Annotated in this window: 46 protein-coding genes (2 of these 46 only partly in view); 9 read left to right on the top strand and 37 right to left on the bottom strand. The window is 56.2% G+C overall.

Annotation, left to right across the window (positions count from 1 at the left end):
- The 3 genes from pgmB to adhP all read right to left on the bottom strand — a co-directional run.
- Positions 1-574: the 5' portion of a beta-phosphoglucomutase gene (gene pgmB / locus BN2684_RS04135; RefSeq protein WP_058300901.1), read on the bottom strand. The gene continues 113 nt to the left of window position 1, outside the view; the window shows 574 of its 687 coding nt (coding positions 1-574); its start codon is at positions 572-574; the stop codon falls past the left edge of the window.
- Positions 575-604: 30 nt separating this feature from the next.
- Positions 605-1606 carry a phosphotransferase enzyme family protein gene (locus tag BN2684_RS04130; RefSeq protein ID WP_058300900.1) on the bottom strand — a complete coding sequence of 334 codons (1002 nt, stop codon included), beginning with the start codon at positions 1604-1606 and terminating at the stop codon, positions 605-607.
- A 173-nt stretch (positions 1607-1779) separates the two neighbouring features.
- Positions 1780-2844 carry an alcohol dehydrogenase AdhP gene (gene adhP / locus BN2684_RS04125; RefSeq protein WP_058300899.1) on the bottom strand — a complete coding sequence of 355 codons (1065 nt, stop codon included), beginning with the start codon at positions 2842-2844 and terminating at the stop codon, positions 1780-1782.
- 130 nt (positions 2845-2974) lie between these two features.
- Between adhP and BN2684_RS04120 the strand changes: the two genes are divergently transcribed.
- Positions 2975-4138 (top strand): iron-containing alcohol dehydrogenase, encoded by a 1164-nt coding sequence (locus BN2684_RS04120; protein ID WP_058300898.1) that lies wholly within the window; start codon positions 2975-2977, stop codon positions 4136-4138.
- Positions 4139-4279: 141 nt separating this feature from the next.
- On the opposite strand, the gene BN2684_RS04115 is transcribed toward BN2684_RS04120, so the two are convergent.
- The 3 genes from BN2684_RS04115 to BN2684_RS04105 all read right to left on the bottom strand — a co-directional run bounded on the left by BN2684_RS04115 (position 4280) and on the right by BN2684_RS04105 (position 6230).
- Positions 4280-5002, bottom strand: a complete 723-nt coding sequence (locus tag BN2684_RS04115; protein WP_058300897.1) for an HAAS signaling domain-containing protein — start codon at positions 5000-5002, stop codon at positions 4280-4282.
- Entirely contained in the window at positions 4999-5337 is a 339-nt protein-coding gene (locus BN2684_RS04110; protein ID WP_058300896.1) for a PadR family transcriptional regulator, read from the bottom strand. Before BN2684_RS04110 ends, BN2684_RS04115 begins: the two co-directional genes overlap by 4 nt.
- Before the next feature lie 305 nt (positions 5338-5642).
- On the bottom strand, positions 5643-6230 hold the full coding sequence (locus BN2684_RS04105) for a putative ABC transporter permease (protein WP_058300895.1): 588 nt from the start codon (positions 6228-6230) through the stop codon (positions 5643-5645).
- A gap of 160 nt (positions 6231-6390) precedes the next feature.
- Between BN2684_RS04105 and BN2684_RS04100 the strand changes: the two genes are divergently transcribed.
- Positions 6391-7566 (top strand): stalk domain-containing protein, encoded by a 1176-nt coding sequence (locus BN2684_RS04100; RefSeq protein ID WP_058300894.1) that lies wholly within the window; start codon positions 6391-6393, stop codon positions 7564-7566.
- Between the two features lie 503 nt (positions 7567-8069).
- Here BN2684_RS04100 and BN2684_RS04095 read toward each other — a convergent pair.
- The 7 genes from BN2684_RS04095 to BN2684_RS04065 all read right to left on the bottom strand — a co-directional run bounded on the left by BN2684_RS04095 (position 8070) and on the right by BN2684_RS04065 (position 17806).
- On the bottom strand, positions 8070-9338 hold the full coding sequence (locus BN2684_RS04095; protein WP_058300893.1) for an MFS transporter: 1269 nt from the start codon (positions 9336-9338) through the stop codon (positions 8070-8072).
- 314 nt (positions 9339-9652) lie between these two features.
- Complete coding sequence (locus BN2684_RS04090; RefSeq protein WP_058300892.1) at positions 9653-11533, bottom strand: ABC transporter ATP-binding protein; 1881 nt, start codon at positions 11531-11533, stop codon at positions 9653-9655.
- Positions 11530-13254 (bottom strand): ABC transporter ATP-binding protein, encoded by a 1725-nt coding sequence (locus BN2684_RS04085; protein ID WP_058300891.1) that lies wholly within the window; start codon positions 13252-13254, stop codon positions 11530-11532. The genes BN2684_RS04090 and BN2684_RS04085 overlap by 4 nt, the downstream gene beginning before the upstream one ends.
- Positions 13248-13715: a MarR family winged helix-turn-helix transcriptional regulator gene (locus tag BN2684_RS04080; protein ID WP_058300890.1), complete on the bottom strand. Its 468-nt coding sequence runs from the start codon at positions 13713-13715 to the stop codon at positions 13248-13250. The genes BN2684_RS04085 and BN2684_RS04080 overlap by 7 nt, the downstream gene beginning before the upstream one ends.
- Positions 13716-14049: 334 nt before the next feature.
- A complete protein-coding gene (locus BN2684_RS04075; protein WP_058300889.1) occupies positions 14050-15342 on the bottom strand; it encodes a homocysteine synthase in 1293 nt (430 codons plus the stop codon).
- 234 nt (positions 15343-15576) lie between these two features.
- Positions 15577-16833 (bottom strand): radical SAM protein, encoded by a 1257-nt coding sequence (locus tag BN2684_RS04070; protein ID WP_058300888.1) that lies wholly within the window; start codon positions 16831-16833, stop codon positions 15577-15579.
- A gap of 70 nt (positions 16834-16903) precedes the next feature.
- Positions 16904-17806 carry a radical SAM protein gene (locus BN2684_RS04065; RefSeq protein ID WP_058300887.1) on the bottom strand — a complete coding sequence of 301 codons (903 nt, stop codon included), beginning with the start codon at positions 17804-17806 and terminating at the stop codon, positions 16904-16906.
- A gap of 464 nt (positions 17807-18270) precedes the next feature.
- On the opposite strand from BN2684_RS04065, the gene BN2684_RS04060 reads away from it, so the two are divergent.
- Positions 18271-20568 (top strand): endo-1,4-beta-xylanase, encoded by a 2298-nt coding sequence (locus BN2684_RS04060; protein ID WP_058300886.1) that lies wholly within the window; start codon positions 18271-18273, stop codon positions 20566-20568.
- A gap of 84 nt (positions 20569-20652) precedes the next feature.
- Here the strand turns inward: BN2684_RS04060 and BN2684_RS04055 are convergent, their stop codons facing one another.
- The 9 genes from BN2684_RS04055 to BN2684_RS04015 all read right to left on the bottom strand — a co-directional run bounded on the left by BN2684_RS04055 (position 20653) and on the right by BN2684_RS04015 (position 29698).
- Positions 20653-21657: an ROK family protein gene (locus BN2684_RS04055; RefSeq protein ID WP_058300885.1), complete on the bottom strand. Its 1005-nt coding sequence runs from the start codon at positions 21655-21657 to the stop codon at positions 20653-20655.
- Between the two features lie 113 nt (positions 21658-21770).
- Positions 21771-22610, bottom strand: coding sequence for a sugar phosphate isomerase/epimerase family protein (locus BN2684_RS04050; RefSeq protein WP_058300884.1), 840 nt, complete (start codon positions 22608-22610; stop codon positions 21771-21773).
- Positions 22607-23311: an N-acetylmannosamine-6-phosphate 2-epimerase gene (locus BN2684_RS04045; protein WP_234340150.1), complete on the bottom strand. Its 705-nt coding sequence runs from the start codon at positions 23309-23311 to the stop codon at positions 22607-22609. Before BN2684_RS04045 ends, BN2684_RS04050 begins: the two co-directional genes overlap by 4 nt.
- Positions 23312-23322: 11 nt before the next feature.
- Positions 23323-24198: a sugar phosphate isomerase/epimerase family protein gene (locus BN2684_RS04040; protein WP_058300882.1), complete on the bottom strand. Its 876-nt coding sequence runs from the start codon at positions 24196-24198 to the stop codon at positions 23323-23325.
- A gap of 35 nt (positions 24199-24233) precedes the next feature.
- The gene (locus BN2684_RS04035; RefSeq protein ID WP_058300881.1) at positions 24234-25064 is read right to left on the bottom strand and encodes a carbohydrate ABC transporter permease; all 831 of its coding nucleotides are present in this window, start codon (positions 25062-25064) and stop codon (positions 24234-24236) included.
- Positions 25065-25067: 3 nt separating this feature from the next.
- Positions 25068-25970 (bottom strand): carbohydrate ABC transporter permease, encoded by a 903-nt coding sequence (locus BN2684_RS04030; RefSeq protein WP_058300880.1) that lies wholly within the window; start codon positions 25968-25970, stop codon positions 25068-25070.
- 127 nt (positions 25971-26097) lie between these two features.
- The gene (locus tag BN2684_RS04025) at positions 26098-27429 is read right to left on the bottom strand and encodes an ABC transporter substrate-binding protein (RefSeq protein WP_058300879.1); all 1332 of its coding nucleotides are present in this window, start codon (positions 27427-27429) and stop codon (positions 26098-26100) included.
- 286 nt (positions 27430-27715) lie between these two features.
- A complete protein-coding gene (locus BN2684_RS04020) occupies positions 27716-28768 on the bottom strand; it encodes a Gfo/Idh/MocA family protein (RefSeq protein WP_058300878.1) in 1053 nt (350 codons plus the stop codon).
- Between the two features lie 60 nt (positions 28769-28828).
- On the bottom strand, positions 28829-29698 hold the full coding sequence (locus BN2684_RS04015; RefSeq protein WP_058301009.1) for a MurR/RpiR family transcriptional regulator: 870 nt from the start codon (positions 29696-29698) through the stop codon (positions 28829-28831).
- A gap of 181 nt (positions 29699-29879) precedes the next feature.
- Between BN2684_RS04015 and BN2684_RS04010 the strand changes: the two genes are divergently transcribed.
- Entirely contained in the window at positions 29880-31436 is a 1557-nt protein-coding gene (locus tag BN2684_RS04010; protein WP_058300877.1) for a DUF4127 family protein, read from the top strand.
- A 282-nt stretch (positions 31437-31718) separates the two neighbouring features.
- On the opposite strand, the gene BN2684_RS04005 is transcribed toward BN2684_RS04010, so the two are convergent.
- From BN2684_RS04005 to BN2684_RS03985, 5 genes are all read right to left on the bottom strand, one after another.
- Positions 31719-32060, bottom strand: coding sequence for a cupin domain-containing protein (locus tag BN2684_RS04005; RefSeq protein WP_058301008.1), 342 nt, complete (start codon positions 32058-32060; stop codon positions 31719-31721).
- Positions 32061-32125: 65 nt separating this feature from the next.
- Entirely contained in the window at positions 32126-33547 is a 1422-nt protein-coding gene (locus BN2684_RS04000) for an ArnT family glycosyltransferase (protein ID WP_159065757.1), read from the bottom strand.
- A gap of 179 nt (positions 33548-33726) precedes the next feature.
- Positions 33727-35397, bottom strand: a complete 1671-nt coding sequence (locus tag BN2684_RS03995) for an ABC1 kinase family protein (RefSeq protein WP_058300875.1) — start codon at positions 35395-35397, stop codon at positions 33727-33729.
- A 1-nt stretch (position 35398) separates the two neighbouring features.
- Entirely contained in the window at positions 35399-35851 is a 453-nt protein-coding gene (locus tag BN2684_RS24680; RefSeq protein ID WP_108722147.1) for a phasin family protein, read from the bottom strand.
- Positions 35852-36192: 341 nt separating this feature from the next.
- A complete protein-coding gene (locus tag BN2684_RS03985; protein ID WP_058300874.1) occupies positions 36193-36525 on the bottom strand; it encodes a hypothetical protein in 333 nt (110 codons plus the stop codon).
- A 109-nt stretch (positions 36526-36634) separates the two neighbouring features.
- On the opposite strand from BN2684_RS03985, the gene BN2684_RS03980 reads away from it, so the two are divergent.
- Positions 36635-37513, top strand: a complete 879-nt coding sequence (locus tag BN2684_RS03980) for a lipase family protein (protein ID WP_148449880.1) — start codon at positions 36635-36637, stop codon at positions 37511-37513.
- 3 nt (positions 37514-37516) lie between these two features.
- On the opposite strand, the gene BN2684_RS03975 is transcribed toward BN2684_RS03980, so the two are convergent.
- The gene (locus BN2684_RS03975) at positions 37517-39946 is read right to left on the bottom strand and encodes an ATP-dependent DNA helicase (RefSeq protein ID WP_082651742.1); all 2430 of its coding nucleotides are present in this window, start codon (positions 39944-39946) and stop codon (positions 37517-37519) included.
- Between the two features lie 358 nt (positions 39947-40304).
- Here BN2684_RS03975 and BN2684_RS03970 point away from each other — a divergent pair, with 358 nt between their 5' ends.
- Positions 40305-42188: an LTA synthase family protein gene (locus tag BN2684_RS03970; RefSeq protein WP_058300872.1), complete on the top strand. Its 1884-nt coding sequence runs from the start codon at positions 40305-40307 to the stop codon at positions 42186-42188.
- 103 nt (positions 42189-42291) lie between these two features.
- Here BN2684_RS03970 and BN2684_RS03965 read toward each other — a convergent pair whose 3' ends face one another.
- The 4 genes from BN2684_RS03965 to BN2684_RS03950 form a co-directional block, all read right to left on the bottom strand.
- On the bottom strand, positions 42292-44811 hold the full coding sequence (locus BN2684_RS03965; protein WP_058300871.1) for an ABC transporter permease: 2520 nt from the start codon (positions 44809-44811) through the stop codon (positions 42292-42294).
- Positions 44812-44815: 4 nt separating this feature from the next.
- The gene (locus tag BN2684_RS03960) at positions 44816-45493 is read right to left on the bottom strand and encodes an ABC transporter ATP-binding protein (protein ID WP_058300870.1); all 678 of its coding nucleotides are present in this window, start codon (positions 45491-45493) and stop codon (positions 44816-44818) included.
- Between the two features lie 71 nt (positions 45494-45564).
- On the bottom strand, positions 45565-46485 hold the full coding sequence (locus tag BN2684_RS03955; RefSeq protein WP_058300869.1) for a sensor histidine kinase: 921 nt from the start codon (positions 46483-46485) through the stop codon (positions 45565-45567).
- A 17-nt stretch (positions 46486-46502) separates the two neighbouring features.
- Complete coding sequence (locus BN2684_RS03950; RefSeq protein ID WP_058300868.1) at positions 46503-47168, bottom strand: response regulator transcription factor; 666 nt, start codon at positions 47166-47168, stop codon at positions 46503-46505.
- A 195-nt stretch (positions 47169-47363) separates the two neighbouring features.
- Here BN2684_RS03950 and BN2684_RS03945 point away from each other — a divergent pair, with 195 nt between their 5' ends.
- Positions 47364-48074, top strand: coding sequence for a DsbA family oxidoreductase (locus tag BN2684_RS03945; RefSeq protein ID WP_058300867.1), 711 nt, complete (start codon positions 47364-47366; stop codon positions 48072-48074).
- 283 nt (positions 48075-48357) lie between these two features.
- Here the strand turns inward: BN2684_RS03945 and BN2684_RS03940 are convergent, their stop codons facing one another.
- A complete protein-coding gene (locus BN2684_RS03940) occupies positions 48358-51492 on the bottom strand; it encodes an efflux RND transporter permease subunit (protein WP_058300866.1) in 3135 nt (1044 codons plus the stop codon).
- Positions 51489-51959, bottom strand: coding sequence for a MarR family winged helix-turn-helix transcriptional regulator (locus BN2684_RS03935; RefSeq protein WP_058300865.1), 471 nt, complete (start codon positions 51957-51959; stop codon positions 51489-51491). Before BN2684_RS03935 ends, BN2684_RS03940 begins: the two co-directional genes overlap by 4 nt.
- A gap of 168 nt (positions 51960-52127) precedes the next feature.
- Between BN2684_RS03935 and BN2684_RS03930 the strand changes: the two genes are divergently transcribed.
- Positions 52128-52847, top strand: coding sequence for a hypothetical protein (locus tag BN2684_RS03930; RefSeq protein WP_058300864.1), 720 nt, complete (start codon positions 52128-52130; stop codon positions 52845-52847).
- A 358-nt stretch (positions 52848-53205) separates the two neighbouring features.
- On the opposite strand, the gene BN2684_RS03925 is transcribed toward BN2684_RS03930, so the two are convergent.
- Positions 53206-53415 carry a hypothetical protein gene (locus BN2684_RS03925; RefSeq protein ID WP_148449878.1) on the bottom strand — a complete coding sequence of 70 codons (210 nt, stop codon included), beginning with the start codon at positions 53413-53415 and terminating at the stop codon, positions 53206-53208.
- Between the two features lie 34 nt (positions 53416-53449).
- On the opposite strand from BN2684_RS03925, the gene BN2684_RS03920 reads away from it, so the two are divergent.
- On the top strand, positions 53450-53920 hold the full coding sequence (locus BN2684_RS03920; RefSeq protein ID WP_058300862.1) for a hypothetical protein: 471 nt from the start codon (positions 53450-53452) through the stop codon (positions 53918-53920).
- A 94-nt stretch (positions 53921-54014) separates the two neighbouring features.
- Here the strand turns inward: BN2684_RS03920 and BN2684_RS03915 are convergent, their stop codons facing one another.
- Complete coding sequence (locus tag BN2684_RS03915; protein ID WP_058300861.1) at positions 54015-54896, bottom strand: hypothetical protein; 882 nt, start codon at positions 54894-54896, stop codon at positions 54015-54017.
- A 38-nt stretch (positions 54897-54934) separates the two neighbouring features.
- Positions 54935-57671 carry the 3' portion of a GH36-type glycosyl hydrolase domain-containing protein gene (locus BN2684_RS03910; RefSeq protein WP_058300860.1) on the bottom strand. It continues 5 nt past the right edge of the window, so 2737 of the gene's 2742 nt are visible here — the last part of the coding sequence; its start codon lies off the right edge, out of view; the stop codon is at positions 54935-54937.

Below are 57671 nucleotides of genomic sequence, written 5' to 3'. Positions count from 1 at the left end.
CGCTCCCCACGCCGACGGAGAACATCGGCGTGGCCCGGATGGCGGCGAGACCGGCTTCGCCGTCCTCGACCGCCGCGCACCGCACCGGGTCGGCGTCAAGCAGCCGCGCGGCCGCGAGAAACAGATCCGGCGCGGGTTTCGCCGCTACGGCGCGCGGATCGGCGACCGCATCGAAGTACGCAGTCAGGCCGAGACGCTCCAGCACGAACCACGCGTTCGAGCTGGACGAGGCGAGTCCAAGCCGGATATCGGCTTCGCACAGCTCTTCAAGAAAGCGGGGGATTCCAGGAAGCGCATCCCGCGGGCTGAGCGCTTCGATCATCTCCTGGTAATAGCGGTTCTTTCGCTCGCCCAGCTCCACCGTTTCGCTCTCCGTCAGCTCAAGCTCCGCCTTGGCGGCGATGGCGCGGACGATCCGCGAGCGGTGAATGCCCTTGAACGAGTCGTTCTCCTCATCCGTCACGTTCGTGCCGAGCTCCGCTGCGAGCCTCCGGTTCGCCCGGTCATACAGGTCGTTGGTGTCCGCGATCACACCGTCAAGATCGAAGATGACGGCGGTCAGCCTTTCGTTCATGAAGTCGTACCATCCATTCTGCAAGTTTCATTAATCTGTCAAGAAAGCAGCTGCGCGTTCGTACCATAGCTTAAAGATTCGAAGGCGATAATCCAAATACCCGTCGTTGTACCAAGAGCAGCCCGCATTTCGCTCGATGACATCGGCATGAAGGCTCATCAGCCAAAGGTCGCGCAAAGCCGCAAAGGCAGGAATCGATTCCACCTCCATTTTACTTAACGGACGCACCGAAAGATAGCCGCTCAAGAAGGCTGTCCATGCTTCTGACTGAACATAGGCCTCATCACCGAAGGTTTCATTCCAGGCAAAAACGCAAATGTCATAGGCGCGCCACCCATATCCCATACAATCAAAATCAAAGAGCACCGGTTGCTCCTGAACAAAATGCACATTGCCGCCATGAATGTCTCCATGGCAGTATCCGTAATAAGGCATTTCGTACCCCAGTTTCCTTTCGACGGCTCGGCCGAGCTGCTCCGCCGCATTCTTAAAATAGAGGTAATCGGAGCTCCGACGCTCGAAATAGGGTTTGACCTTTTTCAAGGGCTCTTCGATCAACTGTTGAAGATCGATGGCGGGCCGGCTGACCGTAAAGGTTTGTTCGTCTGCAATCGCATGGAGCTGAGCGAGCGTGCTTCCCAGTTGATGCGCCTGCTTCGCCTTATCTTCAGAAGGGGCGTGCTTCGCCTCCGCAAATAGAATCGCATGACGGATTCCCTCCGGAGCATGGATCTCCCAGAGGAGAGAGGAATCCTTGCAACGGATGGGTTTCGCAACCGGAATGCCCTGATCGGATAAAGTGTTAATGATGGCGACTTCCTCTTCATAATCCTTTCTTTCATACCGACCCGTCAGCGCAACCCGCAAAAAGCAGCGTTTATCACCGGCACTCACCACGTAGATATCATTAATACCACTATCGAACAAACGGCACTCTATCGGCTCCTTCCATTCATAGCGAGCAGCCAGCTCTTTCTTCAGCGCATCCGGATGCAGTTGAGTATATCGAACCGGAAACAGTGCTTCTTTCATGAGGAACCTCCAGAGAATAGAATGAGTATGTAGACCATTGTAAGATAGCATGAAAGGGATTACAGGCCACAAAATCGTTATAATCAATCTTTAACCATCCTCTTATGCGCACAAATAAATGCTCGGAGCGCCGACCCTGGGGTCAGTGCTCCGAGCACTTTTACCTTACACTCTCAATGTCGAGTCTCTGCGGCTCCCGCCATCGCAGGCTCGCGGGATGATTCGACTCCATAATCCATCACGACTCGGCCTTGAATGTCCCCTTTGGCCATCTCCGCGAAGATCTCGTTGATGTCCTCCAGACGGCGGGACTCGATGGTGGCGCGTACCTTGCCCTCGGCAGCGAATTGGAGCGCTTCCTGCAGGTCCTTGCGGGTACCGACGATGGACCCGACGATCCGCGTGCCGTCCAGCACGGTGTTGAAGATCGGAACCTCCATCTTCTCAGGGGGAAGACCGACCAGCACGAGCGTCCCTCCCCGCTTGAGCGAGCGGTATGCGCTGTCGAAGGCTTTGGCGGTGACGGCGGTGACGATGCTCCCCTCCACGCCGCCGATTCTCTCCTTGATCCAATCCGCCGGTATGACCTTCGTCGGATTCACGGTCATATCGGCCCCGAGGGTCTTCGCCAGCTCCAGCTTCTCGGTGACCGTATCCACGGCGACGACATTCAACCCCATCGCTTTGGCATACTGCACCGCGAGATGCCCGAGCCCGCCGATGCCGACGATGGATACCCATTGGCCAGGGCGCGCCTCGGACACCTTCAGGGCTTTGTACGTGGTCACACCGGCGCAGAAGAGCGGCGCAGCTTCCATAAACCCGAGGTTATCGGGAATTTTCACGACGTAGTCCGCTGCGGCCACACAATACTCAGCATAGCTTCCATCCACCGAATAGCCTGCGTTCTGCTGATCCAGGCATAGCGTCTCACGCCCGCTGAGACAGAATTCGCAATGCCCGCAGGCGGAATACAGCCAGGGAATGCCAACCCGATCCCCTATGCGAAGATGGGCGACCCCCGCTCCCAACTCCTCGACAGTCCCGACCCCTTCATGACCGGGAATGAGCGGCAGCTTCGGCTTGACCGGCCAATCCCCGTTAGCGGCATGCAGGTCCGTATGGCACACGCCGCAAGCGTGAATGCGGACGACCACCTGACCCGGCCCCGGCTTCGGACGCTCGACCTCCTCGATCTTCAGTTTTTCTCCGAATGCGTGAGTGACAGCTGCTTTCATGCGCATCCTTCTCCTTGTCCATTATCGTTTTTGGGCATCCTTTGATACAATGAAGACATAGGCGTCGATCTCCGCCCTTTCTTGATTTGCGGCAACGCCAAGAACCCCATTCCCTTTCAGGAGGTTTCTCATGAACCGTTTTAGTTTTCACAATCCGACCCGTCTTTATTTCGGCCAAGGCACCTTGGACAAGCTGAAAGAAGAGCTCCCCAAATACGGAAAAACCGTCCTTCTCGTCTACGGAGGCGGCAGCATCAAGAAAAACGGCGTCTATGACGGCGTTATTGGCATTCTGAACGAACTCGGCCAAACCGTGCACGAGCTTTCGGGTGTGGAGCCGAATCCGCGTTTGTCCACGGTACAAAAGGGCGTCGAGATCTGCAAGCAGGAGCAAGTCGACTTCATCATCGCCGCAGGCGGAGGCAGCGTCATCGACTGCGTGAAGGCGATCGCGGCGGGTGCCCGCTATGAAGGAGACGCTTGGGACTTCATCACGCACAAGGCACCGGTCAAGGATGCCCTGCCCTTCGGCACCGTGCTGACACTCGCCGCCACCGGCTCCGAAATGAACAACGGCTCCGTCATCACCAACTGGGATACCCAAGAAAAAGTTGGTTGGGGAAGTCCTCATGTGTTCCCGCAATTTTCGATTCTCGACCCGGCCTTCACTTCATCGGTTCCCCGCAACCAGACGGTTTATGGCATGGTGGACATCATGTCTCACGTGTTCGAGTCGTACTTCCACCACACCACCAATTCGCCTGTACAGGACGGCTTCTGCGAAACCTTGCTGCGCACGGTGATCGAGACCGCTCCGAAGCTGCTGGAAGACCTCGAGAGCTTCGAGCATCGGGAAACGATCCTTTACAGCGGCACGATGGCGCTGAACGGAATGGTCTCCATGGGAACGACCGGCGACTGGGCCACGCACAACATCGAGCACGCCGTTAGTGCCGTGTACGACATCCCCCACGGCGGAGGGCTCGCCATCCTCTTCCCGAACTGGATGGAGCATGTGATAGACGAAGGCCCGGAACGGTTCCAGCAGTTCGCCGTCAATGTCTTCGGCATCGATCCGACCGGCAAATCGGCGCGTGAAACCGGCCTTGAAGGCATTCAGGCGCTGCGCGCCTTCTGGACGAGCATCGGCGCCCCGGCCCGCCTGGCCGATTACGAGATCGATGACAGCCAGCTCGCGACGATGGTCGACAAGGCGATGGTGTACGGGCCGTTCGGCAACTTCAAGAAGCTCGACCGCGAGGACGTCAACGCGATCTATCGGAGCTCTCTGTAAGGCCTGACCGGAGATCCAGCAACCTGTACGAGTATTATTAATTGTGGCAAAAAACAAGCCGCTCTGCACACAGCTACTTGCTGCGCAGAGCGGCTTGTTTCATTGTTGGCGAACTTGCCTTGTTGGCGAATACCGGGTGGGTCATTTGAACAGCTTCGGAAATGCCAGCCGCAGCAAATCGCGGAATTCCGACCACGTCAGCAGTTCATTCTCCGAGAGCTGACGGGTCACATGGCCGACGGGATAGGCGCCGCAGGCCAGGCGTCCGATGGCGAAAGCGCCGATCGTCACCACGCCGATGGCAAATGCTCCGATGGCGACCGTGCCGACCGCGATGGCGCCGACGCCAAGTGCCAAACCGACCGCGACCGCTCCGAACGCCGCAAGGCCGACTGATAACGCTCCGACTGACACGAAGCCTGCGGAGATGATGCCGAGCGACAGGAAGCCAAGCGCCACATCTCCGATGGCGAAGATCCCCTTCGCGACCGCCAGCCCACCTCTTCGCCCATACAAACCGAAGCCCGTTCGACGGATCTTGATATGCACGAGCGGCAGCCCGAACAGCGTTCTCTGGCTACGATATTCGTAATAAGGAGACAAGCTCTTCATTTCCTGGGTCAGCTCGTTGATCCGCTCCGAGAGCAGTTCAAGATCTTTTCCAGCTGATAAATTATCAGCGAACTCGCGGGCCACCTCCTCCGGCGACCCCATGCTCTTCAACGCTTGCTCCACACCACCCTGCTCTGCACGCTCCAGGATAGAGGCTGTCAAATCCTTGCGAATCCGGTTTTTCGTTTCATCGTCCACATGAAGCCGCGTCAGCACCCGGACGACATATTCCTCTACGCGAATCGGTATCATGGCTCTCCCTCCAGCACAAGCTTTATCGACTGAACAAACAGCTCCAAATCCTCTTTCAATTCCCGTTCCCGCTCCTTGCCCTCCGGGGTGATGCGGTAATATTTGCGGGGAACGCCTCTCTTCTCGCTTTCCTTCTCCCAGTAGCTGCTGATGAAGCCTCCGTCCTCAAGCCGATAGAGAACGGGATACAAGGTTCCTTCCTTCATCCGGAAAAAGCTCCGGCTTCGAGCATCCAGCTCGCTGATCAGCTGATAGCCGTACAGATCCGCTCCTGAGAGCAGATGCAGCACGAGAATCTCAAGAACTCCCTTTTTCAATTGGCTCGATTCGTTCATGGTCACCTCAGCCTGACTTATTACTTTGTATTACTAAGTATATAGTAAAACCACGACCAAGATTTGTCAACGAAGTCTTTTACCCGTCAGAAATGCGTAGCCCTTTCCTTATTCGCCCACTCCTCGTCCTCGATTTAGCCTTCAGCATCGCAAAAAACCGCTACCTTAGCGGTTAGCGGCTCCGAGCCTACTCCAACTATTTCACCCCACGCTTCATTCTGCGTCACCTTCAGCAATCGGCTCATCCGTCTCCATCTACCGTCTTCATCTCGCATCGCAGCATTCCGTCTTGCTGTTGCGTTACGTCAGCCCATATTGGCTTCCGGAGAGCCTTCGCCCGCAAACCCATTCGGTTCCGATTCCATATCTCGTTCCATTGGATTCATTCCCCGAGCGACACGCCGCTTCCCCACTACAACGGCAAACTCGATCACCATGAGCATGACCAACCAAGGAAAAACCGCGTTCCAACTGGAAGCGATCCGCTCATAGAAACTAGTCAAATACGGCTGGAGCCCATACACACAGATGAGCGAAAGCGGAACCCAGCAGAGCGAGAAGCTCGGGCAAACATACCCTTCGACGTTCCCCTTCATGCTCCGGTAGTCCCAATACCGCCTCCCGAAGCCTTTGTCGAGCAAGAATCCGCTGGCAAATTCGATGGCGCTCGGAACAACCAGGCAGCAAAAGACGACAAAGATCGGACTCCCTCCACCCGTTTGAACGGCGGCCAGCACTGCCATCGCGATCCCATACATCGGTTTCAGCGGAGTGAAGAGAAACCCTTCCTTCCAAAAGACTCCGACGGTCGCCAGGCTGTACCCATTTTCCAAAAGCCAGCCGGCTATTCCGTATACCGTATAATAAAACAGCCATTCGGCCCATACGTTCATCGGGGCTGCTCCTCGTCTTTTTCAAGTAGTATGGGTAATATTCCCCGATCTATTCGGACAAATCGTCTATTGTGCGCCGGGAGGATTCAGGGTAAGCTTAGGAAAATCTTTCTTTCCTTCCCTAGATGCCCCATACATTATGAATACAGGAGGTTGACCCATGAGAAAAGCCATGTATCCGCTCCTCTTCGCCGCCGCGCTCGGAACCGCCAGCCTTGCCGCCACACCCTTTGCCGAAGCCGCCGCTCTTCGAATGACTGTTCAAGGCAGCGCCGTCACCTTTACCTTTGGACAACCCTATACCGAGAAAGGCCGCAGCTTGTTCCCGCTTCGGGATCTGCTAGTTGCGCTCGGAGTGCCGAATGGCGGCATCGAATACAAAGCGGCCACGAAGACGGTCATTGCCCACTCCGGTTCCGACACGATTCAGCTGTCCATCGGGAGCAAGGTCTTATACAAGAACGGCAAGAAGCTTTCCGAGCTGGATGTCCCGGCCCAGGAACGAGCAGGCCGCGTGTATTTGCCTGCACGGGCGGTAGCTGAAGCTTTGGGATACTCCGTCTCATTCAATGCGGCGACCAATACGGTAAGTGTGAGCAAGAGCGGAGGCTCTTCCATCACTCTGACCGAAGAAAGCCTCAAGAGCTTCATTCATGCGGTCTTCAACAAAACCGCCGCTTCCCTCAGCACTGCTGATAAGCAGACGCTCAGCTCCGTGCTTAACGCGAATGAGGCACAGCGAAGCGGGATACTGCTTGGTCTGTACAACACGGACAAGCCTTCGGCGGTGGTAAACCAGGAAATCCGCTATTTCATCAGCGAATTCCTGAATAAGGACCTCACCCCCTTCGCCGATTACAGCATCGCTCATCCGGATGATGTTCTGCTCGGCTACCAGGCCACGAAGCTGATCGCGGATTCCAATACTTCGCAGACCGTTCCCTTGCTGGAAAAGCTTCTCATCAAGCACACGAATGAGTCTGTGCGATATACCGTCGCGTATGGCTTGTATCAGATGAATACGCCGGAAGCGTTCAGCGCCCTGCTCAAAGCCCTTGCGAGCGAAAAGGACCCGTTGGTGCTGAGCAACGCGACGGCAGCCGCCGTACAGATCGCCGGTGACGATCCAGAGCAGATCGCCCAGTTCCTGCCTCTCTATGCCAGCTTGAACACCGATCAACGCGCGATGATCAAGGACTCGCTGTGGGGCTCGATCACGCAGGACGCAAAGACCAAGCAGGCGTGGATCACCGTACTTGCCGACAAGGCGAAGAACGGGACCCCGGAAGAAAAGGCGGCGGCGGAAGCCCTCGTGAAGGATCTCGGGTTGAAGTAAGCGGCAGCCAAGCTGGTTGATCCGCATCCAACTGCCAAGCACGTTAAATGAAAAAGGGGCTGACCCCCAAGCAGGCAATCATCTGCTTGGGGGTCAGCCCCTGATTATTGATTTGACAAAAGAGAAAGAAGGTTGTCCTTCACGCTTCAATCCGTGTCTCTTGTCTCTTGTCTCTTGCTCTTATGTCGGTTAGAAACGATTTTGCTGCTTTTCTAACGGATGCCACCGCCGCTATTTCATCGATTAGGCAGGGTTTGAAATTCCAACGGAGATATACGCGACTAATGGGGGGCAATTGCCGATATTCACCCCAAAGTTAGTCAAATAGCTGCATCCATTTCCGTCAGATTAAAAAAAACACCTTTTTTAGCTTATTAACGGCTGCCGGTTCCGTTAGATTATACTCGTCTACCCGAACCCCGGATGGGGTTCGGAGGCAGAAACGTGGAGTTACATAATCCGATCGAGAAGGACCCTTGCGAGCTTGATTGCGGGCTATCTCGCTACTGGATATCGATTTCGACCTGCTGGCTTGATCCTTTACCAAAAAAGCGACGGGAGAAGCGGGTCGCGGTCAGGACCATCAGCATCGATAGGCTTCCGAAGACGACTGCCATCCACTGCAGCCCAATGGTGTCAAGGAAGAAGCCGGTGGACAGCAGGATGACCTGAGTCAATACCCGGTCGAGCATATTGCGAAACGAGAAGAACCGGCCATGGTACTCGCGGGGAACCTCTGTTTGAAAGTAAGCGGCGATGAGCGGATAGAAGCAGCCCGCCGAAAACCCGAACAGGGCGAAGGACGCAATGGCAAACGGCTTGGAATCGCCGAAGAAAAGCGACAGATGCGCGATCGCAACGAGAAAAGCAAAAAGCAGCAGCCGACGGAGCAGCGGGCCGTTCGAGGACAGCCGTTTCACGAGGAAGGCTCCGACGATAAAGCTGGTTCCCTCTGCCGCATACAAGATCCCCTTGATGGTGGAATCGTGCTGAAGCTCGCTTACTCCGATGACCATCAGATTGAAACCGCCGATGAACAGGGTCGGAATCACCGCGAGGAGCAACAGCATGGCAACCATCGGCATTCCTTTAAGAAGCGGAATCATTTCCTTGAAGCCGCTCTTGTCCGGCTTGCTTGAGGCTTCCTTCCGAGTTCCCTCTTCTGAGCCTTCACGCGTCTGACGAGACTTGGCCACATGCAGCCCCTTCTCTTCTTCCTCAGTATGAAGGAAGAAGGTCGCCACCACCAGGAAGGCATAGCCCGCTACCGAAACTAGATATAAATCGGTGAGACTCATCACGGTCAGCATGATTCCCGCCAGCGCCGTTCCTAGAATACGGGACAAGGTGGAAGCATTCATATGCGCTCCGTTCAGCGTGATCAGTTGCTTCTCCGGCACGATGATCGGAAGGACCGCTTGCAGCGCCGGGAAAAAAAAAGCCGCGGCAATCTGCAAAGCGATCATGAAGGCGACCATCCAAGCGATGGAATCGGTAGCGAGGGCAATAAACATGAGCCCGAGGCTCAAGAGCCGACCGATCCCGGCATAAAGAAGCACGGTCTTCTTGCGGGTCGTATCGATGATCCGCCCGGCCAATGGGCCGAGGAGGACCCCGGCGAACAAGCCGACAAACAAGATCACCGACTTCAAAAAATCCGAAGGAACCAACCGCTGCATAAACTCCAGGTTGGCGATGGTCGCCGTCCATAAGCCGAGCCCTGCGATAAATTCCCCCGTTAACACAATCCAGACATTCCGATTCCGCCACATGAACGAATATAAAACCTGCCTTTCACGGGTCCATCTGCGGCTGCCCTCCTCCCTCTCGAACCTAGGACAACCCGCCTCGCCCTGACAGGCCCCCTATACACATAAGGCAGTAGAAAGCCGCACCGAACTCCGTTGACTGCCTTCTATCGTATCGACAAATGCTCGGAAGCGCAACCATGATGATGATACGAAGCGCCTTCCTGCCATTCCAATCCGAAGACACTGAGACCCGCATGGAGCAAGATATTGCAAGATAGGAAAAAGCCGACGCACAAGGCGCCGGCCTTAAACTGTCATGATTGATTCGCCTACACTCAAACGATTTCTTTTTCGGTGTTTCTGCCCGTAAACTGGCTGTTGTAGAGGTCGGCGTAGAAGCCGCCCTGCTGCATCAGCTCGATGTGCGAGCCCTTTTCGATCACGTCGCCGTGATTCATGACGAGAATGAGATCGGCATTCCGAATCGTGGAGAGCCGGTGGGCGATGACGAAGCTCGTTCTTCCTTCCATCAACCGGCTCATGGCCGCCTGAATGTGCACTTCCGTACGGGTATCGACGCTGCTCGTCGCTTCGTCCAGGATCAGGATCGCCGGATCAGCGAGAATGGCGCGGGCGATGGTGAGCAGTTGCTTTTGCCCTTGGGAGATGTTCGACGCCTCTTCGTTCAGCACGGTGTTATACCCTTCCGGCAGCGTCCGGATGAAGTGATCGGCATGAGCCGCCTTTGCTGCTCGAACGATGTCGGTCTCGGTGACGCCTTCTTTGCCATACGCGATGTTGTCCCGGATCGTTCCGTTGAACAGCCACGTATCCTGAAGCACCATTCCGAACAGGCTGCGCAGATCGCCGCGTTTCAGGTCGCGGATATCCTTACCGTCGACCGTTATCTTGCCTTCGTTGATTTCGTAGAAGCGCATCAGCAGATTGACCAATGTGGTCTTGCCGGCGCCGGTCGGTCCGACGATGGCGATGGTCTGCCCCTGCGAGACCTCGATGTTCATGTCGCTGATCAACGTCTGTCCTTCCTTGTAGCCGAAGCGGACGTGATCGAACTTCACATTGCCTTCCGGATTGGCGAGCGGTTTGGCATTCGCCTGTTCCGGTTCTTCCTCTTGCTCGTCGAGAACCTCGAACACCCGCTCCGCGGAAGCGACCGTCGACTGCAGGATGTTCGCGATGTTCGCGGTTTGCACGATCGGCTGCGTGAATTGACGCGAATATTGAATGAAGGCTTGAATATCGCCAACCGTAATCCGTCCGTGAGTAACAAACAGGCCGCCGACTACACAGACGAGCACGTACCCGATGTTGTTGACGAACCCAAGGATGGGGAAGATGAGTCCAGAAATGAATTGAGCCTTCCAGCCCGCATCGTATAGCCTGTCGTTGACTTCATGGAACTTGTCGAGCGATTCCTTTTCCCGGCCGAAGGCTTTCACAATGTTGTGACCGGTATACATTTCCTCGACATGGCCGTTCAGTTCGCCAAGCTCCCTCTGTTGATCCTTGAAGTAGTGCTGAGACTTGGATGCGATGGTCTTCGCAACATAAGCCGATGCCGGCAAGGTGACGAAGGCGATCAGGGTCATCCACGGACTGATGGTCAGCATCATGACGATGATCCCGATCAGTGTGAAGACCGACGTGATGAGCTGAGTCAAACTTTGCTGCAGTGTGTTCGCGATGTTGTCTACGTCGTTCGTAACCCGGCTGAGGATCTCACCGTGAGTCCGGGCGTCGAAGTATTTAAGCGGCAACCGGTTCAGCTTGTGGTTGACCTCTTCCCGCAGGTCGTAGACGACCTTCTGCGACACGCCAGCCATGACATACTGAGTGACATACATGAACAGGGAGCTCAGGACATAGAGTCCGATCAGAATGAAGATGATGTGGGAGATGTAAGTGAAGTCAATTTCAGCTCCCGGAACTCCTTTCATCTTGGCCATAACGCCCTCGAACAGCTTGGTGGTGGCTCTGCCCATGACCTTCGGGCTGACAATGCTGAAGACGGTGCTCAGAATCGCCATGACGAAGACCGTCAGCAGTTTGGCCCGCTGGGGTTTCAGATAACGGACAAGCCGTTTCATCGTACCTTTGAAATCCTTGGCCTTTTCGACGGGTCTGCCCATGGGGGGGCCGCCATGACCGCCTCCGGGACCGCGTTGGGGCCGTTGACTGGCTTTTTGTTCACTCATGCGATCTCCTCCTCGGACAGCTGAGAGGATACGATTTCCCGGTAGACCTCACAGGTGCTCATCAGTTCTTTGTGCGTGCCGATTCCGGCCACTTCGCCTTCGTCGAGCACGATGATGCGGTCGGCGTCCATGACGGTGCTGACCCGCTGGGCGACGATCAGGACCGTAGCGTCGGCCGTCTCGCCCTTCAAAGCTTGGCGCAGCTTGGCGTCCGTCTTGAAGTCAAGCGCGGAGAAGCTGTCGTCGAAGATATAAATTTCGGGCTTCCGAACAAGCGCCCGGGCAATGGATAAGCGCTGTTTTTGACCGCCCGATACGTTGGTCCCCCCTTGGGAGATCACGGAGTCGTAGCCTTCTTTCATCTCGCCGATGAAGTCGGTCGCCTGAGCAACCTCTGCCGCATGGCGCACTTCCTCGTCCGTAGCGTCTTCTTTGCCGTAACGGATATTTTCCGAGATGGTTCCGGTAAAGAGCACAGCTTTTTGCGGCACGTAGCCGACCTTAGAACGGAGAAATTCTTGGCTGATCTCCCTGACATCCACTCCGTTAACCCGGACACTTCCGCTCTGAACGTCGTAAAAGCGGGGAATGAGGTTGATGATGGTCGACTTCCCAGAGCCGGTCCCGCCGATGATGGCGGTCGTTTCCCCCGGCCCGGCCGAGAAGGTGATCCCTCGCACCGCCGGCTGCTCCGCTCCCGGGAAGCTGAAGGTGACGTTGTCGAATTCTACATAACCGTGTTTGTGCTCGGGAGCATTCGTTGCCGGGTCGTTGATGTCGCTCACCGTGTCGAGCACTTCATTAATCCGGACTGCGGACGCGGATGCCCGCGGAAGCATTACGAACATCATGGATACCATGATGAGAGAGAACATGATTTGCATGACGTACTGAAGGAAAGCCATCAGGCTCCCGACCTGCATGTTGCCTTCATCGATGCGAATGCCGCCGAACCAGATGATGGCGATGGTGGTGAGGTTCATGACGATCATCATGATCGGCATCATGAAGGCCATGATCTTGTTGACCTTAATCGCGGTATCGGTGAGATCCGCGTTCGCTTCCGTGAAGCGCTTCTTCTCATGTTCGGTGCGGTTGAATGCCCGAATGACGCGAATACCGGTGAGTTCCTCACGCACGACGAGGTTGATTTTATCGATTTTCTTTTGCATGGCCTTAAAGTACGGCATGGCCGACCCAGCGATGGCGTAGATGGCGAGGGCCAGGATCGGAATGACCACCACGATGACCCAGGAGAGCGTTGTGTCCTTGTTCAACGCCATGATGATGCCGCCGATACACATCATCGGAGCGCTGATCATCATCCGCATGATCATGATCGTGATGTTCTGGATCTGGGTGATGTCGTTGGTCGTACGGGTGATGAGCGACGCCGTACCGATCTTGTCGAACTCGCGCAGCGAATAATTTTCCACGTGTGCAAATACTTTGTTGCGCAAATCCCGTCCAAACCCGACGCCAACCTTGGCCGACAGGTAGTTCGACACGACGGCACAGATCATGCTGACGAATGCGATCAGCAGCATAAACCCGCCGATCCTCCAGATGTAGGGGTTGTCGTTGTGCACGATTCCCTTGTCCACGATGTCGGACATCAGCGTGGGCAGGTACAATTCCGCCAGCGATTGCATGAGGACCAGAATCAGGACGATCGCGATCGGAGTCGTATAAGGCTTCAAATTTCGAAACAGTTTTAACAACGTGCCTCATCTCCACTCTTTTTGTTTGCTTCTATTAGATTATCCCGCATCTGCATAAACAACCTGCGGAGCAAAGCCTGTTCCTCCACCGTAATATGGCTGAATAATTCTCGATCGATTTCCATCAAGGCCTGCTCCATCTCACCGGTTAATGCGAGCCCCTTCTCCGTCAGGTATACGCGGGTTATCCGCTGATCCACCGGATCGGGCCGACGCGTCACCACCTGCGCGTTCTCCAGCCTTTTCAGCATAACCGTTATGGTCGCCGGTTTGATCTTCATGTGATCGGCCAGCTCGCGCTGGCTGAGCCCCTCTTTATGATGCTTCAAAATAAAAAGAACCGGGTGCTGACCCGGATAGAGCCCGATCTTTTCCAGGTGGGCGTGCACCCGCATGAAGTGCAGCCGAATAATCTGTGAGAACAGGTGGTAGAGCGAATCCCTTCGTTCTTCATTAAACAAAGTTGCATCCCCCTCCCTACTAAATAGTTAGCCGACTAATCGTTTATCATCATAACACCATCCATTTTACCCGTCAACACGTTTTTAGGCTCGCTTGTTCATGATCATTCTTCCCCATTTTCAATAAAATGAACATAAAATAAATTAATTTGTAAGCGATTTCTAGTAAAATTGATATGCCGACTAACTAATCTTTCCCCAAGGAAACTTTTGTTCTCGCCAGTAAGCATAACAAAACCGGCACGGGAATCCGTGCCGGCAAGAGGGTTATTTGTATTTGGGTTAACTTGTATTCAGGTTGCTTGTATTCCAATCCGCTTCGATGATCGAGGAGTTACTTCTGGCTCGCTTGAATCGCTTGCTCCAGGTCGTAGAGAATATCGTCGATGTTCTCCGTTCCGATGGAGAGCCGGACAAGCCCCGGGGTAACCCCGGTCGATGTCTGCTCCTCTTCGTTCAGTTGCTGGTGGGTCGTGCTGGCCGGGTGAATGATCAGCGACTTCGAATCGCCCACATTCGCCAGGTGAGAGAACAGCTTCACCGATTCGATCAGCTTCTTCCCTGCTTCCACTCCCCCCTTGATCTCAAAGGTGAGGATGGCCCCCTGCCCTTTGGGGAGGTACTTCTTCGCTAGCTCATAGGAGGAGTGGGATGGCAGCCCAGCGTAGCTGACCGATTCCACTGCATCATGCTCTTCCAGATAGCGCGCCACCTTCAGGGCATTCTCGCTGTGCCGCTCCATCCGCAGATGCAGCGTTTCCAGCCCCTGCAGGAGGAGGAAGGAGTTGAACGGTGAGATGGATGCACCAAGATCGCGCAGCCCTTGGACGCGAGCCTTGATGATATAAGCGAGTGGGCCGACCGCATCCGTGTAGACGACGCCGTGGTAGCTGGCATCCGGCTCCGTGAGGCCGGGGTAGTTGCCGCTCGCCTTCCAGTCGAACTTGCCGCCATCGACAATGACGCCGCCAATGGAGGTACCATGGCCGCCGATAAACTTCGTGGCGGAATGCACGACAATGTCGGCTCCATGTTCGATCGGCCGGAGTAGATAAGGACTCGGGAACGTATTGTCCACGATGAGCGGTACTCCGTTCTCATGGGCGATCTTCGCCACCGCTTCGATATCGAGGACATCCCCCTTCGGATTGCCGATCGTCTCCGCATACAAGGCCTTGGTCTTCTCCGTGATGGCGGCGCGGAAGTTCTCTGGGTCAGAGGAATCGACGAATTTGACGTTGATTCCGAGCTTCGGCAAGGTGGTCGAGAACAGGTTGTAGGTGCCGCCGTACAGGCTCGTCGAGGAGACGACCTCATCTCCCGCTCCGGCGATGTTGAAGATGGCGAGCGAGATGGCCGCCTGCCCGGAAGCGGTCGCGAGTGCCCCAACCCCGCCTTCCAGCGCGGCAACGCGCTTCTCGAACACATCCGTCGTCGGGTTCATGAGCCGGGTATAAATGTTGCCAAATTCCTTCAAGCCAAACAGATTGGCGGCATGCTCCGTGCTGTTGAACGCATAAGAAGTGGTTTGATAGAGCGGGACGGCGCGGGAGTTCGTCACAGGGTCAATTACCTGTCCGGCATGGACGGCAAGCGTCTCCGGTTGAAGCTGTCTTTCCTGAGTCATCGGTCATTCCCTCCAATGGATTCGTTAGAATGAGGCGGATCGGAAAAGCGGCTGTTCTCAATTCCAAGTATTCCTATGCGATTTATCGTAAGTCCATCTTAGCTAATCCTCGCCCGATCGTCAACCTTCTTTTTTGTTCATCGCTTTAAACCGGTAAACCATCAAGTTATCTCTAAATCTACACACTCTCTCTTCTTCTGTCAAACGGCGCGAGAGCGCTTGCGAGAGAGCGGATCAATGCAAGCGGATCGAGGACGGCCACGGATCTTCGCGCGCCGCCTTCCACGTCTTGTCGATATATCCGTGCGTATAAACTTGCTCTAGCCTGTGGTAGAGGGCCGCACCGCGCCGAGTTAGCCGATAATCGACCCCTGCTCTCCTGATCAAGCCCGCAAGCCGGGCGAGTCTCAACTCCACCGGGAACATCTCCTCCAGAGACCGCCCATTCAACGCTTGGAACGCCCGCCCATCGAGCTTTAAGGTATACGCGCTCCAGAATAGCCAATATAAGGCCCGCAGCCTTTTGGTGAAGCGGAGCTCCAAGGCGGCGACCGACTGCTCCTTGCTCATCGCTTTTATGTATTCATCCACAGAAAAGGTATTCACACAAAAACTTGTCCGAGTCAGCGTCACAGCGCTCGGTCCAAAGCCCCGAAAGAGATCCCGGGTAATGGAGGAGTACTTCGGCGTATTCCGACGGGCAAAGGTCCAGACGGAAGTGCGCTCCCAGCCGCTCCTGTCTGCCTGCATGTTTAGACAGGCAAGAAGCTTTCTCTTCGATCCGTGACCGAGAGGCTTCGTCCGATTGTGCGCATAAGAAAAGTCAATGAAGGGATAGGTCGAAATCTGAGTCGCCCCCATCTCGCAAGCGATGCGGAAATCGGCGATCAGCTCCTCCTCCGTCTGCCCCTGCATCCCAAAGATGAGATCCACATCGATGGTTCGAAAGCCAGCGGTTGCCGCAAGTCGAACCCGTTCTGCTCCAGCCTTGTCCGCACGCCCCAGAACGTTCAGACAGCGCGGCTGGAACGATTGAATGCCGAGGCTGACCATAGTAAACCCCATCTGCCTAAGCTGGTTCAAAGCCTCCGGGGTAACATCGGAGGGGTGAAGCTCGATCCCGCATTCGCCGGTCCGTTCATAGCCTTCGTCGATCGCTTCAAGGATTGATCCTAGCTTCTCCAGTAGAAGAGCAGGTGTTCCTCCGCCGAAATAAACACTGGATATCTTCAGGCGGCGCCCTTCTAAGGCAGCCGACATTCGAATCTCTGCAAGGAGTGCTTTGACGAACTCCTCTGCCTTTATAGAATCATAGGCAACCTTCTGATACGGACAAAACGGGCACAGCTCCCGGCAAAATGGGATATGGACATAGAGGCCGACCGGGGCCGTTTCTTCGCCCCATACCGGTTCCGAAGAGGAGATCGGCTTTTCAAATGCTATCGGCTGGAAGGATCGGGTCAGCAGCACCCGCAGCATCGTGGTAATCATGGCTAAGCCCTGCTTTCTTATAGCGTGTTTTCAAACAAGTCCGAACTTCGGGCGATTGCTTGGCAGCGTACTAGGCATATTTCAGATAGGTTCGCACCACATCGATAATGACCGGCAAGTTCCCTCGGAACAAAAGCGAGAATTCCACGGCAAACAAATAACCGCAGCGCTCGCACAGTCCTTCCTCCTCTATACAGCGTCCACAGACATACCGGCGATTGTTCTCGGATACGATGCACATGCCGCAAGGCCTTGACCAGCTTCCGGCGATGAAGTGATCGAGAGCGGAATACAGGTTGAATACCGGATATCCCTCCCGGATCAGCCGTTTGATCACCCCGACCGTCTCAACGGTTTCTTCCCGGCTCAGAGCCAACTCCTCCGTTCCGGCATAAGGAGTATGAAAATTGAACGAAATCGAGTTCAGAGCAGGGTGATCCCGGACAAAGCGGGCAAGTTCCTCCACTTCACCCCGGTTGAGCCGATTGATGGCCATGTACACGCAGATGTTCCCACCCGGCGCACGAGCGGCTTGCTCCATGATTCGGTCAAAGGTGTTTCCGCGAATGCGGTTGTGCCCCTCCCTCATCCCGTCCAGACTGAGAAAGATGACATCGGCTTCGGGAACGGAAAGACCAAGCGTCCCGTTCGTCACGATGTTTACCAAGAGAAAACCCATCCGTTTCGCAACCCGGACGAGATCGCCCACCGTTCGGTCTCCATCCTGCCAAAGCATCGTCTCTCCGCCGCAAAAGAAGAGAATGCGGATTCCCTCCGCGTAAAAGCGCTCCATCTCCCCCACAATGTCGAGATAGGGGTAGTGCACATTTTTTCGGTGATGAACCGCGCAGTGAAGGCAGCTTAAGTTGCAGTCGTCCGTCAGAATGATCGTACCTAGAATTGGCTTACTCCGGCGCGTAACAATCGTGCGAATGCCAACTGCGGTGAAATACAGAATGTCCTTGGCCCTCATGAATGAATCCCCCTCTCTTCCCTCGTTCTCTTCCACAGTAAAGAAGATCGGCTCGTCCAGATATACAATCCGTCACAAAGCTCGGGAGGTGAAATCGTCCATGCGTTGAGGTGAGATGTCCAAAAGGGGTTCTTCGCGTGCAAAACATCGACAATAATCCCGACAAAGCGACCCGTTTACGTCCCCGCCGCTTGACGTGGCACTTCTGAATACCTATGGACAAGCCAAGTGAATTTACCATAATATGGTATTAGATATCAAATATGGCATAGAGAGGAGCGTGGAACCCCGCTTGCGTCTCAGTCGGCAAAGGAGGTGTGGCAATCGCTCACTATTCACTCGGCATCCGTTGAATGCTCTTTTTTCAAGCGCGTTGTTGAAAGCGTTTACCAGAAAGGTCGCGCTTCTCAGCAGCAGAAAGGCGACCGCCGATACTCCATTAATCGAAAGGAGTTAATAAAACCATGTCCTCTTCCGTTCATTCACGCAAATCTATGAAAGCGCTTCTATTATTCTTGATCCTATGCCTGAGCATTCCTTTCGTATCGCTTTCTCCCGCCCACGCTGAAAATACGCTTCTCCTCTCGACCGATTTTGAGGACGGCACCACCCAGGGCTGGGCCGGACGCGGAGGAGTCGAGCTGCTCAGCGCGGATCCGGCCGCCGCTCACAGCGGGACTGCCGGACTTGTCGTCGCCGGACGCACCAAGACCTGGCACGGCCCGACCCTCGATGTAACCACTCAGATGAGCGTCGGCCAGACGTATGTCTTTTCCGGATGGGTCAAGCTTCCCGCCAATTCCTCCGGCATCAATGTGACGATGACCATGCAGCGGACCACGACGGATACCGTACATTACGAGCAGATGACTACGGCTGCCGCCTCCGCCGGAAGCTGGGTGCAGCTCTCAGCCGAGTACAAGCTGCGGGAAGCCGCCAGCAACTTGTCCGTCTATTTCGAGATACCAGGCAGCGCTTCGCAAGGCCTGTACCTTGACGACTTCCGCATGGAGCAAAAGCCGGACGCCGGACCGATCGTGATCGAGCCCACCATCCCCAATCTAAAGGATGTGTTCGCAACGGACTTCCCCATCGGCGCCGCCTTTGAGAACTTCGAGCTGGCAAGCGAACCCGACCGCCAGCTGCTCGTCAAACATTTCAACAGCCTGACTCCCGGCAATGTGTTGAAATGGGATAGCACGGAGCCTGCGGAGAATACCTTCTCCTTCGCTCAGGCCGACGCCGCCGTCAACTTTGCCGTCCAGAACGGACAAGCCGTGCGGGGCCATACGCTGGTCTGGCACAATCAGACACCGAACTGGGTGTTCTACGATGCGAGCGGCAATCTGGTCACCAAGGATGTTCTGTTCGCGCGTATGGAGAACCACATCAAAACCGTCGTCGGCCGCTACAAAGGAATCATTAGCGCCTGGGATGTGGTGAACGAAGTCATCGACTCTTCGCAATCGGACGGCCTGCGCCGCAGCCTCTGGTACCAGATCGCCGGTCAGGAGTACATTGAGAAGGCGTTCCAGTACGCGCATGAAGCCGATCCCGCCGCTAAGCTGTTCATCAACGACTACAACACGCACGAATCCGGCAAAAGTCAGGCGCTCTACAACCTCATCACCCGCCTTCAGGCCAAAGGAATTCCGGTAACCGGAATCGGCCACCAAACCCACATCCGCAACGATTGGCCCTCGATGTCCGAAATCGAGAATTCCATCGTCAAATTCGCTGCGCTCGGTCTGGAGCAGCATGTGACAGAGCTCGACATCGACATCTATCCGAACTCGACCTTGAAGTACGACACCCTGCCTGCCAGCGCCGCTCAAATCCAAGCGACTCGGTACAAGCAGCTGTTTGATATTTTCCGCCGGCACAAGGACCAAATCACCAGTGTCACCTTCTGGGGCAAGGACGACGGAAACAGCTGGCTGCGCACTTATCCGGTGAACCGCAACAATTGGCCGCTCTTGTTCGACGAGCGCCTGCAGTCCAAGCCGGCTTACTGGGCTCTCGTCGAAGCTGCCACCCAGGCACCCGCGACCCCGACCGGTGTAACGGCGACGCCGAGTGATGGCAAGGTGACACTGGCCTGGTCGCCGTCAAGCGGAGCCGCGAGCTACAAGGTGAAGCGGGCCGCCACCAGCACCGGCGCTTACACCACGATCGCTACGGTCACCTCCGGTACCACCTACACGGACTCCGGCCTCGTTAACGACACCGCTTATTACTACGTGATCAGCGCCGTTAACACCAACGGAGAGTCCGGTAACTCCGCCCAGGTGGTGGCGATTCCGCGGGTTCCCACGGCAGGCTCGCTCGTCCTGCAATACCGGACGCCTGACGCGAATGCAACGGATAATCAGCTCAAGCCCCACTTCAACCTGAAGAACACTGGCACAACCGCCGTCGATCTCACCGGCGTGAAAATCCGCTATTATTTCACCAAGGATAGCAATCAATCGCTGAACGCCTGGATCGACTGGGCCGCGATCGGAAACAGCTTGGTGAAGACCTCCTTCGGTACCGCTTCGGCTTCTGGTGCGGATACGTACCTGGAGGTCAGCTTCACGGGCGGGACGATTCCCGCCGGAGGCCAAACCGGTGATATCCAGGCGCGCGTAAGCAAAGCGGACTGGTCGAACTTCAACGAAGCCGACGACTACTCGCGCGATGCCACGAAGACGGCGTATGCCGATTGGGTCAAGGCGACCGTCTACCTGAACGGCTCTCTGGTCTGGGGACTGGAGCCGTAACAATGGAAACGGACAGAACCCTCTAGCAGAGTTCTGTCCGTTTTTATTATCCTATCGCCAGGGAAGCACAACAGGTTAACGCACTCAAACCTCATTCGCGTTTGCCGCTGCCGCAGCGGCCCTCTCACGACCATACACCCATACCTGTAGAGCTGCGCCAATCATGTTGCTTCCCCCTCCCAGCTCGGCAGGCAGGATCCGCACCTCCTGCCGCATCGAGGCCATAGCGGTTGCTTCCACCCGCTGACGCAGCGGTGCAAACAACGGCTCACCGATCTCCGCAAGTCCGCCGCCGATGATTACCGCTTGCGGGTTAAAGACATGAATGAGGCTGGTCACCGCCGATCCGAGCGCAGCGATAGCATCCTCCATCACCTTCCCCGCCGCTGGCTCGCCATCCAACCAGCGGGTGACAATCTGCCGCGTGTCCGCCGGGGCTTCCTTCATTAGAGCTCTGTCCTGCGCCGCGATCTCCTCCCGATAACGTCCGGCAATCGAGGTTCCGGAGGCGTACACCTCCACGCAACCCCGGTTTCCGCAGATGCAGCGAGGACCGTGCAGATCAACCGAGAGATGCCCGATCTCCCCGGCACCGCCGCGAGCTCCATGCAGCAGCCGATTGTCCGTAATGACGGCGCCGCCGACTCCGGTGCCAAGCGCAAGGCACACGAGATGGCGGCAGCCCTTGCCCGCCCCAAGCTCGTGCTCCGCCAGCGCCATTACATTGACATCGTTGTCTACGTATACCGGAAGAGCATACTTCTTCTCGATGAGCTCGCGAATCGGCATGCCCGTGTACCCCGGAATCAGATCACTGGCAAAATGAACGGACCCCCGCTCGAAATCAATCTGCCCTGCGCTCCCGACGCCGATCCCGGCCAAGGTTCCGCTTCCGGTTTCCTCCCCATACATACGAAGCGTGTTGATCGCGAGGAACACCTGATCCATCACCCGCCGCTTCTCCGCTAAGGCGGGCAGGGTCAATTCCTTCAGCACCGCTCCGTCTCGCCGAACGAGACCGGCTCTTATCTTGGTCCCGCCGATGTCAACGCCGATGGCGACGGCCCCTTCATTGAAAGCATCCTGCACCGCAACCCCTCATTTCCTCTGCCTGAATCTGTCCAAAACCGGGTGCTTGCGTTGTTTTCCGATCCATATCCGGCCGTCCGGCTATCCGACCATCCGACCATCCGACCATCCGGTTAAAGGTGCTGCAAAATGGCGCTTAAATGCTCGATGGAACGCTTGGAGCCTTCCTTCTGCTCCTCGTCTCCTTCATATTCGACGGAAAGCCAGCCGGCGTATCCGTGATCTCGAAGCTCACCCAGGATGAAGGGCAGATCGACCACCCCTTCGCCCGGCACTTGCCCGGAAAAGCGTTTGCCTCCAAGGGAGGTATAGAAGGTGCCTACTTGCCCTTCCTCCACAGGAGCGAAGTCTTTCAAATGCACATGGGCGATCCGATCCTTCAGCTTGACGACCGCCTCGCTCGGATTCTCATCCACCAACAGGAAGTTGCCGGTGTCGAAGGTGCTCTTCAGAGAAGCGGACCCCACCTCGCGGATGACCTCAAGAACCTGCTCCGCCTTGCCGGCAAACAAGCCGTGGTTCTCCAGGCAGAGCGTAATTCCCTTCGACTCGGCGTAAGCCGCCGCCACGATCAACCCTTCGACGATCCAGCCCTTGGCAGCCTCATAGGTGACCGACTCCTCTTTATCGCCGGAGAAGACACGAACAACCTTAGCGCCGAAAAGAGCGGCCCGATCCACCGAGGCGATGATATCGCTCACCTCCGCTCTGCGCCGCTCTTCTCCCGTTACGGCGAGATTGTTGCAGGCGCTGAAGCAGGCGAGCGCAAGGCCCGTGCGCTCAAGCGCGGCGGCAATCCGCTCCGCCTCCTGTCCATCCTCCTTCCAGAAGATGCTCAGCAGCTCGACTCCCTGCGCTCCCGCCTCCGCCGCAAACTCGATAAAAGCGGCATTATCCATTTCCTCTGCATAGACGCTTTTGTGTACGCTCCATATGCTCAGGCTTGTTTTCATCGTTTTGGGGCACCCTCCGCTTCGGATTGATTGAGCCAACTCGATACCGCCGACGTATAGGTTTCGGTGATCCATTTCGGCCGCGTGATCGCACTGCCCACGACGACATACTTCGCTCCGGCGTCCAGCGCCTGCAGAGCTTCCTCGGGACGAGCAACCTTTCCTTCCATAAAGAGCGGAACGGTGAGCGCTCCCGCCAATCGCTTGACCAGCGCCAAATCCGGCCCGTTTTGCTGCGGACTGTAGGGGGTGTATCCGGATAACGTCGTGGAGACGTAATCGAAACCCAGCTTCTCTGCGGCAATTCCTTCTTCGAAGGTGGAGATGTCCGCCATCGCGAGCCGTCCGGCTGCATGGATGCAAGCCAGCAGCTCCTTGACCTGCTCAAGCCGGTTCTCACGGTCGGTCACATCCATCGCGACGATGTCGGCTCCCGCCTCGATGACGGCTATCACCTCCGCTCGCGTTGGCGTAATGAACACATCGGAGCCCTCTTGGGTCCGTTTAAACAAGCCGATGACCGGAAGCGGGATCTCCCGCTTGATCATGGCGATATCCTCCGGGCCGTTAGCCCGTATTCCTACGGCTCCGCCCTGGTATGCGGCAGCCGCCATCTTGAGCATGGTGTCTCCGCCATGCAAAGGCTCGCCCGGCAGGGCTTGGCAGGAGACGATAATCCCCCTCTTCATCAATGCTGTCATGTTCTCCCACCTCATCGATACCGCTTAATAAATTCGACGGCTTTGCGGATGTCTTCTTCCGGCTTTCCGCCGACCTCCCGCTCAATGGTCAGGTACCCGGTGTAGCCGATCTCCTGCAAAGCGCGGAAGTACTCGGTGAAATCGACCTTTCCATCCCCGAGTGGGGTTTCCCGGAACAGCGTTCCGGAAGCGACCATTTCGGCAATTCGCCCGTGATCCATCGGCTCATATCCGAGCGCCCCGTAGACCTCCCGGGGATCGACCTCTTGGTAACGGACGCCGTCCTTTACATGGGTATGAACGATATAGTCTTTCAAGGTATGCACGCCTTGGACCGGATCGTCCCCGGTCACCATCACCAGATTGGCCGGATCGTAATTGACCGCCACTCCGCCGTCTGACAGCGAATCGAGAAATTCCTTCAGATGCGCCGCCGTCTCCGGTCCGGTTTCAATAGCAAAGGAGCCGCCCTGCGCCCGCGCATACCGGTTCAGTTGTCCGCAGGCCTCCTGCATGACCCGATAGACGGGACTGTCCTTCTCGGGCACAATGCCGATATGCGTAGTGACGATCGTACAGCCGAGATCCAGAGCAAGATCGAGAATCGCCTTCGTACGAGCCACCTTCTCCGGATTGGCCCGATGGTCCTGAAAGCCGTGGCCGCCGAGATCACCGACCAGCGCCGATACATCAAGACCGAACGATCCGATTTTCTTTTTCAACGCCCGTCTCGCCGCCGGATCGAGATGCTCAGGCGCCATTTCCCCCTCGACCGCATAGAGCTGGACGCCTTCCGCTCCGACCTCTCTGGCTTTCAGAAGTCCCTCCTGCAGCCCGAGGCCGAAGCTGTCGACAATGACGCCGATTTTATTGGGCAGTCCCGACATAAGTACGCTCCCCTCTATCCTGGCTTCCTTCTTCTTCAGGCTTTAATACCCGTGAGGGCGATCCCCTCGATAAATTGCTTCTGCGCAAAAAAGAACAGGATGATGATCGGAACGGTGAACATCGCGCTCGCCGCCATCAACTGCTCCCACTGAATATAGTGGGTTTGCATGAACGCATACAGACCGAGCGAAAGCGTATACCTCTTCTGATCGTTCAGATACAGCAGCGGACCGAGAAAATCCGACCAGGTCGCAAGGAAGGTCATGACCCCGACCGTCGCGACCACCGGACGGCAGAGCGGAAAGATAATCTGAACATAGATCCGCGCTTCCGAAGCTCCGTCTATTCGCGCCGCCTGAACGAGCGAGTGAGGCAGCGTCAAGAAAAACTGCCGCATGAGAAAGATGTAATAGCCAGCGCCCGCAGCCAGGAAAGCCGGGAGAACCAGTGGAACATAGCTGCCGATCAAATGCATTTTGTTGAAGATGACATACAGCGGAACCATCGTCACCTGATAAGGGAGCATCATGGTCGCCATGACCAAAGCGAACAGCGGTTTCTTCCCGAACCAATCGATGTGCGAGCAGGCGTAAGCAGCCAGGGGAGCCGAGATCAAGACGCCGATCACGACCAGCACCGAGACGAGCAGCGTATTGCCGGTCAAGCGAAAGAAGTCGATGGTCTTGAATACGTCGGCGTAATTCCCCCATTGCGGAGAACGAGGAATGAACACGGGCGGATTCGCGAACAGCTCCGATTGCTTCTTGAGAGAGGTCGAGATCAACCACAGGAGCGGAGCCGCAAAGATGATGCTGAACAATACCAGCAGCGTGTAGGGGATCAGCTTTTGTCTAACCCAAGTCATGGTTTACTCCCCTCCATAGGTGACCCATTTTTTGGAAGTGATGAACACAATCCACGTGACCAACGCGGTCAAGAGGAACAGCACCCATGCCATGGCGCTTGCGTGTCCCATGCGGAAATCGACGAACGCCTCACGGTAGAGCAGGATCGCATAGAACAGCAGCGATTTCTCGGGTCCCGCCATCGTCTGGTCCGGACCGGAGGCCGTGAGCGAAGCGAGCATAAAGGCTTGAGCGAAAAATTGAAAGTACGTAATCAAGCTCATGATCAGCTGAAAAAGAATAATCGGGGAGATGCTCGGCAATGTCACATGAAAGAATTTGCGGAGCGTATTCGCCCCGTCGATGTCTGCCGCTTCATACAGGCTTTTGGATACGTCCTGCAGAGCAGCCAGGAAGATGATCATGACTCCGCCAGAGCTCCAGGCCAGCATGAGAATGAGCGAGGGCTTCGTCCAGCCGGAATCGAGCAGCCAGTTCGGCCCATTCACGCCGATCGTCTTCAACACCGAGTTGATCAAACCGCTTTGTGGGTTCAGCACCCACATCCAGACCAGCGAGGATGCGATGACCGGCACGATGGACGGAATATAGAACAAGGTGCGGAAGACGGATTGTCCACGAACCTTCATGTTGAGCAAGAGCGCGGTCATAAGGCCGCAGAACAACGTGATGGGTGTCGCGATTATGACCATATAGAGCGTATTTTTGATGCTCTTCCAAACTTCCCTCTCCTTAAAAATCCATTCGTAATTCGCGAACCCTACCCATTTGAGAGGCTTGAACAGATTGAAATCACTGAAGCTGTAGACCAGCGATGCTCCGGTCGGGTACAGCGTAAACAGCAAAAATCCGATGAGGAATGGCGCTGCGAACAGCAGCCCCGTCAAATTTGTTTTTCTTCTCATGGTCGCCTTCCTTCCAGCGCGGAATCGGCCGGGTTAAGCCTTGAGCAACCCGGACGGGCGGCCTCCCGGTCGTCATCCGGGAGGGCCCGCCCCTCAAGGATCGGGCCGCCTCTTGCTCACAGGCCTCTTATTTCAGCAGACCTTGAATCCGGTCCTGCATCTTCTTGATGGTTTCGTCGGGCGTCTGCCTCATGTTGTACATGGCCTCGAACTCTTCCTTGATCACCTTGTTCTGGATGTCGTTCAAAGCGCGAATGTTCGGCATCGATTTGACGTTCTTGCTCTTGGAGAATTCGATGAAGGTGGGAGCGTCGGCGATGTTGCTGAACAGCGGGCTTGCCATCGATGAAGTCCGGGCCGGGATGTTCCCCATTCCGCTCATGAAGGTGGCCAGCTCCTCCGAGGAATACATGAACTTCATGAACTCCCAAGCTCCTTCTTTGTTCTTGGCGTTATTGGCGATGTAGAAGATGGAGCTTCCGTTCAGTCCGCTCCCCTCCAGTTCGGGATGGCCTTCCGCATAGGGAAGCGGAGCAAGACCGTAATCCAGGGAGATGTTGTTGTTCTTCATGAAGGTAGACAGCCACGGACCGTCGATGCGGAAGGCCTGCTCACCCTTCATGAACGGATCGTTCGGATCGAGCCACTTGCCGGAAGCCTGCACTTTCTTGATGTTGTCAATGCCAAATTGCTTGGTGTAGTCATACACGCCTTGCAGGGCCAAGCGGTTCGGCTCGCTGTCGATCAGCGCCGTCTTGCCGTCCGCCGAGACCAGCTCGCCGCCGAAGCCGTACGCCAGCTGCTGGAAGCTGAAGTTCGGATAGACCGGGTAACCCAAGACGCTGATCGTGCCGTCGGAGTTGGTCTTCGTCAGCTTGACGGCCATCTCATACAGCTCCTTGCTCGTCTTCGGAGGCTCTGTATAGCCGGCGTCCGCCAACAGCTTCTTGTTGTAGAACAGGCCGTATACCGTCGTGTTCAGCGGCAAAGCGTAGTATTTGCCGTTGTATTTGCCTTGCTCAAGGGAAGCGGGGATGAAATCCGTCAGATCGTAGCCGTCGCGTTCAATCAGGCTGTCCAGCTCAAGTGCGATGCCTTCTTCGGCATACTGCGCCACATTCTCGGCGAAGGAGTCGGTGATGTCGGGGCCGTTCCCTCCGGCAATGGCCACCTTGATCTTCTGCTCGTCCGGTACGGACAAGCCTTCAACCGTGTACTTGTCCTGGCTCTCATTGAAGCGTTTGATCAGTTGTTCCACCACTTCGCCTTCTGCGCCGCCCCACAGGTACCATACCGATACCTTCGTGCGCTCCGTCTTTGCCGGTGCCGCACTCCCGCTGGGTGCCGCCGAGCTGCTCGATTTGCCGTCCGAACCGCCACAGCCGGCCAGCGCAAGCGCAAGAACCAAGACCGATACTCCGAGTGAAAGGAACTTTCTCTTGCCGGTTTGTTTGATCATCGTCTCCCCGCCTCTTCATGAATTTTTGAATCCATGTCAGTGTTTCTGACCTCATTATAGTAAGGGGGTGGGAGATTGTAAAGAGATTATTTCTTTTTTATTTATTAAAAATAAATTTATCCTCCATTTTCGAAAAAACGGGTATTTATATCCAATTTCCTCCTAGTTCATCAATGGTTTTGGCAAGAAACGGCATGCTTCGTCCAAAAAGAGATAAAAAGACACCCGTTTCGAAACGAAACGAGTGTCTCAACAAAACCATATGATGTTATATTTACTCACACAATCATAGTTTGACGATGTCATTCGTCTCCGAGGAGACCCGAATGGCTTCCAGCATGCGGATGACCTCCGTCCCCTGAGGCACATCGGACAGAGGCGTGCGGCCGCTTATGACGCATTGAACGAAATGGTCGATCTCCTTCTTGTAGAAATCCCCGCTCGGCACCTCCAGCTTGTGCTCCACGGAAAGTCCGGCCGTATCCTTGAACAGGACAAGCGGCTCCAGAGACGCCCCTCCCTTGGAACCGAACAGGTCTACTTTTACCGCGTCATCCTGGCTTCCGTTCACGGCCCAGCTCGCTTCCACCGTCAGCACGGCTCCATTTTTGAAGAGGATATAAGCTGTACCGAGGTCCTCGACGTCATAGACTCCCTCTTCCTTGTTCTCGTGCGAATAAGCGACATAGCCGGATACTCCATCCGTCTCATAAGGGGCAATCTTGTGAAACAGCTTGCCCACGACCTTGTCCGGCTCGGGACAGCCCATCAACCACCAAGCCAAATCGAGCACATGCACACCGATATCCATCATCGGTCCGCCGCCGGAATACTCGGAAGCAGTAAACCAGCCAAGGGGGACTCCCCGCCGCCTGAGAATGCGTGTTTTGGCAAAATAGATCTCCCCAAGCTCCCCGTTCTGCACCGCGGCATGGATCACTTGGGCATCATTCCGATAGCGGTGGCTCATTCCCACCATGACCACTCGGCCCGACTCGGCAGCCGCTCCCTTCAGAGAAAGCGCCTCTTCCACGTTCATCGCCATCGGCTTCTCCAGCAGCACATCGACTCCATGCTTCAGCGCAAGCAGCGCCAGAGGAACATGAGATTGGTTAAAGGTGCAGATGCTGACCGCATCCAGCTCCTCGGAAGCAAACATCTCCTCCGCCGAGCCGTAAGCCCGGGGCACGTCGAAATCAGCCGCCGCCTTGTCCGCCCTCTCCTTGTCGGTATCGGCAACGGCGACAAGCTCCACATCGGGATGATTGCGGTAATTCTCCAAATGGAACATGTGCGCGATCGACCCAATGCCAATTACCCCTACTCGTTTCTTTGCCATCTCTTGTTCCCCCTCATCGTCCGTATGGATACTACCGTCAACCCCTTGCGGCAACCCTTCTTAGTACAGCTTGTCAGCCACGGCATCGGCCGTCTTGCGAATGGCGGCGTACGCGGAGTCCTTCTTTTTCCGCATAAGCAGCGTAGAGATGATGTCGATGAGATGAACCTGGGCGATCTTGGTCGAGAGCGCTCCGCCTTGAAACGGCATCTCCTTCGAGGGAACGAGCAGGACGATATCGGCATAATTGGTGATCGGCGATTTGGCGTGGCAGGTCAAGCAGATGATGGTCGCACCGTTCTGCTTCGCCTTCTTCATGGCATCCACCAAATCCTTCGTGCTGCCGGATACCGATATTCCAAGGACGACGTCGCCCGGCTTCACCAACGCGGCGGACATCGCCAAGATATGGGCGTCCCGCTGAACCTCTACAGAAAGCCCGAGCCTCATGAATCGGTAATGCGCGTCAAGTGCGGTAATGCCTGAGGAGCCTACCCCGTAGATGAACACCCGATTTGCGGCGGCAAGCGCCTCAACCGTTTCTCTCACCTTGGCAAAGCTGATCAGCTCCAGCGTCTTGTCGAGCAGCTTGGTATGATTCTGCGTCAGCTTGTGGGCGATTACCTCGTCGTCATCGGCTTCCCCGATCTCTTCGTCGATGTAGGATGGAACGTTGACCAAATCCTGAGCCACAGACAGCTTGAATTCGTGATAGCCTCCATATCCCACTTTGCGGCAGAACCGAATGACGGAGGTTTCTCCTACCTTTGCTTTCTCGGCAAGATCTGTAATTGTAGCCATGACCGCATATTCCGGATCGTCAAGAACGGCATCCGCCACCTTCTTCTCCGCTTTGGACAGGGAATTGTAAATACTCGCGATCATCAAGAGCGTGCTGGATGAATTCATCGGCTTGCCGACCTTACTCATGGGCATCCCCATTTCTCTAATCGTTATTCTTCGAATTCTTGATTCTGCGACCATCATATCACCTGGGTCAGGCATTTTAAAGAACTAAATTTTATTTTTTCTCACCAAAAAGAATATTATCTCCAATTATTCATTCTTGTGCTATGATAGGGGGCAAATGAGGAACGAGGAGGCTGAATGAATGGGAACCATCGTATATTTGCCGCTGGACGAACGCCCCTGCAACTTCAAGTACCCGCAAATGCTGGCGGAGCTCGGCAGCCTGCCGCTCGTCGCTCCCCCGACGGCGCTGCTCGGGCGAAAGAAGCAGCCCGCCGATCATGCGCGATTGACGGAATGGCTGCTTGAAGCGACCAGGGATGCCTCTCATCTGATCGTATCGATCGACATGCTGGTGTACGGAGGCATCGTGCCGTCCCGCCTCCATTCCCTCTCCGCGGGAGAATGCGAGGATCGCATCGAGGCGCTCGCTCGCTGCAAGGCGGCGAATCCAGCCTTGCGTATCTACGCCTTCAACCTGATCATGCGGGCTCCCGCCTACAACGGAAGCGACGAGGAGCCGGACTATTACGATCAGTATGGCGCCTCTCTGCACCGCTACGGCTGGCTGCTCGACAAGGGCGAGCGGGAGACGCTGTCTGCCGACGAATCGGAGGAATACGCCGCCATCCGGAAGGCGATTCCCGAAGCTGTGCTGACTGACTTCACCGGACGCCGCTTAATCAATGCCGGGGTCAATGAACATTGCATCCGGCTCGTCCAGGAAGGCATTCTCGATCATCTCGTCATTCCCCTTGACGATAACTCCCGCTACGGCTTCACCTCCATGGAGCAGCGCAGGCTGCTGTTCGAAGTCGAGGCCAACCGACTGATGGATCGAGTGCTCATCTATCCGGGGGCGGACGAGATCGGCTGTACCCTGCTGGCCCGAGTCTTCTGCGAGCAGAAGGGATATACGCCCGAAGCGTATGTGCGCTATTCTTCCACGAACGGCCCCTTCATTCTCCCCCGGTACGAAGACCGCAGCTTGAATGAAAGCATCAAGGCGCATCTGACCGCATCCGGCGGCTTTATGGCCGATTCTTCCGTCGAAGCCGACTTCGTGCTGATGGTCAATTCGCCTCCGGTAAGCCAAGCGGAAGCGGCGGAATCCAACCATCGCTATCCCGAGCGTCACCGCGCTTATTTCTCCGAAGTGAATCTGCCCGAGTTCGTCAAGGCCGTTCACACCTATGCGGTCAAAGGGAAATTCGTCGCGCTGGCGGATGTCGCCACCGCCAACGGCGCCGATGAGCCGCTGATGCAGCTGCTCGCTCAGACGGGCGGGCTCTCCCTCCTCAGTGCCTATGCGGGCTGGAATACTTCCGGGAACGCCATGGGAACCGTGGTCGCCCATGCCGTCATCGCTTCGTATTATGCGAGCCGTCCCGAGGAGGATTCGCCGCAGCGCCTCCGCAAGAGCAAGCAGTTCCTCGTCTATCGGCTCCTGGAGGATTGGGGCTACCAATCGAACATCCGGGCGGAGATCAACCTCGGGCATCTGCTCGGCCATAACGAGATCAATGAGCGCACCGCCGAGGAGGGGGAACGAGAATTGTACGCCCTGCTCGCGTCCAAGCTCTCCGCCTTCTATGACCGCTATCTATCGGCTATCGTCTCGCCTCCGTTCCGCATCGAAGAAGCGTCCCTTCCGTGGAAGCGAACCTTCGAGGTAGACTTCGAGCTGGGCGATTGTTGAGATCGCCGGCCGCAGAAGAGAAGCCCCCTGCGGCTGCTTGAGAGTGGTTTCACACCGCGTCTGGATGGACTCCAAGATACCGCCTGACCGAACTCCTTGATCCGGATTGTCAGGCGGTTTTTCATGTCCATCTCAGCACCCATTCGGTTTGATAGCACGCTCGATGATAGCAGCTCCGGAAGCTTTTTCATTTTGGCTATGTTCATCCTAATGTTGTTATTTGGCCATCAGACAACCGCCTTCGTGAAAAGGCGGTTATTGAGCTAGCCTATCCGTCTTCATTCACTCTACTAGGATCCTATCTCCTTTACTATTCGGCTGAGAAATGACCAAAAATTCAATTTCTTCTTTTGACTTATTCAACATTTGGTGTGGTGTCAGAGGGGGAACCTCGATGCCCTCATGATGATTTAAGATAATTTCTTTATCATCCATTTCCAAAGTTGCTGTACCCGATAGGACAAAGAAAAATTGGCGAGCATTTTGATGAAGGTGCTTTATTTCCGAAGTATTTATTGGCATTCGTTCATGTATAATGCTTAATTCTTGATTTTTAGCTAAATGCCACCCATCACAAATTTCAGCCCAACGATAATGTTCTGCATTTTGTTTGCTTATCTTCATTTCCATGGCTCCCTTCATCGATTGTACACGGAATGACCTCCATCTTTTTAGGATCCGGTCGTTATTCACGCAGGTGGCTTCCTTGCAGGTGGCCTGACCTCCCGCAGCCAAACGAGCCCATAGCCACAAAAGACCAGATACAAGGGCAGCACATCCAGTCGGTAGCGCACCTGCACTTCGATGAAGAGGTGGACGAGGGCATATCCGCCAAGAAGAAGCAGGAGCAGAAGGGCGCCTGAGGCCGCAGCTCCGGCTCTGTCGCGCCATAGACGCAGAAGAGAGAGGAAGCAGAGCGAAGAGATAATGAGAAAGAAGATCCGCTCTACCCGCATCGCTCCGCTCTCCGCCCCTTTTTTATCGGTGGCTGACAGAGCCCAATAGGGAGAGGAATCGGCCGTGCCCCACAGTACCTTGTACTTCCGAAGCAGCAGGAGAGATAACTGCGCCGGATCGGAGAGCCTCTCCTTAATTTGGTTTAACTCCGCCTCATTCCTCTGTTCCCCGAGCGGATAACTGGAGGCGTATTCCTCGTCTTCCGGCGACCAAGCCCCCGTCGTTCCGGCATTCAAGCCCACCATCAGCTTCCAGTAAGGTTCCCGGCTTGCGAGCGGGCCATCTGTGATGTTCCGCTCAACTAGTGAATAAGAAAAGACCTGCTGGAGCAAAACCACGACCGCCGCCATCCCGAGAACTCTCATCGCCATCCGCTTCCGAGCTGACGGATCGGAGCTTCTCAGCAGGAGCGCCAATCCGTACAAAACAACACCCGTCACATAAAAGACGCCGAGTGGACGAATGAGATGCCCAAGTCCCAGGCAGAGCCCTGCCGCCCACCATCCCTGTCGGCTCTTATCGAGGCGAAGGACGAAATAGACCCCGAGAGCGAACAAGAAATTAGATAGGTGCTGATTGGTCAAAACGGAGCCCATCAGGATCATAGGCGGATAAAGCGCATAGAGCAGGGCGCTGACTCTTCCGGCCGTTTGGCCGAACAGCTCCTTGGCGATTCCGTAAACGACGCAGGCCGATCCTGTCCCCAACAGCACCTGGACGAAGCGCAGAGCAAAGAGAGAGCCGCCGGACAGCTTGAGGATGAACGCCTCATACAGCGTGAAGCCAAGCTGATAGTTCCATCGGGTAAAATAGTCGGTGCGGACAAAGGAGAATTCTCCCCGCGCCGCACTCCTCGCCGCATCGTACATGATCTGAAAATCGGAGTAAGGGGGAGTATCCACCCACAGGATCGCAGCGAGCCGGAGCCCACCGGCGCATCCGATCAAGAGCAGCCAGAAGGTGAGCGGCTTCATCGCCCGAAGAGAAGGGAGCACCGCCCAAAGCAGCCCCATCCCTGCCGCCCACGCGGGAAGCAGCAGCCAAACCAGCAGGTCGTGACTGGCGTCCAGAAGCGTATACAGCATGTGACTGCCAAAAAAGAGAGCTCCCAGCCCCCAGAAAAGTCTCGGATTCCACCGCCTCGATGCCTCCATCTTCCGATTCCCCCGCCCTGCGCCATGCAGATATCCCGCATTGAATTTGATTACCACTTTAACGCAGGCAAGCTCTGAAGACAATCCCTCTTTCATGACTTCAGCATCGTTTCCACGAAAAAAACGGGCAGCCCTCAAAGAGAGTCACCCGTTTCCATTCCGCTCCAAGCGGCCTACTCCTAAGATCGGCCTGATTTAAAGATCGAGTACAGCAGCCAGAGCAGCATCAGCCCGGCGATCAGAGAACCGATCTCCATCACGGGAAAATGCAGGATGTAGCTGGCTTTATCTCCGAGCGACGAAGCGATCATCAGGCCGACCAGCACGATGCTGAAGGAGAGCAGGACGATGCTGATCGTGATGCGGTTGCTGACCTGGTCGAGCTTACGCAGGATGACCTCCAGTTCCGGCATGCCGACGTCCAGCTTCAGCTTGCCGGTGCGGATGAGGCGAGAGATCTGCTGAATCTCCTTGGGAAGCTGCAGCGCATACCGTCCTGCTTCCGTGGCGGATTTCCATGCTCGTTTGCGGATGGAGGAAGGACGAAACCGCTCCTTCAGCAGCTTGCGTCCAAAGGGCTCCGCCAGGCTGACGATGCTGAGCCCCGGATCGATGCTTGCCGCTACCCCTTCCATGGTCAGCAGGGTTTTGCCGAGCAGGGTCAAATCCGAGGGAATGCGGATTCCGTGCTTGTTAGCGACCTTGAACAGATCGCCGAGCGCTTGGCCCAGGCTAACCTCCGCAAACGGAACTTCATAATATTTTTCTCTCAACCGCTCCATCTCGCGCTCGAGCACGATCATGTCTGCATCTTCTCCGACCATGCCGAGCTGGAGAACCGCCCGAACGAGCCCTTCGCTGTCGCCTCTCATCATGGCGATGAGAAAGGAGATCAGGTGGAAGCGCATCTCCTCGCTCAGCCGTCCGACCATACCGAAATCAATGAAGACGATGCGCCCACCCGGAAGCACGAGAAGGTTCCCGGGATGCGGATCGGCATGAAACACCCCATCGGTGAAGATTTGCTTCAGCATCGCATTTACGAAGCGCTCACCCACCCGTTCCTCCCGAAACTGCTCCTTGTCCCGCTCGCGGGCATGGTTCAGCTTGATCCCGTCTATGTATTCCATGGTGAGAACCTTGGCGGTGGTATGGGACCAGTAGATTTGAGGGACGACCACATGCGAGTTCGCCGCGAATTGGCGGGCGATGGCGTCCGTATTGCGGCTTTCATGGGTATAATCCAGCTCGTCCAGCATCGACCTCGATAGTTCCTCCAGCAGATCGGCCACCTGGTACTGCGCCACCCAAGCGATCCGACGCTCGGCAAGCTGAACCAGCTCCGCCAGTATCTCCAGGTCCAGACGGATCCTCTCATCGACAGAGGGACGTTGAATCTTGACCGCCACCTGTTCATCAGTATGCAGGCGGGCATAATGGACCTGCCCGATCGAAGCAGCGGCGAGAGGCGTCTCACGGAATTCCCGGTAGCTCTCCTCCAGGGGCTTCCCCAGCTCCCGTTCGAGGATATCCCGGACCTCGTTCATCGGAAAAGGCGGGACATCATCTTGAAGCTTCTCCAATTCCCGGAGGATATCCGGAGGGAAGAGATCCTGCCGCGTGCTGGAGAGCTGGCCGAGCTTCACGAATGCCGGGCCCAGCTCTTCCAGGACAAGCCGGACGCGCTCTCCGAGCGTCTTGGCAGGCGTTTCAGGCCCGCGCCGCCATCTCCGGGGGAGGGAGAGAAGCTGGAGCAGGCCCATCTCCTCCACCAAATACCCGAAGCCATGGTGAACCAAAGCGGCGATGATCTCCTTGTACCGCTTGGTGTGGCGGAGTTTAATTACCATATTAGGGGATCAGCCGATCCGGGCCTTCTGCGGATTCAGCCGAATCGGAGGTGGAAGCATCTCCGTTCGCTGCTGCGACATCCCCCTTGGCTGTAGCCGTTTCATTCGGCGAAAGCACACCTTCCGCTCCCGCGACCGGCGAGACAGGCGCTGTCCTCTCCTTCCGAAGCGCCTCCTCTAAAGCAGCGACCCGCACTTCAAGTCGGCGTATATCCTGAAGGGTGGCAATGTCCAGCTCGGCCAGCACCTTGTTCACCTGCTCGCGAACCATGCCCTTCAGTTCATCCCGCTGCTCTTCGCCCTTGTGGATCAATTGGTTCACGAAATCCTTGGATTCGTTCTTGCCAAGCTCTCCCTTAGCCACCAATTCGTCGGCGTATTGTTCGATCTTCTCCTTGCTGGCAACCGCGAGTCCGACACCTAGATTAATCGCCTTTCTCAGCAAATCACTCATCCTGCATCCTCCTCGTCAAGAATAGGGTTATCCTGATCCTTACCTCATTGGGATGTTGCCTAACCAGTGGAAGCTTCTTCCGCTCCTTCTACCATACCTTTTTCTGCCGCAAAAGGCGAGTGCCGACATCGACCTCCCTACCCCACGTTCGGATGCCCGAAATGAATGGAGTCGTTCGGCGCAAGGCGTCCTGATTGTTACGAGTGGCCGGTGCTCCGGGTGCGTCTCGATCGTTTGGGTTTGCTTCATTGGGAGCATTTTGATCCGTTAGTTTGCCCCATGTTCAGGGGGAAACTTAATCCATCAATTTGCTCATTACTACGGTTCCGGGGTCACCCCGATTACACGAGTCCGCTCGGTTCCTTGGGCATTTCCGAATCAGTGAGCCTGCTCGATCCTTCAGGCACTCCCGCGTCTAGAACCTTCCCCTTGGTCAAGTCGATGTCGAGGGTCACTGTCTTCTCCCGATCCTCAGCCAAATGTCCGGCAAGGACAAGGCGATTGCGGGCAACCCAAGTGGGCAGCCGTTCCGCGGTAGTCAGTATCGCATCCAGATCATGCGCTTCCCGCAAATAGCGGGTTGCTTGAAGAAGAACCTCCTTCGGAATCGACCCGAGCGATTCTTCCCGTTGAGTCTCTCCCGAATCGTTGCCGGTATGGGGTAGATGATCCATTCGCAATCCCCCTTAAGCCACATAGACGACATTCTGACCCTTCTTATTGTGAAACCGGAACGAATTTCAAATACTATAGGAACGTAAAACAGAAGGGGCGGGCTTATCCTTGGCAAAAACGGGGACGGTGACAGAGGAGGAATGCTGGCGAATGGCGGGGCTTGCATACCGGCGAATCTTGGCCGAGCAACCGTCGGAGCATTTGCCCGGCTGGCGGACGCTGCCGCTTGAGAGCGGGCTTCATGATCCGCCGACCGGCTTTGACGCTGCCTGCTTCGTTCATTCCGAGCGGCAGTGCATCGTCGCGGCCTTCCGGGGTACCGGGGAAGGCCGGAATTCCAGCTCCTGGCTTTCCTGGCTCGCCGATCTGATGACGGACGGCTTATTTCTCGCTCTCCCGGAATGGATTGGAGACAAGGTGGAGGAGGGTCTCGCCAACCGCGATTTCAGAGAACTCGTAAATCAAGCACGGACCGGCTTCCCTTCGCGCAGCCGTTCCGCTGCCATCGCCGACCTCGGCCAATTCCGTCTGGCGGCTGCGCTCGCCTCCACGCTCCTCCTCCACTATCCCGACTGGCGGCTCATCCTGACGGGCTTTTCTCTAGGAGGCGCGCTGGCAGCCTATGCGGCGGCGATCCACGGCCTTGAGGCAATCACATTCGCCGCTCCGAGCTGCTACTGGCTGCTCCCTGCCGAGTTTGACGGCGGACTCCCCGACAGCTCCGGGGTGACTCTTGCGGGCATTCGCAATTTCACACACCCCTGCGACTGTGTCGGAGCAGGTCCCTTCGAAGAGTATCCCCACAAGGTCGGCCTCACCTTCTACCTGGGAGATGGCTATGCAGAAGCCAACCGCTGCTATACCGGCCACCCTTGGCGGAGGATCTACGACTCTCTGTTCGGAGAACCACTGTACCATTCCCTCGAACACTTCCGCTTTACTCCAGAAGGGCGTCCCGCCAATCGGCTGGTGCGCAGTCAACCCTAAACCCTAATCATGTGATTGCGAAGCTGCGTCAATAGGTAGGGGAGGAGATCCGGATTCCACGGTCTTGAGTTGACTATGTGAGGGGGCACACCGCGCTAGGTGTGCGAACGGAGGAATCGGCTCCTTCGCCTGCAGCGCGCGAATAGGCTGCCATTCGGCAGGCAGCAGATAGCGGTAAGGGGATTCCTGGAAGCGGTCATCCACGAGCAGCAGCGTTCCCCGGTCCTGCTCCGTGCGGATCAGCCTGCCGCCCGCTTGCAGCACCTTGTTCATTCCCGGATAGACATAGGCATAATCGAAGCCGTTCCGGTCCGTGCGCGAATAGTAATCGCGGATGAGGTCCCGCTCGGGTCCGAGCTGCGGCAGGCCGACGCCGATGACGGCAACTCCGGTAAGCCGATCGCCAGCCAGGTCGATCGCTTCGCCGAAGATTCCGCCCATTACGGCGAAACCAACTAACCGTTCGCCCGTATCCTCTTGAAAGCAGGCAAGAAAATCTTCCCGCTCCTGTTCACTCATGCTTCCGCTTTGGACGAGGATTCGGGCAGGCGGTTGATGCTCGCGCACCCGTTCAAGAACGTCCAGCAGATAGTCATAGGAAGGAAAAAAGAACAGGTAGCGTCCGGGCCTCACCCGCAAGAGCTCATCCAGGCGCGCCGCGAGCGTCTCCTTGGTCCGCTCCCGGTCGCGGAACCGGGTCGAGAACGGAAGCAGCAAAACATCGAGCTGATCCGGGGAGAACGGGGACGGAAGTGCAAGCCGGAGGTCTTCCTCCGCGCCGCCAAGGATATCCCGGTAATACCCAAGCGGAGCCAAGGTGGCCGAGAAGAAGATCGTGGAGCGGAAGCCTTCCGTGATCCTCTGGAGGGACAGGGAAGGGTCCAAGCAGGAGAGCCTTAGACGGAAGCCCTTATACTCTTCCTTGACCACCGTGACATACCGCTCGTCATACTCATCCCCGATCCGCAGAAAGTGACGGACTTGGAAGAAAGCGTCCACCAAGGACTCGCGCGGTTCCCCTTCTTCAGGAGCCCGCTGCATCCGCCCTTCGGCGGCTTGAAGAAAACCTTCCAGGCTTTCCCTCAAGCCGTCCGGCGGAGACGGCATCACGAAGAAGCGGCTCCCCGCTTCGTGTGCTTTCTTGCGAAGCTTGATGAAGACGGCATTCACTTCGGCAGCCGTCTGGTGCACCGCAGGGTCCACACTCTTGAACGCGCGCTTCAGCGCCAGAAAATCGTCCTTGCCCAGCTCCGCGGAGAACATCTCCCGCCCTCGGTCGACCAGATTGTGCGCCTCATCCACGAGCAGGGCGGTCTTTTTCCGTTCCTCCTCCCAGAGCCTGCGCAAGGAGGCACGGGGATCGAAGATATAGTTATAGTCGCCGATCACGACGTCAGCGGTGTACGCGGCCTCGAGCGAGAATTCGAACGGACAGATCCGGTGCTTGCGGGCATAAGCTTCCACCTTGTCGCGGGTGATGCGCCGCTCTTCACCGAGAAGATCGAGCAGCGCGGCATTGAGCCGGTCGTAGAAGCCGTCCGCGTACGGGCAGCTCTCCTTGCGGCAATCCACCTGCTCCTGGAAGCAGATCTTCTCCTTAGCGGTCAGCGTCACGCTGCGCAGATGAAGTCCCTGCCGTTCCATTCGCACGAAGGCGGCCTCCGCCGCCGTCCGGGTCGTCGTTCGGGCAGTCAGGTAGACGAGCCTGCGAAGCAAGCCTTCCCCGACCGCCTTCACCGTCGGAAAGATCGTGGAGATCGTCTTGCCCGTGCCCGTCGGCGCTTTGGCAAACAGCCTGCAGCCGTCCAGATGCGTTTTGTAGACGGCGGCAGCCAACTCCCGCTGTCCTCTGCGGTAGCGCTCAAAGGGAAACCCAAGCTCGCGGATGCTCACTTCCCGGAGGCGCAAATGATCGTCCTGAAGGCGGGCATAGGGAGCATAGACTTGCACGACGCTCGCGACGAACGACTCCAGCTCCTCCGCGGTCAAGATGCGCACGAAGCGCCTCTCTTCCTCGCTCATGGTCTGGACATACGTGAGCTGAACCGCGATTTGCTCCAGTCCCTCCGCCCGGGCATACATCCATGCATAGCAGTAAGCCTGCGCCCAGTGAACGGGATGGCTGTCCTCCTCGATCTCCTCGAGGCTGCCGGAGGTGGACTTGATCTCGTCGATGGTGATGAGCTCCCGATCCGCTCCCGGCTGAAGCAGGCCGTCGCAGCGGCCCTCCAGCGTGTAGCGGGCATCGCCCTCTTCCACCTCCGCGCGGAGGAAGAGCTCCTTGCGGTCCTCTTCTCCGTACCGGCTTTGGACGAGGCGATGAATGCGGCTTCCTTCTTGAAAAGCGGCTGCGCTGCCGAAACCGAACCCCAGACTGCCGGATCGGTACACGTATTCAACAACAGAGCGGACAGACCATACCCGTTCGGACAAAGCGGCTTCACCTTCCGACAGGTGGGATCGAATCGACCCCACGTTTTACGAACGTACGTTTTCTTTTTGCAGTATAGCATGTTTCCCGGTTGTGTGCCTAGCATGTAATCCGCTCCATGATCCGCCGTTTCCGCGCCTTGCTCCACGCTCATTGACGCCGCTTTGCATTCATAACAATGAGGGGTACCGTGCACTCGCACTCACCCATTCATTGCAAAAGCTCACGCATCGCATTCCGCTGTGAAAAAAGACTCAAACCGCCCAGCAATTCCCCAAAAAACGGGTAATTACCTTTTGACATCCGGTACCCCTCAGATCATAATGGGAATGATGTTTTCCCGAAAGGAGCTGGCTATTCGTGCCCTTCCTGAAGAATGTCCGCGGCTACTTCTTTAAGCCGTTCATTTTCTTCTCTCTCATTCTACTTCTCAAAAGCTATCTGGCCTGGTCCGTACTCTTTGACAGCGGAGTTACCTTTAATATTCTGTTTACGGAAATGCCGTTTATCTGGATTCTCTTCTGCCTCGTCGAGTGGCTCGCTACCAAGCGGAAGCTGCCGATCTACCTCGGGATCAACCTGGCGGTGACGGCGCTCTTTTTCACCGTCGTGATGTATTACAAGTATTATGGCGTCATCGCGACCTACCATGCTCTCGAACAGGTCAATCAGGTGACGGCGGTCAAGAACAGCGTCTTCTCGCTTCTGCAGCCCTATTACCTCCTCTTGTTTCTGGACGTGATCGTGATCGGCTTCTATCTGTTCCGCAGCAAACGCGCAGTAGAATGGAAGGCCCTAGCCGCCAAAAAAGAACGCCGTAGCGTCGTTACCGCCTTGTTCGCCCTGTCCCTGTTCCTGTGCCTGTTCAATGTCCTGCCCAACCGGGCCAGCATGAGCGAGCTCAAAAAAGCGGAGCAGATGGGCATCATCGGCTATGAAGCCTACACCCTGCTCGCCGACGAAGAGAAGCAGCAGCCAGTCGCCCTGAACCAGATCAACCAAGCTACCATCAATCAGTTGAAGGGAATCGAAGTTCCCGCTAGCCCTAAGTTCTGGGAAGCCGCGAAGGGCCGCAACGTGATCATCATTCAAATGGAATCGCTGCAAAACTTCCTGATCAACCTGAAGGTGGACGGTCAAGAAGTGACGCCGAACCTGAATAAGCTGGTCCGCGAAAACTTCTATTTCAACCACTTCTATCAGCAGGTCGGCCAAGGGAACACCTCAGATGCCGAATTCGTCGTGAACACCTCCATGTACATCCCGCGCCGGGGAGCGGCCACCATGTCTTATGTGGACCACGACTTGCCCAGTCTGCCGAAGCTGATGAAGGCTCAAGGCTATGACACGGCGACATTCCACACGAATGTGGTGGAATTCTGGAACCGCAGCGGCTTGTACAAAGCCATCGGCTTCGACCGCTATTACGACCAATCGTTCTTCGGCACGGACGATACGGTGTTCTTCGGACCGAAGGACGAAGTCTTGTACGAGAAGACGAGTGCGGAGCTGGCGAAGATGCAAGCCTCCGGCAAGCCCTTCTACGCTCATGTCATCTCGATGACGGCGCATCACCCGTTTACGACTCCGGAAGAGCTCGACCAGATCACCTTGCCGGAAGAGTATCGCGACAATTTTGTCGGCAATTACCTGCGCGCCCAGAGCTATGCCGATTATGCGCTCGGCAAGTTCATCGACGAGCTGAAGGCGAACGGCGTCTATGACAACAGCCTGATCGTGATCTATGGCGACCATGTCGGCTTGCCGATCTACTCGCTTGAAAAGCAAGAGAAGGATCTGATGGAGGGCATCTTCGGACGGGAATATGGCTTCTCCGACATGTTCAACATCCCGCTCCTCATGATCGCTTCAGGGGTTACCTATCCCGCCGTCTTCGATCAAATGGGCGGCCAAGTCGACGTCCAGCCGACCATCGCCAACTTGACGGGGGTATCCCTCGACGGACAGCTGCATTTTGGGCAGGATCTGCTGAATCAATCGCACAACCTGCTGCCAGAGCGCTACTATCTCCCGACCGGCTCCCTGATCGGAGAAAACGGGCTGTTTATTCCGGGCAGCGGCTTTGAGGACGGCACCCAATATCCGCTGGCCGACGGCATCATCCGAGGAAACGGAGTCACGCACAGCGAATATGATCGCGCTTTGGAGCTGTTGAACCTATCCGACAGCTACGTGACCCAATTGCCTCTCCTGGAGCCATCGAATACAGAAGAAGGAAAGTAACGATTGGAACGAATAAAGGAGAGCGAATCAGGCGGGGCAAGGTGCTCCCGACGGGATTCGCTCTCCTTTTTCATAATTCACGGCCGCTATCTAGAGGTCTTCGTCATTCGACATCTCGGAGCCGTCCAACCAAGGTAGCTCTATAGATGGAACGGTACACCTTTTCCGGCGTTGTGACGCAAACGGCAATAATGAGGAGACTCGCTATCGCCATCGGAACAATCGGATAGGTAAAGACGGCGTAGGTGGCCTGCTGCTGGAACAGCTTGAAGATCCCGAAGGTGGCAGCGGTCCCTGCGGTGAAGACAAGAACCAATGTGATCGCAGCGTATCCGAGCCCCTCGCTGATCAGCATGCTTCTGACCTGCCTACGGCTCATCCCGACGCATTCAAGCGTGGTCAACTCCTGCTTGCGGACCATGATCCCGACGGACATCACATTCACAAAATTTAGGATGCCGATCAAAGCCAGGATCAACGCGATGCCTCCGCCAAGGATATACATCATCAGCTTGGCGTCGCGCATTTCCTCCTGCGCCTCCAGCTTCGACGTGCGAGACATTTCGAAATCCTTGTCCATCAGTTGCTTTAAGGAGTCGAGAACCTGTTTCTCATTCCCTTTCGATACATCAATATTCACTTGAGCGATTACCGGGTCCCCATACAGGTCGCGCATGAAGGAGTTAGACACAAACAGAGTCGGCGCCAGGCTGTAGCCGACACCCTCGAATATCTTGGGCACGTAACCCCCAAGTCGAATGGTTTTGGGCCGAGCACCGGCTTCATCGTGAATGCCCGCCTCTTCCGTTTGCTCCATAGGGTGAAGCGTGAGCTCCTGGACCTTTCGAAACAAGTCCGGATTGTCGGTCGCGATGAGAGCGATTTCGCCGCGGTCAAAAGCGTCGAGATCGATTGGCTTATCAAGCGTACGATTCAACTCTTCGAGGTCATCGCGTTCGATGCCCGCAATCAACCCGCTGAAATGGTTGGCGATCATCGACTCGGTCATATGGCTCGCTTGATTCCGCTGCAAGTAATCGGTCACATAGTCGCCAAACTGCTGAGAGGAGTAATCGAGACGGCCCCACTCCCTCGTCATGCTGCGCACGCTCTCCAGGCCGGGCAAAGCGTGGAGAGATTCCATAAAGGCCGCGTCGAACTTTTGTTTGGGGGGACCGGTCGTATCCAACGTATTGTTCTTTAGCTCAAAGTCGCTTTTCATATAGGAGGCGATAAAGTTGTCCGTGTTCATGCTCTTGACCAGAGTTAGAACAGTGGTGAACGTAGTGATGCCCAGGAACAAGCTCAGAAGCACGATTACGGCTCGCTTCTTTTCCCGAAAAATATTCCGCAGAGCCATTTTGTACGGCTTGCCCCGGACCGATGAACCCGCGTGGCCCTTCGTCATCTGGATGCCGGTAAACCGTTGTGCTTCGATGGGCGAGATCCGCGCAGCCTTTTGAGCAGGCTTGAAGGCTCCCAGAAGAGCCGTAAGCAAAGCAAAGGCAGCAGCGCCCAGGTAGATGACAGGCGAGAAGGAAACGACCGACCCTGTCGAGATGGTGCCCATACGGGAAATGAACAGCGGCACGGCAAAGGAGGATACAAGTGCGGCCCCTGCCGCGCCGACAGGAATCCCGATTGCACACAGACGAACCATTTGTCCGGTCACGATGCGGCGAATTTGCCTCGGTGTAGTTCCGAGGGTCTTTAACAGGCCGTAAAAACGCACATCCTGCGTAACCGAGATATACAGCACGTTGTAAATCAAGAGGTAGCCGGTCAGAACTAGAAAAGCGACAATGACCGCAAGAGCGATCAAGTTTGACCGGATCGAATCGGAATCGAACTCATAAGCGGGTACATTCTTCACCTTCTGGTTAAGGGTCAGAGCCAGATCCCGCTCCAATTGTGCGCTATCCTGCATAATCTTGGTCGGCGATGAATCGGTAAATCTTACGGTAGCGACTCCTTCGGCTTCAACCGTTCTCCCATGCTTTTGCGACAACGCTTGAGACACCAGAAGGGAATCAATGTTGCCGGACCGAATGTGCATGTAGCTGGTGTACCAGCCGGACAGACGAAACACGCGACTGAACTCGTGATTCTCGCTCCCGTCCCGTATGGAATAGGTCAGCGGAATCTCCATGCCGATAGTCGGGCTCTCGATCCCCAGCCGCTTCAGCACCCACAGAGGAATCATCATTTCGTCTTCGTTCTGCGGATAGCGGCCCACGATATCGGTAACGGCAGGCGCTCGAAGCTCTTCCCATTCGGTTTTGTCAAAATGGTACAGCGACAGGTTCATATCCCCCATCTCTGGGGTGCTCTTGATAGAACCGACAAAATTGCCCGTCCCTACGGTTTTCACATAGGGCAATTGCCTGAGCTGCTCCAACTGGGCTGCCGTCGGCTGAGTCACGGCCGTATGGGCCGCCGTCCCCATGAGCCGCAGCTCCTGCACCCGTATGGATTGCCGAAGACTCATCCCGATACTGAAGACCGATGCGAGGAGCAAGGTCGTGAGGGCAATGGCCATCGTGATGTAGAAGTTTCTCCGTTTATTGGTCCGAAGGCTTCTGGCTGTTAGCCGTCGGATCACCGCTCCATTATTGTTCCGCATCCCGTCACCTCGCTTCCGGCAGGACGATCCGGCCGTCCTCGATCCGAATAACCCGATCCGCGAGCTGAGCGATCAGCTCATTGTGGGTGATCATCAGGATGGTTTGGTGGAAGCGGGTAGAGGTCATCTTCAGAATACCCAAGACCTCCTGGCTCGTCTTGCTGTCCAAATTCCCAGTCGGCTCATCGGCAAGCAGGATGGATGGCTTCATGGCCAGAGCTCGGGCAATGGCAACGCGCTGCTGCTGCCCTCCGGACAGATGACCCGGCAGCTGGTGCTTCTTTTCCGACAACCCCAGCGTTTCGATAATATTCTCTACGAAGGTCTTGTCGACGGTGCCGCCATCCAATTCAACTGGTAGAACGATGTTCTCGTACACATTCAGGATGGGAACGAGGTTGTAATTCTGAAAGACAAACCCCACATTCCGGCGGCGGAAGATGGTCAACTGCTCGTCTGTCATGGCCGATAAGTCCTTCCCTTCTACCAGAACACTACCCTCCGTCGGCTTGTCCAGCCCGCCGAGCATATGGAGAAGCGTGCTTTTTCCCGAACCGGAGGTCCCGACGATCGCGACGAATTCTCCTTGCTCAACCTCCAGATCAACGCCATCCAAGGCCTTCACTTGGGCGGGGCTTTTCCCATAAACCTTCTTCAATCCTTCTGTCTTTAATACGGACACGCAGCAGTCCTCCCTTCTCTAGTGCCCCTATCATAACCCGCAGTTCTTACAGGCTTTTGACGGGATTGCTTTTATTTCTTACCGTTTTGTAAGAATAAAGAGAAGGTGGTATACCGCCCCGGTTTGGAATCCACCAGGATGTACCCGCCTTGCTTCTGAACGATCATCGCAGCCAAGAAGAGTCCGAGTCCCGCGCCCTCCACTCCCTCAGCATTCCTTCCCCGGTAGAACCGCTTGAATACCGCGTTCCATTCATCCGGATCAATCCCTGGGCCGTAATCCGTTATGTTGATTTTGGTATAGATCGGCATGGCTTCCACGGACAACTGAATAACGCTGCCTGCAGGAGCATATTTGACGGCGTTTTCCAGAAGGTTGGCTAGCGCCTCGCCCGTCCATTTGCGGTCATGGAGCAGGAGAACATCTTCAAAAGGCTCGGTGTGGATGGTGATGTTCTTCTTGGAGGCGGCCATATACACGTCGCTGATGCTTTGGGAGAGGGTTGGCTTGATGCTTGCCGAAACGGGGACAAGCTCGATAGCTCCGACCTCAAGCCTGGACATTTTCACCAGGCTGACCATCATCCACTGCAGCTTTTCCGTTCCGGCCTTGATGCGCGTCAAAAACTCCTGCTGTTCGTCTGCCGTCGTATTCCCTTCCAGCAGCAGGTCGGTGTACATGGATATTCCGGATAATGGCGTCTTCATTTGATGGGACATGTCTGACAGAAAGCTTTGGATCGTTTCCTTTTCCTGCTTGGTCTGCTTGACGTCAATCGTGCTCATTTGAATGATTTTAATCGCTTTGTGGGTAAGCTTGGAAAGACGATTATCTCTCGTCGTTTCCATCGAGAAGTCTGCATGTCGGGCCAGCACGCCATCCAGGATTCGATCCATGGCATCAAACGATCGTTTCACATAACGGTAGCTGAACCAAGAGACGAAGGCGCATAGGGCAGCAGCCAGTAGGGCAATGGATATGGCGAGGATCACGCTCATTCTCCTCCGTTCTACATGTAGCCGATCCCGTGAATGGTCTTTATCGTCCTTGGATTTTTGGGATCGTCCTCGATCTTTGCGCGCAGCCGGCTAATGTTGACCGGCAGGGTATTCTCATCCACGAAGTTGCCGTCCTTGTCCCACAGGGCGGACAGAATCTGCTCCTTGGACAGCACTTGCCCGGTATTGGTCATCAGATAGGAGAGCAGCTTGAATTCCGTGATGCTGACGGGAATTTCCTCATCCCTGCGATAAAATTTGAACAAATCCGCATCCAGCTTATAGGGCCCTGAGCAAATGAACGGGCGGCTTCCCGCCTCGGTGCGCCGAAGCAGCGCTTCCACTCTTGCACGGAGAACCGATAAGGAGAAGGGCTTCGTGATGTAATCGTCCGCTCCCGCCAGCAGGCCGGACACTTCCTCAATTTCCAAATCGCAAGCGGTCAGCATGATGATGGGGATTCCTGAGTACTCTCGGAGCTCCTTGCAAAAGTCCATTCCGCTGCCGTCGGGCAAGCCCAAATCCAGCAGGATCAGATCCGCTTTATGCTGCTCCAGTTGCCGTTTCGCTTCCTTGATATTGCCGGCCGTAAGAGGGCGGTAGCCGCTCTTCTCAAAAGTAAAGGCAATGCCTCGGCTTAGATTCTCGTCGTCTTCCAGAATCAGTATCGTTCTCATCACAAGCCCCCGATAGGAAAAGTTGCTCCGTTCTGTGCGTTCCCATAATTCCCCCATTATAACGTTTGATTGGTTAAAAAACAGCCAGCGAGTACGATGTCAACCTGAATCGGGAGGAGACTGGCTTGACATCAGCAGTATGATGTAACTAAAATGGTTACATCGGAATGACGCAGAAATGGAGGAGATTCCATCATGAAAATTGAAATATGGTCCGATTTTGCTTGCCCCTTCTGTTACATCGGCAAACAAAGGCTTGAGGAGACGCTTGACCAATTTGAGCATAAAGGCGAGGTAGAGGTCATTTTCAAAAGCTTCGAGCTTGATCCTCATGCCCCACGGAAGATCGACCATGACGTTCACGACATGCTCGCAGAGAAATATGGGATGAGCCGGCAAGAAGCCATCGCCATGAATGAAAATCTCGCCAAGCAAGCCGAGGCTGCCGGACTTACGTTCCAATTCGATACGATGAAGCTGACCAACACGTTTGATGCTCACCGATTGGCGCAATTCGCCGCGAAGAAAGGGAAGGCGAGTCCGATGGTTCAAGCTCTCTTTCGGGCCTATTTTACGGATTCCCGGCACTTGGGAGATCATGAAACCTTAGCCGACTTGGCCGTTGAGGCCGGATTGGACCGGGATGAAGCTCTTGCGCTGCTTGCCAGCGCTGATCATTCTGCCGATGTACGTGCGGATGAGGACGAGGCGCAAAAGCTGGGCGTGCGAGGAGTCCCGTTCTTCGTGTTCGACCGCAAATATGCCGTATCTGGAGCACAACCGGGCGAAATGTTCCGTCAAGCGCTGGAGACTGCCTGGAAAGAATCGCAGCCATTTACGATACTGAGCAGCCCCAAAGGCGAAGAGGATGACGGCTGCCAGGATGGTTCGTGCTCGATCCATTAAGGAGTGTACCGCAGACGAATAGCAGTTGAAGCCTGTCTGCCCCTTATAAGAAAAACGAAAAAGCGTCCTCCTCCTGTCTAGCTGATAGGAAGAGGACGCTTTTTTCTAGTGCATGTCTTCAAACCGGATACTCCATCTTACAGCGAGTTTATGCTAAGTCCGGAAGGCCCTTAGAGGACCGGATTCCGACATCGGCTTCCGCTGCTTTGATCTGTTTGTCGGTTTGAAGCCCCACGCCGATCGGTGTCGGTGCAGGGTAACGTGGGGCGTTGCCGCCCCGCCGTTACCGCTCCGCGCGATTGCGCATGAACGGCCACCAGTTGGCCGGGCCGAAGGTACGGACCATCACCGGGATGAACAGCGGCAGCATGATGAACGCGTAGAGCACGAGTCCGGTCAGCACCACCGTTGCGATCTGGAGGATGGACAGTACGCCCGAGGGCAGCATGGCGGCGAAGGTGCCACCGAGAATGACGACCGCCGACATGATGACCGAGCCCATGTTCTTCATCGCTTCCAGGATCGCATCTTCTTCCCGCAGCTCCGGATATTCCTTGAAGCGCGCCATGAGGAAGATGCTATAGTCGACGCCGAGAGCGATCAGCATCGTGAAGGCGAAGAACGTTACCGCCCAGTTGATACCGGGATAGTCCAGAATGCGGGTGAAGATCACTTCTGTGATAGCCATGGACGTAAAATACGTCAGCAGAAGCGACAGTATAATGTAGATCGGAATGACGAGCGAACGGAACAGCAGAATGAGGATGATCGCGACGCCGATCAGCATGAAGATGACCGTGCGGGTATAGTCGCCGCCTGAGATTTCCTTCAAGTCATGGTTCATGCTCGATACGCCGCCGACGGCGTATTCGGCCTTCTCCAGATCGGTGCCCTTCACCGCCCGATCCATCGCTTGCTTGACGCCTTCCGTTTGTTCCATCGTTTTCACGTCATAAGGATTGCCCTCGAAGATGATATCGAAGCGGACGATCTTGCCATCCGGAGACAGATACGTGTCGAGCGCCTTTTGGAAGTCCGCATTTTCAAGAGCCTGATCCGGCGCATACCAGCCGGCCAACTGCTTATCTGACGAAACGGACAAGGCTTTCATGTAATCCTGAGCCGACTTGATGCCGTCCGTGACCTGGTTCAGGCCGCTGACGCTCTGATCGAGTCCATCCGTCAGCTGCGACAGCTGCCCGCCGAGGTCGGAGAAGCCTTGAGCGAACTGCTTCTGGCCCTCGCTCAGCTTGTCGATTCCACCGGTCAGCTCCGGCAGCTTCCCGACCACCTGGCCCTGCCCGGCTGCGGCCTGCTCAAAGCCCTGCTGCAGCTTGCCGATGCCCGCTGCGAGCTGTCCGAGGCCTCCAGCCAGTTGCTCCTGCCCTCCGGCGGCTTGCGCCAGCCCGGCGTTCGCCTGCCCGAGGCCGCCGCTTACGGCTTCCAACTGGCTGTTCAGCTGAGTCAGCCCCTGGCTCAGCTGGGTGGCTCCGTCCTGGAGCTGCGTCAGCGCGCCTTGGGTTTGCAGGAAGACAGGGTCCGTCTTCAGCTCGGGATACTTCACCCCAAGGCCGGTCAGCCCTTGGCCTACGCTGGTGAGCCCATCGGCCAGCTTGCCGGCTTCCGTCGCCACCTTCGTGTAGGCACCGGATAGTTGCCCGAGCCCCGTCTCCAGCTTCTTGTAGCTCGCGAGCAGAGTCTGGCTTCCCTGCGCCAGTTGATCGGCGCTGGCCTTCACCTTCGTCATCGCCGCGCTCAGCTCGGACGCGCCCATCGAGCCGTCCTTCAGGCCCTGCTCGATGCGCTTCAGCCCGTCGCTCAGCTGAACGACGCCGTTCTTCAAGGCGTCCGTTCCCGTTACGAGCTGACTCGCTCCGTCTGCGGCTTCCTTCAGCTTCGGCTCATTGGCTTTGAGCGAGCCGCTCGCTTCCGTAAGCCCGGAGGAGATCTTCGTCAGCCCTTCCGCGCCTTGGCCGAGGCCGCTCTGCACCTTCTCGGCTTGGTCGGCCACCTGCAGGTCGGAGAGGATGGCCCCGGTCGGGCGCGTCGCGCTGCGCACGGTCTTCACGCCATCCGCCTTCAGCAGCTCGCGGGTGATCTGCTCGACCTGCGCCAGCCCTTCGGCGCTCCTAAGCGAGTGATCGGTCTTCAGGACCACGCTGCCCGGAAGCGATTCGCCCGGCCCGAAGCTATCCGAGATCAGGTCGAAAGCCTTGACGGAATTGTACTTGCTGCCGACTTCATCGAGCGAGTTGAACGACTGCGCTCCCGTGTAAATCGACAGGAACGGAACCGTTACGACGGCCACGATGAGAAGGGCCAGGAGCGGCCGTTTCACCGAGAAGCCGCCTACCGTTCCCCACAGGCGGCTTTGCCGGTGGGTGATGCCGCCCTTGGCCGGCCAGAACAGCACCGGGCCGAGCAGCGAGAGCAGAACCGGAACGAAGGTCACCAGTGCGATCAGCAACACCGATACGCCGACCGCTACCGCTACCGCCGAACGGTACAGCGAGAATTCGGAGAAGCCGATGGCCACGAAGCCGGTCAGCACCGCCGCTCCTGCCACCAGGACCGTTTTGCCCGCCGTCTTGTAGGTGGTGAGGATCGCCTCATTCTTGTCTCCGCCTGCCGCAAGCTCTTCCTTGTACCGGCTGATCAGCAGAATGCAATAATCCGTCCCGATCCCGAACATAACCGCCACCATGAAGATTTGCGTGAAGGTGGAGATCGGGAAACCGGCCCGGTCGACCAGGAAGGCCACGACCGACTGGGCGGCAATGTAGCTTAAGCCCACCGAGATGAGTGGGATGAAGGGAGTGACCGCCGAGCGGAACACCGCAAACAGAATGACCAGGATGAAGACGACGGTAATGCCCTCCGTCTTCTTGAGGCCGGTCTGCGAGCTCTCGACCACATCCTCGGTAATGAGCCAGTTCCCCGTATAGTAATGCTCAAGCTTGCTGCCGCTCGCTGCGTCGTACAACGCCTCGCGCGTCTCCGAAGCCGTCCGGTCTCCAAAGCCCACGCCGAGCAGCACCAGGACGGTCTTGCCGTCCTCGGACACCATTTCCTTTTCCAATTCCTTGGTGTCGAAGTGGGTCGTGATGGAGAGAATGCCGAGCTTCTCCTGCTCCGCCTTCAGCTTCTCAACGGTGGACTTGATATCCTCCATCTGCGTTGAGGTCAGCTTGTCGTCGCTGTGGAAGACGAGCACCGTGCTCTCGCCGTTCTCCTTGCTGTCCTTGTTCATCTCCGCCTGCAAGTCCGCCGCCTGCCTGAAGGAGTAACCGTCCGGAACGGTAATCTGCCCCTTCTCGCGGACCAGCGTCTCCATGCTCGGAGCCGTCACAGCCAATCCTGCCACTGCTGCGATCCACAAGATGAGAATGACCCAGCGGAATTTTAATATGGTTTTCATCTCTCTGTCTCTCTCCTCTCATCCGGCTCTGACAGCAGCTTGGCCAGCTTTTCAAACGGCTGAATAAACCGCTCCGAATCCTCGTCTTCAAATTCATTCAGGTAATGAGCAAGAATGCTCTCAATCCTCGCGGTCAGCTCCGTCGCCAGCCGCAGGCCCTCCTCCGTCAGCAAAAGTCGGGTTACCCGGCGGTCCCTGGCATCCTCTTGTCGGAGAATCCAGCCCTTCGCTTCCATCCGCGCTACGATAGCGGTGATGGTGCTCTTCCCCACGCAAAAAATGCTCGCCAGCTCCGTGGAGGTCGTCGATTGCTCCGACTTATCCTTGATAAATTGCAGGATCATGTATTGATCCTCTGTAATAAACTCCGGCATAATCTCGCGCAGCATCGCCCCGATCCTGCGGGTTATCGTAAAGTTCGCCGCCATGTAGCGGCTGATGATCTCCTTCAAAAGCTCCGGTCTCATCACAGCCTCCTCTCTTCCCTGTTGTCAAAGGGTTCAACGGACAAGTAGTTCGTCAAGCAAACAGTTCGCTAAACGAACTATATCAACAAAAGTAGCCCTTGTCAAATTGGAATCAAAACCTGTACTCTGGTAAAATGCAAACATCCCAATCGAAAGTAGGTCACCCTCATGCCATCCCTGTTATCCCCCCTTTTTGAGCGTGAAGAAGCGCTTCTGAGGGAAGTCGCCGACGCTTGCGAAGAGGCTTTGGAGAGCCGAAGCCTGTCGGAATCGCTGCCGGCTCAGGTCCAAGCCTACGCCCGACATGTCCGCTCCCTGCTCGACGGCTTGGCCGGGGAGATCCACGATCATCTGGCTGCCGATATCGAGGAGAGCGTCGCGGCTGCAGGTGAACCCTCTGCTAGGGAAACGGAATCCCGTTCGCAGCAATCGCCCGGTGAAACTGAGACTAGATTTCCGATCTCGCAAAACGCTGCGGCTTTCCTGCGAACCGTCCGAGCCGATTTTCCTGGCCTTACGGAAAAGCACCCTGAGCTGCTGCGCCTGCTGATGGACAGCCAGCCCTTTCTCGACGCGAACTCCTGGCTCGCCCTCACCGACAAGCTCGCGTCAAGCGAGGAACCGCTCGCTCTTTCGCCCCGCACCAGCGGTAATCTGCTCCGCCTGTCGATGATGACTTACCACGGAGAAGAGATCAGCTTTTCTCTCGACAGGCAGCCTGACGCGAAACAGAGAAGTGCCACTGGGTTATCCGGCCATTCACAAGCTTGGACCGGCGTTGATCTGGAAGCCAGCGGTACCGATGTCCTCGTCTCCCTGCTCTCCATCCACGACGGAGTTGGAGCTCTGTGGACTGCTTTGTCTGCCAAGCTTGAGAAAAGCGAATAGGGAAGAGAAGGATGGGAGAGCTGGTAAATTTGTCAACTTTCCCGTCCTTTTAAATATGAGTAAATTTTATAATAGATTAATTTGTACTGCCGCCGATAGGGTCTCCTATCGGTTTGTTTCGTATTATCGATCCATTTCTTGGAATATGCACCCAAGTTGTTGGTATACGATTGTTCGTCTATGCGTTAGTATAACTTTGTGAATTATCCTATATATTGGATCTTTCGCAAGACCGTTACGATGATCCTTGTAGAAACAGGGTACCTGACCAATCAGACAACTCCGGGAAGTATTAGGGGCCAGAAAGCGACTTATCAGGATGCGTTAAACGGGATGTGAGCCCACCTCATTCAATCCTTTATCCATATCCATATACCGGAGGACTGTCCATGAAAAAAAACCTTTTACTCCTTCTGTCCCTCTCCAGTATCCTGCTATTCTCCGCCTGCTCTGCCGAAGAAGCCACCTCTTCTATCGTCCCACCGTCACCTGTTGCATCCGTCTCTGCTCCACCGTCCTCGATTCCATCTGAATCTGCTCCAACTGCCCTTGCCACCCTTACGCTCAACCCGTCCGCTTCTACTAAGCCTAGAGGTGTCATCATGAATCCGGATGGGAAATCGAGCTATATCAGCAAAGAAGGGTTGGATATCCACACGGAACCTCCAACGGAAGGCCCGGCTTTAATCGCATGGAAATGGTTTAAGTGCAGGGGAGAACAAAACTATGATGAGGCCTTAACCACTTTACAGGGCTACCGGAAAAAAACCGGTTTGTACAGTTTATATGCCCTTAAATCGCAAGAAGTCTATTTAAAAGAAGTGAAGGGAGCCAAATTGATTCGCTGGGCCGATGTCACCGCCATTGCACCGAAAGAAGGCGAAGACGAGGGAGCAAAGGATTACAAAGTCATCTACATGGAGCTGGATTTCAAAGTTCGAGGAAAACTAACACCGGCACAGACGGACATGCACAATGGCCTCAACCAATATGCCGTTCACCTCGTCCAAATGAACGATGGCGATCCCTGGGAGATTTCCTTGCTCGGAGGCGCTCCGCTTATGGAGAAGTAAGAGCGGGACGACTTTCCTGGCTGGATTCGGGACAGAACGCAAAAAAGACGGCCGCCTATTCGGGCTAAGCCGTCTTTTCTATGACGTCTATCACTCACTCTGCGAAGAACTCATACGTCCGCGTCCACGCCACTGTTTCTCCCGGCTGGAGGGAGAGGCGTATGAACACCTCGGGGGAAATGACGGCGGCATGGCCCCACATGGCCACCCGATCAATCGGGAAGTCGCCCGATTCCCGCACATAAGCTCCGCTTGGTACATGACGCAGTTCCCAAGTGAAAGGGGAATCGATCGTCGGGACGGTCAGCTTCGAATAAAACTCGCCTTCCGGTCGCCCCGTCCAGGTGATCTGCTTCTCATCCAGCTTCAGGTCGGCTCTATTGCCCACCTCAGGGCTCTCCACTTCAACCGCGCCTCCCCAAGTCAGCGTATAGTCCGGCCCCGCTTCGTACGAGCCGATGCGCAGGAAGTTGTGGACGTACTCATCCGTTTCGATCGGCTGGCCGCCGGTGTTGGTCAGTCGATAGGCGATGGACAGCTTGGCGCCTTCCAGGGTGAGCGTCTTTTCCAAACGGCAGGCATAGCCATTCACTTCCTCTGGCTCAACGGTGAAGCGTACCGAACGTTCGTCGCCTTCTCGGTGGATCATAAAGGGCTTAATGGGATAATGGAGCATGAAAAAGTACGGGTCTTCGTCCAGCTTTTGCAAGAGGCCGATGCCGAGCTTGGGGAATCGCCCTCCGACCGCTGCATCGGAGTACCCGAGCGCCTCTTCAATTCCGAATTCGTTGCAGATGCCGATTCCTCCGCTGCCTTGTCCGGGAGTTTCATTTTCCACCCCGCAAAAAGTCATTCCGGTTTTGCGCCAGGTCACCTGGGTAACGAGGCCGCTCCAATCGAAGCGCGCGCCCTTGTAATCTTCGCCCGGGTCGGCGATGCGCACGTCCAGCTCTTCGCTGTGCAAATGATAAGCCATACTCGCATTCCTTTCTCTGTTGCCGTAATGACTCCAGTTTAGCGCGCTCCGAGTTCAACCTCAAGCTGGTGGGTGGTTTCATCTGCAAGTGTGGCGATGAGACGGCGGTCGAGCAGCGCTCCGTCTCGGCAGGCGCAATACGGAACTAGCTCCCCGTTCAAGCGGATCGCATGGACCCTGTAGCTTCCCGCTTCCAGCTTAGCCGGATTTCGATAGCTCACCTGGAGCCTCCGAGCGGCAAATAGGGTGGTGACGGCGGCATCCCCGTCGGCCGTGAACTGTTCGGCTGTCAGCTTCGGTTCGAGAACGAGATCGCCCATTTCCCCTTTCACTCCATATACTTCCGTCAGGTGAGTGAGCAGAAGCCAACTGGCCGAACCGGTCAGGAAATGGTACATGCCCCGGCCCCTCTCATTGATGTATTCGGGAATGCCCGGGTAGATCCGGCTCTTCTCAAAGTCGCTCGACAGAGCATAGACAGATTCCAGCACCTTGCGGCCTTCCTTAACGAAGCCCCTCTGGTAGAGAGCGTTGCCGTACATGACCGTCATGTGGCTGAACATGGCCCCGTTCTCCTTGTGCCCGAAGGCGAAGCCGAAGGCACGGCCGAGGTTCTGCTGAATGCCGCCGAAGCGGCTGTTCAAGCGGTAGCCGATCTCGGGATCGAGCAGATAACGGTCGACGGCATGAACCATCTTGCCGATCTGCTCCTCCGTAGCCACGCCGCCCATGATCGGGAACACTTGGCCGGTGAGGGTGATGCGCACGCCGTTCGGATGATCGCCCTCGACCCGTTCGCCGTCATTGTTGTAATAGCCGTTGAACCATTCCTCGCCATCCTGCGAACGCAGCCATTCCTGCTCGCGGAGATGCTCCGTCAGCCAGGCGGCCTTCGCGTTCAGGTCGGCGATCAGTTGATCGGCTTCGACAGCTGTCTTGCGACCCGTCACCTTGCCGGGCGCGGCGTCGTAGAAACGCTCCAACTGAGCTCGACGGGCCTCCACGGAGTCGTAATCAACTCCGCATCCGATCGTATCCATCAAGAGCAGAATTTCCTCCGCCACTTCGACGGTAGATTCCCCTTTGCGATCGCGCAGCGCGGACACCAGTTGGCCCAGCTCCTTCAGGTTGCTCGCATAGAACGCCGTGAACGTGACGCTTTCGCCCTTGTCCGCCGCCATATCCATGCCGTCATTCCAGTCCGCCCCTTCCAGAAGGATATTGCCATGCGCTCCGGCATGGAAGAAGGGGACCAGATTTTGCAATAGCAGATGCTCAAGCACCGTGCCGCTGTAGACCTCCCCCGCCTCCGTGCGCAGCCGGCTGCCGTCTTCCGACGTCCAGCCCGGAACGGTTTCCGCGCAGCGCCTCCGAAAGCGGTCTTGGAAGTAGGTTTGCTCCGCCAACAGAAAATCCAGATCGCCGCTCTGGTTCAGATAGAGCAGCGTCGTGAGCAGCGGCCAAGCGCCGTGGTCCATCCAGACGCGCGGGATGTTGTTGCGGTCCGCGACGAAATCACCCGGCTTCGATCCGATGATCGTAGCATTGCTGCCGTCGATGCGAACTCCGGCGAAGTTGTTCAGCAGCAGCTGGCGGACCTCATCCGGTTCCATGACGAGCAGCGCCAGGCAATCCTGCCACAAGTCGCGCCAGCCCCGGCCGCCGCGGCCGTAATCGTGATGCGGCAGGAACGAGTTGCCGAACAGGCGGCGGAGAACCGGCTGCAGCGTCACCCACTTCATCCAGCGGTCGAAGTCCGGGTCTCCGGAACGGAATTCTACTCCCGCCACCTTGTCCTTCCAATAGCTCTTTGTGGATTCCAAATGTTCTTCGAATTGAGCGGGAGAAGCATAGCTCTTCACCAGCTTGCCCGCATCGACCCGGTCTTCCGCGATAGCCAGGATCAGAAGATAGCTTCTCCTAGCCCCCGGCTGAAGCTCCGCATCTCGAAAACGCACCCCCCCCAGCGCTTCGTAGCCTTCAAATTCTTCTCCCGCTTGGGCAAGCGGAACCCCTCCGCAGACGATGGCTTCCGGCCAATCGAGGCTTCCGGCTTCACCGACAAAGGGTTCGACCTCCGGATAGAAGCCGATAGGAGCCGTCCCGTCTCCTTCCGCGCCAAGCACCGCATATGCGGTCCGGTTGATCCGATGCCCCCGTTCGTCAAAGGACAAGGAAGGCTGCACCTCGACTCCATGGTCATTCGTATACGCGCGGTTCAACAAGGACGTCACATGGCGGTGGTCACGCAGATTGTCGGCGGAGCGGCCATACAGAGGGATGGCCGCCGTGGGCACAAAACGGACAGGATCAGTCCCCTCGTTCACGAGCTCGATCCGCATCAGTTCGACCTTATCGGCAGATGCCGGAACGAACTGGGTGACCTCGGCACGCAAGCCCGAGCCGCGGTGCTTGCGGATCGTCTTGTGCCAGAGGAAGCCCGCCTGCAGAACCGTCTCGTCCTCTTTCGCCGTATTGATCGCAGCGAGTTGAGCAGCGGAGCGGCCGACAGCCGACCAGGGCTCATGCCCCTCCAGGTTCAGCCAGAAGTTACGTCCCCATGCTGATTCGTGAAGATCCTCCACCGACATCGGGGGCGTCAGAAATTCATTTAGCCCCGCCTTCACATCGCCGCTGCCTGTTGGAGTAACCGCCGCCATCATGCCCGCCTCATTCACGAGAGGAAAATACAAATACCGGCTCTTCCCGGGGGCTTCCAGCTCAAAATCGCCTTCCTCCCCGATAAAGCGCCAGCCATTCGTTCGACTATGGTTC

The sequence above is a fragment of the Gorillibacterium timonense genome (genome assembly GCF_001457415.1).
Lineage (GTDB): Bacteria > Bacillota > Bacilli > Paenibacillales > NBRC-103111 > Gorillibacterium > Gorillibacterium timonense.
The sequence above is the reverse complement of the archived record's forward strand: the minus strand, read 5'-3'. Positions and strand labels throughout refer to the sequence as shown.

What these genes read in the sequence shown, in the direction of transcription:
- BN2684_RS04130 (WP_058300900.1), bottom strand. Translation starts at nt 1,606, where the DNA reads ATGAAAGAAGCACTGTTTCCGGTTCGATATACTCAACTGCATCCGGAT.
- adhP (WP_058300899.1), bottom strand. Translation starts at nt 2,844, where the DNA reads ATGAAAGCAGCTGTCACTCACGCATTCGGAGAAAAACTGAAGATCGAG.
- BN2684_RS04120 (WP_058300898.1), top strand. Translation starts at nt 2,975, where the DNA reads ATGAACCGTTTTAGTTTTCACAATCCGACCCGTCTTTATTTCGGCCAA.
- BN2684_RS04115 (WP_058300897.1), bottom strand. Translation starts at nt 5,002, where the DNA reads ATGATACCGATTCGCGTAGAGGAATATGTCGTCCGGGTGCTGACGCGG.
- BN2684_RS04110 (WP_058300896.1), bottom strand. Translation starts at nt 5,337, where the DNA reads ATGAACGAATCGAGCCAATTGAAAAAGGGAGTTCTTGAGATTCTCGTG.
- BN2684_RS04105 (WP_058300895.1), bottom strand. Translation starts at nt 6,230, where the DNA reads ATGAACGTATGGGCCGAATGGCTGTTTTATTATACGGTATACGGAATA.
- BN2684_RS04100 (WP_058300894.1), top strand. Translation starts at nt 6,391, where the DNA reads ATGAGAAAAGCCATGTATCCGCTCCTCTTCGCCGCCGCGCTCGGAACC.
- BN2684_RS04095 (WP_058300893.1), bottom strand. Translation starts at nt 9,338, where the DNA reads ATGTGGCGGAATCGGAATGTCTGGATTGTGTTAACGGGGGAATTTATC.
- BN2684_RS04090 (WP_058300892.1), bottom strand. Translation starts at nt 11,533, where the DNA reads ATGAGTGAACAAAAAGCCAGTCAACGGCCCCAACGCGGTCCCGGAGGC.
- BN2684_RS04075 (WP_058300889.1), bottom strand. Translation starts at nt 15,342, where the DNA reads ATGACTCAGGAAAGACAGCTTCAACCGGAGACGCTTGCCGTCCATGCC.
- BN2684_RS04070 (WP_058300888.1), bottom strand. Translation starts at nt 16,833, where the DNA reads ATGATTACCACGATGCTGCGGGTGCTGCTGACCCGATCCTTCCAGCCG.
- BN2684_RS04065 (WP_058300887.1), bottom strand. Translation starts at nt 17,806, where the DNA reads ATGAGGGCCAAGGACATTCTGTATTTCACCGCAGTTGGCATTCGCACG.
- BN2684_RS04060 (WP_058300886.1), top strand. Translation starts at nt 18,271, where the DNA reads ATGTCCTCTTCCGTTCATTCACGCAAATCTATGAAAGCGCTTCTATTA.
- BN2684_RS04050 (WP_058300884.1), bottom strand. Translation starts at nt 22,610, where the DNA reads ATGAAAACAAGCCTGAGCATATGGAGCGTACACAAAAGCGTCTATGCA.
- BN2684_RS04045 (WP_234340150.1), bottom strand. Translation starts at nt 23,311, where the DNA reads ATGACAGCATTGATGAAGAGGGGGATTATCGTCTCCTGCCAAGCCCTG.
- BN2684_RS04040 (WP_058300882.1), bottom strand. Translation starts at nt 24,198, where the DNA reads ATGTCGGGACTGCCCAATAAAATCGGCGTCATTGTCGACAGCTTCGGC.
- BN2684_RS04035 (WP_058300881.1), bottom strand. Translation starts at nt 25,064, where the DNA reads ATGACTTGGGTTAGACAAAAGCTGATCCCCTACACGCTGCTGGTATTG.
- BN2684_RS04030 (WP_058300880.1), bottom strand. Translation starts at nt 25,970, where the DNA reads ATGAGAAGAAAAACAAATTTGACGGGGCTGCTGTTCGCAGCGCCATTC.
- BN2684_RS04025 (WP_058300879.1), bottom strand. Translation starts at nt 27,429, where the DNA reads ATGATCAAACAAACCGGCAAGAGAAAGTTCCTTTCACTCGGAGTATCG.
- BN2684_RS04020 (WP_058300878.1), bottom strand. Translation starts at nt 28,768, where the DNA reads ATGGCAAAGAAACGAGTAGGGGTAATTGGCATTGGGTCGATCGCGCAC.
- BN2684_RS04015 (WP_058301009.1), bottom strand. Translation starts at nt 29,698, where the DNA reads ATGAGTAAGGTCGGCAAGCCGATGAATTCATCCAGCACGCTCTTGATG.
- BN2684_RS04010 (WP_058300877.1), top strand. Translation starts at nt 29,880, where the DNA reads ATGGGAACCATCGTATATTTGCCGCTGGACGAACGCCCCTGCAACTTC.
- BN2684_RS04005 (WP_058301008.1), bottom strand. Translation starts at nt 32,060, where the DNA reads ATGAAGATAAGCAAACAAAATGCAGAACATTATCGTTGGGCTGAAATT.
- BN2684_RS04000 (WP_159065757.1), bottom strand. Translation starts at nt 33,547, where the DNA reads ATGGAGGCATCGAGGCGGTGGAATCCGAGACTTTTCTGGGGGCTGGGA.
- BN2684_RS03995 (WP_058300875.1), bottom strand. Translation starts at nt 35,397, where the DNA reads ATGGTAATTAAACTCCGCCACACCAAGCGGTACAAGGAGATCATCGCC.
- BN2684_RS24680 (WP_108722147.1), bottom strand. Translation starts at nt 35,851, where the DNA reads ATGAGTGATTTGCTGAGAAAGGCGATTAATCTAGGTGTCGGACTCGCG.
- BN2684_RS03985 (WP_058300874.1), bottom strand. Translation starts at nt 36,525, where the DNA reads ATGGATCATCTACCCCATACCGGCAACGATTCGGGAGAGACTCAACGG.
- BN2684_RS03965 (WP_058300871.1), bottom strand. Translation starts at nt 44,811, where the DNA reads ATGCGGAACAATAATGGAGCGGTGATCCGACGGCTAACAGCCAGAAGC.
- BN2684_RS03950 (WP_058300868.1), bottom strand. Translation starts at nt 47,168, where the DNA reads ATGAGAACGATACTGATTCTGGAAGACGACGAGAATCTAAGCCGAGGC.
- BN2684_RS03945 (WP_058300867.1), top strand. Translation starts at nt 47,364, where the DNA reads ATGAAAATTGAAATATGGTCCGATTTTGCTTGCCCCTTCTGTTACATC.
- BN2684_RS03940 (WP_058300866.1), bottom strand. Translation starts at nt 51,492, where the DNA reads ATGAAAACCATATTAAAATTCCGCTGGGTCATTCTCATCTTGTGGATC.
- BN2684_RS03935 (WP_058300865.1), bottom strand. Translation starts at nt 51,959, where the DNA reads ATGAGACCGGAGCTTTTGAAGGAGATCATCAGCCGCTACATGGCGGCG.
- BN2684_RS03930 (WP_058300864.1), top strand. Translation starts at nt 52,128, where the DNA reads ATGCCATCCCTGTTATCCCCCCTTTTTGAGCGTGAAGAAGCGCTTCTG.
- BN2684_RS03920 (WP_058300862.1), top strand. Translation starts at nt 53,450, where the DNA reads ATGAATCCGGATGGGAAATCGAGCTATATCAGCAAAGAAGGGTTGGAT.
- BN2684_RS03915 (WP_058300861.1), bottom strand. Translation starts at nt 54,896, where the DNA reads ATGGCTTATCATTTGCACAGCGAAGAGCTGGACGTGCGCATCGCCGAC.